The 57,671-nt window shown below is 35.2% G+C and carries 47 protein-coding genes and 1 pseudogene; 21 read left to right on the forward strand and 27 right to left on the reverse strand.

Features of this window, described 5'->3' with window-relative positions; genetic code table 11:
• The first annotated feature begins 390 nt into the window (after positions 1–390).
• The 3 genes from QWY86_RS11225 to QWY86_RS11235 all read left to right on the forward strand — a co-directional run bounded on the left by QWY86_RS11225 (position 391) and on the right by QWY86_RS11235 (position 2,514).
• Entirely contained in the window at positions 391–705 is a 315-nt protein-coding gene (locus QWY86_RS11225) for a hypothetical protein (protein WP_290242093.1), read from the forward strand.
• A gap of 100 nt (positions 706–805) precedes the next feature.
• Complete coding sequence (locus QWY86_RS11230; RefSeq protein WP_290242094.1) at positions 806–1,114, forward strand: hypothetical protein; 309 nt, start codon at positions 806–808, stop codon at positions 1,112–1,114.
• A gap of 68 nt (positions 1,115–1,182) precedes the next feature.
• Positions 1,183–2,514, forward strand: a complete 1,332-nt coding sequence (locus QWY86_RS11235) for a sigma-54-dependent transcriptional regulator (RefSeq protein ID WP_290242096.1) — start codon at positions 1,183–1,185, stop codon at positions 2,512–2,514.
• A gap of 286 nt (positions 2,515–2,800) precedes the next feature.
• Here QWY86_RS11235 and QWY86_RS11240 read toward each other — a convergent pair whose 3' ends face one another.
• Entirely contained in the window at positions 2,801–5,278 is a 2,478-nt protein-coding gene (locus tag QWY86_RS11240; RefSeq protein WP_290242098.1) for an ATP-binding protein, read from the reverse strand.
• A gap of 126 nt (positions 5,279–5,404) precedes the next feature.
• Here QWY86_RS11240 and QWY86_RS11245 point away from each other — a divergent pair, with 126 nt between their 5' ends.
• The 8 genes and pseudogenes from QWY86_RS11245 (at position 5,405) to QWY86_RS11280 (ending at position 12,165) form a co-directional block, all read left to right on the forward strand.
• Positions 5,405–6,094 (forward strand): helix-turn-helix transcriptional regulator, encoded by a 690-nt coding sequence (locus QWY86_RS11245; RefSeq protein ID WP_290242099.1) that lies wholly within the window; start codon positions 5,405–5,407, stop codon positions 6,092–6,094.
• Between the two features lie 497 nt (positions 6,095–6,591).
• A complete protein-coding gene (locus QWY86_RS11250) occupies positions 6,592–7,152 on the forward strand; it encodes a DinB family protein (RefSeq protein ID WP_290242102.1) in 561 nt (186 codons plus the stop codon).
• A 71-nt stretch (positions 7,153–7,223) separates the two neighbouring features.
• Complete coding sequence (rluF, locus tag QWY86_RS11255; protein ID WP_290242105.1) at positions 7,224–8,198, forward strand: 23S rRNA pseudouridine(2604) synthase RluF; 975 nt, start codon at positions 7,224–7,226, stop codon at positions 8,196–8,198.
• 114 nt (positions 8,199–8,312) lie between these two features.
• Entirely contained in the window at positions 8,313–8,516 is a 204-nt protein-coding gene (locus QWY86_RS11260) for a DUF2683 family protein (RefSeq protein ID WP_290242106.1), read from the forward strand.
• 142 nt (positions 8,517–8,658) lie between these two features.
• A pseudogene (locus QWY86_RS11265) lies at positions 8,659–8,772 on the forward strand (type II toxin-antitoxin system YoeB family toxin); the annotation flags it as partial.
• Position 8,773: 1 nt separating this feature from the next.
• Positions 8,774–9,835: a dual-specificity RNA methyltransferase RlmN gene (gene rlmN / locus QWY86_RS11270; protein WP_290242108.1), complete on the forward strand. Its 1,062-nt coding sequence runs from the start codon at positions 8,774–8,776 to the stop codon at positions 9,833–9,835.
• Between the two features lie 223 nt (positions 9,836–10,058).
• Positions 10,059–10,778 (forward strand): ComF family protein, encoded by a 720-nt coding sequence (locus QWY86_RS11275; protein ID WP_290242110.1) that lies wholly within the window; start codon positions 10,059–10,061, stop codon positions 10,776–10,778.
• A gap of 13 nt (positions 10,779–10,791) precedes the next feature.
• Positions 10,792–12,165, forward strand: a complete 1,374-nt coding sequence (locus QWY86_RS11280; RefSeq protein WP_290242113.1) for a beta-helix domain-containing protein — start codon at positions 10,792–10,794, stop codon at positions 12,163–12,165.
• A 219-nt stretch (positions 12,166–12,384) separates the two neighbouring features.
• Here the strand turns inward: QWY86_RS11280 and glyA are convergent, their stop codons facing one another.
• Both glyA and QWY86_RS11290 read right to left on the reverse strand, forming a co-directional pair.
• Positions 12,385–13,656, reverse strand: a complete 1,272-nt coding sequence (gene glyA / locus QWY86_RS11285; protein WP_290242115.1) for a serine hydroxymethyltransferase — start codon at positions 13,654–13,656, stop codon at positions 12,385–12,387.
• A gap of 63 nt (positions 13,657–13,719) precedes the next feature.
• On the reverse strand, positions 13,720–14,463 hold the full coding sequence (locus QWY86_RS11290; RefSeq protein ID WP_290242388.1) for a segregation and condensation protein A: 744 nt from the start codon (positions 14,461–14,463) through the stop codon (positions 13,720–13,722).
• Positions 14,464–14,645: 182 nt separating this feature from the next.
• Here QWY86_RS11290 and dxs point away from each other — a divergent pair, with 182 nt between their 5' ends.
• Positions 14,646–16,574 (forward strand): 1-deoxy-D-xylulose-5-phosphate synthase, encoded by a 1,929-nt coding sequence (gene dxs / locus QWY86_RS11295; protein WP_290242117.1) that lies wholly within the window; start codon positions 14,646–14,648, stop codon positions 16,572–16,574.
• Between the two features lie 80 nt (positions 16,575–16,654).
• Here the strand turns inward: dxs and QWY86_RS11300 are convergent, their stop codons facing one another.
• Positions 16,655–18,262 carry a gliding motility protein RemB gene (locus QWY86_RS11300; RefSeq protein ID WP_290242119.1) on the reverse strand — a complete coding sequence of 536 codons (1,608 nt, stop codon included), beginning with the start codon at positions 18,260–18,262 and terminating at the stop codon, positions 16,655–16,657.
• A gap of 88 nt (positions 18,263–18,350) precedes the next feature.
• Entirely contained in the window at positions 18,351–19,742 is a 1,392-nt protein-coding gene (locus QWY86_RS11305) for an undecaprenyl-phosphate glucose phosphotransferase (protein WP_290242120.1), read from the reverse strand.
• A gap of 264 nt (positions 19,743–20,006) precedes the next feature.
• Here QWY86_RS11305 and QWY86_RS11310 point away from each other — a divergent pair, with 264 nt between their 5' ends.
• The 9 genes from QWY86_RS11310 to QWY86_RS11350 all read left to right on the forward strand — a co-directional run bounded on the left by QWY86_RS11310 (position 20,007) and on the right by QWY86_RS11350 (position 31,558).
• Positions 20,007–21,206, forward strand: a complete 1,200-nt coding sequence (locus QWY86_RS11310; protein WP_290242389.1) for an oligosaccharide flippase family protein — start codon at positions 20,007–20,009, stop codon at positions 21,204–21,206.
• Positions 21,199–22,119: a glycosyltransferase family 2 protein gene (locus QWY86_RS11315; RefSeq protein WP_290242122.1), complete on the forward strand. Its 921-nt coding sequence runs from the start codon at positions 21,199–21,201 to the stop codon at positions 22,117–22,119. Before QWY86_RS11310 ends, QWY86_RS11315 begins: the two co-directional genes overlap by 8 nt.
• Positions 22,116–23,513 (forward strand): O-antigen ligase family protein, encoded by a 1,398-nt coding sequence (locus tag QWY86_RS11320; RefSeq protein WP_290242124.1) that lies wholly within the window; start codon positions 22,116–22,118, stop codon positions 23,511–23,513. The genes QWY86_RS11315 and QWY86_RS11320 overlap by 4 nt, the downstream gene beginning before the upstream one ends.
• Positions 23,514–23,587: 74 nt before the next feature.
• Positions 23,588–24,526, forward strand: a complete 939-nt coding sequence (locus QWY86_RS11325) for a class I SAM-dependent methyltransferase (RefSeq protein ID WP_290242126.1) — start codon at positions 23,588–23,590, stop codon at positions 24,524–24,526.
• Between the two features lie 11 nt (positions 24,527–24,537).
• Complete coding sequence (locus QWY86_RS11330; RefSeq protein ID WP_290242128.1) at positions 24,538–25,641, forward strand: DUF1972 domain-containing protein; 1,104 nt, start codon at positions 24,538–24,540, stop codon at positions 25,639–25,641.
• Between the two features lie 6 nt (positions 25,642–25,647).
• Positions 25,648–26,766: a glycosyltransferase family 4 protein gene (locus QWY86_RS11335; RefSeq protein WP_290242131.1), complete on the forward strand. Its 1,119-nt coding sequence runs from the start codon at positions 25,648–25,650 to the stop codon at positions 26,764–26,766.
• A 130-nt stretch (positions 26,767–26,896) separates the two neighbouring features.
• Positions 26,897–28,051 carry a glycosyltransferase family 4 protein gene (locus QWY86_RS11340; protein ID WP_290242133.1) on the forward strand — a complete coding sequence of 385 codons (1,155 nt, stop codon included), beginning with the start codon at positions 26,897–26,899 and terminating at the stop codon, positions 28,049–28,051.
• A 104-nt stretch (positions 28,052–28,155) separates the two neighbouring features.
• Entirely contained in the window at positions 28,156–30,471 is a 2,316-nt protein-coding gene (locus tag QWY86_RS11345) for an SLBB domain-containing protein (protein WP_290242135.1), read from the forward strand.
• Positions 30,472–30,475: 4 nt separating this feature from the next.
• Positions 30,476–31,558, forward strand: coding sequence for a hypothetical protein (locus QWY86_RS11350; RefSeq protein WP_290242137.1), 1,083 nt, complete (start codon positions 30,476–30,478; stop codon positions 31,556–31,558).
• Between the two features lie 727 nt (positions 31,559–32,285).
• Here QWY86_RS11350 and QWY86_RS11355 read toward each other — a convergent pair.
• The 22 genes from QWY86_RS11355 to gmd all read right to left on the reverse strand — a co-directional run bounded on the left by QWY86_RS11355 (position 32,286) and on the right by gmd (position 57,501).
• Entirely contained in the window at positions 32,286–33,995 is a 1,710-nt protein-coding gene (locus QWY86_RS11355; protein ID WP_290242140.1) for a capsule assembly Wzi family protein, read from the reverse strand.
• Positions 33,996–34,009: 14 nt separating this feature from the next.
• Positions 34,010–35,692 carry a capsule assembly Wzi family protein gene (locus tag QWY86_RS11360; protein ID WP_290242142.1) on the reverse strand — a complete coding sequence of 561 codons (1,683 nt, stop codon included), beginning with the start codon at positions 35,690–35,692 and terminating at the stop codon, positions 34,010–34,012.
• Entirely contained in the window at positions 35,689–36,339 is a 651-nt protein-coding gene (locus QWY86_RS11365) for a hypothetical protein (RefSeq protein ID WP_290242143.1), read from the reverse strand. Before QWY86_RS11365 ends, QWY86_RS11360 begins: the two co-directional genes overlap by 4 nt.
• A gap of 5 nt (positions 36,340–36,344) precedes the next feature.
• Positions 36,345–38,279, reverse strand: a complete 1,935-nt coding sequence (locus QWY86_RS11370; protein ID WP_290242145.1) for a polysaccharide biosynthesis protein — start codon at positions 38,277–38,279, stop codon at positions 36,345–36,347.
• Positions 38,280–38,492: 213 nt separating this feature from the next.
• Positions 38,493–39,482 carry an MraY family glycosyltransferase gene (locus tag QWY86_RS11375; RefSeq protein WP_290242148.1) on the reverse strand — a complete coding sequence of 330 codons (990 nt, stop codon included), beginning with the start codon at positions 39,480–39,482 and terminating at the stop codon, positions 38,493–38,495.
• Between the two features lie 69 nt (positions 39,483–39,551).
• Entirely contained in the window at positions 39,552–40,454 is a 903-nt protein-coding gene (locus QWY86_RS11380) for an NAD-dependent epimerase/dehydratase family protein (RefSeq protein WP_290242150.1), read from the reverse strand.
• Between the two features lie 10 nt (positions 40,455–40,464).
• Positions 40,465–41,403 (reverse strand): NAD-dependent epimerase/dehydratase family protein, encoded by a 939-nt coding sequence (locus tag QWY86_RS11385; RefSeq protein WP_290242152.1) that lies wholly within the window; start codon positions 41,401–41,403, stop codon positions 40,465–40,467.
• 1 nt (position 41,404) lies between these two features.
• Positions 41,405–42,559 carry a glycosyltransferase gene (locus QWY86_RS11390; RefSeq protein ID WP_290242155.1) on the reverse strand — a complete coding sequence of 385 codons (1,155 nt, stop codon included), beginning with the start codon at positions 42,557–42,559 and terminating at the stop codon, positions 41,405–41,407.
• 12 nt (positions 42,560–42,571) lie between these two features.
• Entirely contained in the window at positions 42,572–43,504 is a 933-nt protein-coding gene (locus tag QWY86_RS11395; protein ID WP_290242157.1) for a glycosyltransferase family protein, read from the reverse strand.
• Positions 43,505–43,530: 26 nt separating this feature from the next.
• Positions 43,531–44,436, reverse strand: coding sequence for a glycosyltransferase family 2 protein (locus QWY86_RS11400; RefSeq protein WP_290242158.1), 906 nt, complete (start codon positions 44,434–44,436; stop codon positions 43,531–43,533).
• 13 nt (positions 44,437–44,449) lie between these two features.
• On the reverse strand, positions 44,450–45,448 hold the full coding sequence (locus QWY86_RS11405) for an EpsG family protein (protein WP_290242160.1): 999 nt from the start codon (positions 45,446–45,448) through the stop codon (positions 44,450–44,452).
• 2 nt (positions 45,449–45,450) lie between these two features.
• Positions 45,451–46,521, reverse strand: a complete 1,071-nt coding sequence (locus QWY86_RS11410) for a glycosyltransferase family protein (protein ID WP_290242162.1) — start codon at positions 46,519–46,521, stop codon at positions 45,451–45,453.
• Complete coding sequence (gene wecB / locus QWY86_RS11415; RefSeq protein WP_290242164.1) at positions 46,511–47,626, reverse strand: non-hydrolyzing UDP-N-acetylglucosamine 2-epimerase; 1,116 nt, start codon at positions 47,624–47,626, stop codon at positions 46,511–46,513. Before wecB ends, QWY86_RS11410 begins: the two co-directional genes overlap by 11 nt.
• On the reverse strand, positions 47,608–48,828 hold the full coding sequence (locus tag QWY86_RS11420; protein WP_290242166.1) for a glycosyltransferase family protein: 1,221 nt from the start codon (positions 48,826–48,828) through the stop codon (positions 47,608–47,610). The genes wecB and QWY86_RS11420 overlap by 19 nt, the downstream gene beginning before the upstream one ends.
• Positions 48,825–50,087 carry an O-antigen translocase gene (locus tag QWY86_RS11425; RefSeq protein WP_290242169.1) on the reverse strand — a complete coding sequence of 421 codons (1,263 nt, stop codon included), beginning with the start codon at positions 50,085–50,087 and terminating at the stop codon, positions 48,825–48,827. The genes QWY86_RS11420 and QWY86_RS11425 overlap by 4 nt, the downstream gene beginning before the upstream one ends.
• Positions 50,088–51,188 carry a DegT/DnrJ/EryC1/StrS family aminotransferase gene (locus tag QWY86_RS11430; protein WP_290242172.1) on the reverse strand — a complete coding sequence of 367 codons (1,101 nt, stop codon included), beginning with the start codon at positions 51,186–51,188 and terminating at the stop codon, positions 50,088–50,090.
• Positions 51,185–51,739 carry an acyltransferase gene (locus tag QWY86_RS11435; RefSeq protein ID WP_290242173.1) on the reverse strand — a complete coding sequence of 185 codons (555 nt, stop codon included), beginning with the start codon at positions 51,737–51,739 and terminating at the stop codon, positions 51,185–51,187. The genes QWY86_RS11430 and QWY86_RS11435 overlap by 4 nt, the downstream gene beginning before the upstream one ends.
• Complete coding sequence (locus tag QWY86_RS11440; RefSeq protein ID WP_290242174.1) at positions 51,729–52,142, reverse strand: sugar 3,4-ketoisomerase; 414 nt, start codon at positions 52,140–52,142, stop codon at positions 51,729–51,731. The genes QWY86_RS11435 and QWY86_RS11440 overlap by 11 nt, the downstream gene beginning before the upstream one ends.
• On the reverse strand, positions 52,126–52,536 hold the full coding sequence (locus QWY86_RS11445; RefSeq protein ID WP_290242177.1) for a sugar 3,4-ketoisomerase: 411 nt from the start codon (positions 52,534–52,536) through the stop codon (positions 52,126–52,128). Before QWY86_RS11445 ends, QWY86_RS11440 begins: the two co-directional genes overlap by 17 nt.
• Before the next feature lie 2 nt (positions 52,537–52,538).
• Complete coding sequence (locus QWY86_RS11450) at positions 52,539–53,663, reverse strand: lipopolysaccharide biosynthesis protein (RefSeq protein ID WP_290242179.1); 1,125 nt, start codon at positions 53,661–53,663, stop codon at positions 52,539–52,541.
• A 74-nt stretch (positions 53,664–53,737) separates the two neighbouring features.
• The gene (locus QWY86_RS11455; RefSeq protein WP_290242181.1) at positions 53,738–56,314 is read right to left on the reverse strand and encodes an SLBB domain-containing protein; all 2,577 of its coding nucleotides are present in this window, start codon (positions 56,312–56,314) and stop codon (positions 53,738–53,740) included.
• A 35-nt stretch (positions 56,315–56,349) separates the two neighbouring features.
• Entirely contained in the window at positions 56,350–57,501 is a 1,152-nt protein-coding gene (gene gmd, locus QWY86_RS11460) for a GDP-mannose 4,6-dehydratase (protein WP_290242183.1), read from the reverse strand.
• Positions 57,502–57,671: the final 170 nt, after the last annotated feature.

The raw sequence follows: 57,671 nt of genomic DNA on the forward strand, positions 1-57,671 counted from the left end.
TAGGCTTTCTCCTCGTCTAGATAACCTAAGATCGTTAAAAAGTTTACTGTAATCTGTTCCAAACATGAATCAAAAATAAAAATAAAGATGTGGGTACACGGTAGGGTAGTAGCGGCAGCCCCGAGCTTTTTCTGCGAGGGCTATAGCAAATAACGGGACGAAACTTAAATACTTGCGGTGTTTCTGCTTTTCTAAATCAAGTGAACCTATTCAGAACATTAATAATTTGTTGTTATTCCCCCCAATGTGTGGAGAAATGCAACACTTTCGAAAACTAAGAAAACAAATAAAATACTGATTATCAATAAACTAGTAAAGTGTGCCAGCTTTGGCATCATTATGAAACCATAGGAAGTATTATAACGAATATTAAATTTTAAAAATCATACTATGAAAAAGTTCATTTTATCAGCTACATTTTTAGCTTTCGCAGGATTCTCAGCAGTTCAAGCAAGTGAAGTAAACACAATAAAAAATGCTGCAATTGTTGCAGTTCAAGATAGCACTACAAAAACACCAGTTAAATTGGAAGAATTACCAGAGCCAGTTACAACTGCATTGAAATCTGATGCTTACAAAGGCTGGACAGCTACAGAAGCTTGGGCAGTGAAAGATGGTTCAAAAGAATATTACCTTATCAATGTTAAAAAAGAAGCAGAAACTGGTTCGGTTAAAATTGATAAAGACGGTAAACCGGTACAATAGTCGAATCACAACCCAAATATAACAATCGCCTGTTAAGGCATAATTAACCATTTAATGTAGCCTTTTAGTAGGCTACACTTTAAATTTAAAATATAAAACTATGAAAAAGCTCATTTTATCAGCAGCATTAGCAATAGCAGGATTTACAGCAGTACAAGCAAGTGAAGTTAATTTAAAACCAACTGCAATTGTTGCAGCTCAAGACAGTACTACAAAAACTCCGGTTAAATTAGAAGAATTGCCAGAGCCAGTTACAACCGCATTGAAATCTGACGCTTATAAAGGCTGGACAGCTACAGAAGCTTGGGCTGTTAAAGAAGGAACAAAAGAATATTACCTTATCAATGTTAAAAAAGAAGCAGAAACTGGTTCGGTTAAAATTGATAAAGACGGTAAGCCAGTACAGTAACCCCAAATATTACATCTACCTAATATAAGAAAGGCCGGTTTTTAATCGGCTTTTCTTATTTTTGTTGTATGGCGAGAATCCTGATTTTAGAAGACGATACAACATTTGCTCAATTACTTGAAGGTTTTTTAACTAAAAACAACCATGAGGTTACGCTCGTAACGCATGTAAAACAATCTTTTAAACTTCTCGAATCACAAGAATTTGATTTATTACTTATAGATTATCGCCTACCAGATGGTGTAGGTTTAAACGTGATTACCCATACCAGAAATTTAGGTTTTGCTACGCCGATCATCATCATGACCAGTTTTAATGATGTGCGTACGGCGGTAAAATCCATGCAAATGGGTGCGTTTGACTACATTACAAAACCTGTTAACCCGGATGAGCTTTTAATGGTCATCAAAAATTCGCTCACTAAAAAGGACAATAAAACCACCAATCAAACTACTACCGATAGCGATTTTATTAGAGGCAAGAGTGCAATTGCTGATAAATTATATGGGCACATTGCCTTAGTTGCGCCTACGGATATGTCGGTAATTATACAAGGGGAAAGTGGAACAGGAAAGGAATTTGCCGCCAGAACCTTACACCAGCAAAGTAAAAGAGCAAACAAACCCTTTATTGCGATTGATTGCGGAGCATTATCAAAAGATTTAGCTGCAAGCGAATTATTCGGACATGTTAAAGGTGCATTTACTGGTGCCTTGAATGATAAAAAAGGGCAGTTTGAAGCCGCAGATGGTGGCACTTTATTCTTGGATGAGGTAGGTAATTTGAGTTACGAGGTTCAGATTAAACTTTTAAGAGCCTTGCAGGAACGAGTAATACAACCGCTTGGTAGCACAAAGCAAGTTCAGGTTGACGTTAGAATTATTACGGCAACAAATGATGATTTGGCAAGCAGTATGCAAGGGGGCGAATTCAGAGAAGATTTATACCACCGTTTGAATGAATTTAAAATACAACTGCCTCCGTTAAGAGATAGAGGTGGCGATTTAGAGTTGTTTATTAATCATTTTATACAACTTTCGAATCGTGATTTAGATAGAAACGTGCAAACCATATCTGCTGATGCGAAAGCGTTATTATTAAACTACGATTGGCCTGGAAATCTACGCGAGCTAAGCAATGTTATAAAACGAATGGTTTTACTAACGCAAGGCGATGTAGCCAAAATAGAAGCCTTGCCTGATGAAATGATGATTTCCGTTAATCAGCAAACAGCGGCCGGAAATTCTTCTGACTTAAAGGCGGTAAATGAGCAAAACGAAAAAGCTTTGATTACGGAAACTTTAATCAGGGTTAGGCATAATAAATCAAAAGCTGCAAAAATTTTAAATATTGACAGGAAGACGCTTTATGCTAAAATGGAAAGGTATGGGATTGAGTAATTGAGAGGTGTTAAATTTTTGTCATGGCCGTACAGGCCTTTTTTTTTGGCAGCAAAAGAAAAAGGCCTGTCGGCTTAAAATTATTCATTGCTGATTTATGGTTTTTTAGGTATTCATGAGTGCTTCGCAGTTTTTTTATTAAAGTTAGTTCTTTGGATTTCGCTGTGGATGCCGAAAAATTTGTTAGGCCGATTTATGTTTAACGAAGATTCACAGCTTAGGCTTAGTTGGGTTGAAAAACCAAAAACGCTAATTAGGATGTAGATTCCTCATTAAAACAGAATTATTATATTTTCTCTAGCTGCTCCATGTTTTCTATAACAGCAATCAAGCTTTCTAGTTTCTTTAACTGAATCATAATTTGCTTTACCCTGCCCTCGTCCAAACCATCGTTTGCAATTTCGAGTTCCAGTTCACGAAATGAAGTTGCTAACGTTTTAGCACCCATTTGGGCTGTGCGGCCAGCGAGGCGGTGAACAATTAATCTACTTTTATCTTGATTATTCTCCTTTAAATATAGTGTTAATTCTTGTGAATCGTTAATACAATCCAACTTAAACCTATTCAATATCTTCTCAAGCATCTGTTGGTCGCCAAAAGTCATTTTCTCAATTGAGGAGAAATCAAACTCAGTTTCTTCTACAACAATTTCAGTCTTGTCAAAAATGGCCAATAAATCTACAGCCTGAAACGGCTTCATAATCAGTCCATCAAAGCCATCACTTAAAACCATTTCCCTTTCTTCGGGTAAAACCTGTGCCGTAATTGCATAGAATTTTACGCTTGCAGGCAATTTCTTTCTTAATAGATGACACAATTCAATTCCTGTCATCTCAGGCATACGCATATCTATCAATACATATTTTAAATCTTCAGGAATTTCTTCTTTAAGTATATCACTTACCCGATTAAAACTTTTGTATGGAATCTTATTTTTCCCAAAGATGAGACCACATAAATCGAGGATTAATTTATCATCATCTATTATCCAAAGCATACCCGGATTTACGATTGCATAATGCTCTAAGTCCAGCGCATCATTTACATGCTCCTCTGTATATCCGTAGGTTAAGTAAATATTGAAAGTTGTGCCAACAGATGGTTTACTCTTAACATGAATTCGTCCACCTTGTGCCTCTATTAAAGATTTTACAATTGGAAGTCCTAAGCCTGTTCCAATTTGGTTTATTGCATATTTTTCTGGCGATTCTATTTGCTCAAATTCATTAAATATTTTGCTGATATCGCTTTCTTCGAAACCAATTCCGGTATCTTGTATTGTAAAATGAAAGTGTAAATTGTTGCCCTTGCGTTTGCACGAAACTGATAAATTGATTTCGCCTTTAAGCGTAAATTTAACTGCATTGCCAATCAGGTTAAATAAAATTTGTTTCAATCTAAAGGCATCGCCCCGAACAAATTCTATATTGGAAATATCAAGGCTTGTGTTCAGTTGCAAAGATTTTTGTTCGGCCAAAGGACGCATTACTGAGGTAACCTCATCTAAAATTTTTCGAAAATCGAAAACCTGGTTATTAAAGCTAAACTCCCCTGAGATAATTCGATTATAATCTAAAACTTCGTTTACAATTTGCAATAAATGGATGGATGATTGATAAATTGCATCTACATCTTTCTTTTTAGGATTATCTTGTTGAGCAATTAACTCTGCATAACCTAAAATAGATTGCAATGGCGTTCTAATTTCGTGGCTCATGTTAGAAAGGAAGCGTTGCTTCGCCTTTCCATGATATTCGGCCTCATCTTTGGCCTGCTCCAGTTCTTTTCTGTAGCGATTGCTTTTGGTAATATCTGTTAAAATAAAATATAGTAGAATGACTGTGAGCAAAAAGAAAGCAATTATAATAACCGTAATCTGTGTAATCCCATCATTTACAACCTGCCTGGCTTGTATGCCATTTAAATCGATTTGCGTAACCGCCTGACCTTCAACTTCCCGTAAAATCTGCAACATTTTAGAAGTTAGGGCATTACTGGCATTTGATAAATCAGCTTCGCGTTTTAAAAACTTCTGGCTTTTCTGACGTTGCTCCAGTTCGATATTTTTCAACGAACCAGTCATGCTTTTCATAATACTGTCTTCGGCTTTAGCATTTAAAGTATCTCGCTTAACCTTAAATTCTTCGTTAATAATTTTATAAACATCCGACTTCTTTTTACCGAAAAGCTTACTTAAAAAACCTCTTGATTTTTGTTCTTCTTCGGGCGCAACTGTTGTGGTTGATGTGGTGGTTTCCGTTGTTAAAATTGCGCTATCGGTTTGGACGGACCTTTTAACAACCAGTTCATTTAATTTTTTAACCTCATCAGAGAAAGATTTTGTATTAACCAACGTTTCTCTAACTTTTAGATAGTCAACAAATTGCTTATCTCTATCCGATAATAAATTTTTTATTGATTTTATCCTGGCCAGCTGCAAAGAATCTCCGTCATACAAACCTTTTAAAGTATCAAGCGTTGCCCGCAATTTTCTCGATTCTTTTAAAAAGCTGTAATCTCCTTGCTTATTAAAAGCTTCATCACGCTGTAACTGGTCTAATCTGGCAATTTTATGAGAGAGCTCGTTTACAAGTCTGAGCCTATCGTTTGGTGCAGAAATTTGTTCAACCGTACTAAGCATACGCGTAAAGGCGAATTTACTAATACCCCAAGCCAAGAGCAGCGCAAAACAAGCAAATAGAAAGCCGATAATTACTTTACTTTTTATTGCCCTTAAGAAACGTTTTTGAATAACGGCCGCCATTTAATAGAGATTTTGCCTTTTAGATAAAACGAATTTTTAACCAAAAAACATATGCATTAGCAGAATAAACAAATAACATACCAAGCCGTTTTAAAAATTTTGCCTAATTTTAGTTTACCAAACAAAATGAATCGCATCGACAGACTTTTCGGGATTTTAACTTTACTTCAATCGAGGAAATATATTACTGCCGAGAAAATATCAGAGCGCTTTAGCATTAGTGTAAGAACGGTTTACCGCGATGTAAAGGCACTAACTGAGCAAGGCATTCCTGTAAGTTTCGAACAGCATAAAGGTTATTTTATAGTACAAGGCTATTTTCTCCCGCCAGTTTCTTTTAATACTGATGAAGCAAATGCCTTGCTCCTTGTAGAAACTTTGGTTACCGGGTTTGCTGATAATTCTATCCGTTCGCATTATGCTACAGCTTTAACAAAAGTGAAGGCTGTTTTAAAAAACAACCAGAAGGAAAAACTGGAGATCATGAATCAACACATTAAACTTCAAACACCAGAAAGGTTGAGGTTTAATTATGGTTACCTTTCATTAATTCAGGTTGCAATAGCCGATAAGCACATTATAGAACTTGAATATACAAATATAAAAGCTGAACCAAGCAAGCGCCATGTTGAACCAATTGGTTTAATTTTTTATGCTTTCAGCTGGCATTTAATTGGGTGGTGCCATTTGCGCAATCAATACCGCGACTTTAACCTAACCAGGATAATCTGCCTCAAAAACCTCGAAAGGCCGTTTACTAAAGAAGTACACATGCCGCTAAGCGATTATATGACGATGTTACCGGTTGATTTTTGATTTTTTTTTGAAAGCAGTTACAGTACCTTTTCGCTTAAGATAGTCCTGCCCTCGTTCCAAATCCTCAACCTCATGCTTCGGTCTCCGGGTTTTTCACTAAGTCAGGTTTAGGTGGCGCAGATTGTTATCCTATTCAAGGCAAAAACCAAGCGCATTAATTAACCAAACTATAAACCAAAATCTTTGAAATTTGTATTCCTACCTAGCTAAGCCAAAGTAATACATCTCCTTTCTACTTTAAACCGGCCTAACATCCCGTACGTACGGGATTGGGAAAGCATTATCAAAGCCAAACTACTAACTTTAATACAAAAATTTTCAGCCGGCAATTTTGTTTCTTTTATTGTCAAAAGAAAAAAGCCCGTCCGGCTAGGACATAAGAGTAAAATATTCAAAAGCAGAAATTAATAATCCTTAAAAAAATGACATTCTTTTTTACACTGCCATAGGGTTGTCACTCCGCACTATTTTCTTTGTGTAAACAAACCTCAAACATCATGAGCTTAGCCGACTTACTATTAATGGAAATCAACACAAAAGAAAAATCAAAACAACAAAATATGGATATTATCAAAGCATTATTAAAAGAACTTGAAATGGAGTTCAACACTTCAAAACAATTTATGGCAGCTGTACCAGCAGATAAATTTGATTGGGCACCTCACGAAAAAAGCATGAAACTTAAATCATTGGCAAGCCACGTTGCCGAGTTATCAGAATGGATTTCTTTAGCACTAACCACCAACGAATTGGATTTTGCAACTGCACCTTATGAGGAGAAAAAAATTGATAGCGCTCAAGATTTATTAAAAATTTTAGAAGCCAGCTATAAAATTGGTAAAACAGAGCTGGAGAATGCCAAAGAAGAAAGCTTAAGCGAAAGATGGGTTTTACGCATGGGTGAGCAAATTTTATCAGATTCTACCAGGTACGAGATGATTCGCATCGCTTTTAGTCAAACAGCGCACCACAGAGCACAATTAGGTGTCTATTTACGATTATTAGATATTCCTGTACCACAGAGCTACGGACCAACGGCCGATTTCCCATCCTTCTAAATTTTAGCCACAGCGTAATTTCAAATTTATGCTGTGGTTAATTACACAATTAATTTCCGTAAAATTGCAGCATGAAAAACACTTCTGCAACACGATTAAATAAGTTTATAAGCGAAAGCGGATTATGTTCTCGTCGCGAGGCAGATAGATTTATTGAACGTGGGAATGTTTTTATAAACGGCAAAAGAGCAAAGGTGGGCGACCAGGTTTTTGCAGGCGACAGAGTTATGGTTAACGGTCACAACATCGAGCCAAAAGAAGAAAGCAATTTCGTTTTATTGGCATTTAACAAACCTGTTGGCATTACCAGTACAACCGAAAGCAGCGTTCGTGATAATATTGTAGATTATGTTAATTACAGCGAAAGAATATTTCCAATCGGCAGGCTCGACAAAGATTCTTCAGGTTTAATCTTCCTTACAAATAATGGCGACATTGTAAATAAAATTCTTCGGGCAGGAAATAACCACGAAAAAGAATACGTGGTTACCGTAAATAAACCGGTAACTGAAGATTTTATTTTCGAAATGAGTAACGGAGTGCCTATTTTAGGTGTTAACACCAGGAAGTGCAAAGTTAGGCAGTTAACAACCTTTTCCTTTAACATTATACTTATTCAAGGTTTAAACAGGCAAATCCGCAGAATGTGCGAACATTTCGGTTATGAAGTAACCAAGTTGGAACGCACCCGAATTATGAATATCAATTTAAAGGGCATACCAACCGGAGAATTTAGAGAATTTACAGAATCGGAAATGGAAACGATTATGAAGAGCGTCGAAAAATCTTCATCAGAAGCGAAACCAAAATCTTCTTCAAAACCTAAAAAGAATACAAATACTTGGGAAGAAATTCCTGAATTACGATCTGAACGTCCATTAAAATACTCTAAGCCATCAAAATCTGCGCAAAAATCAGGAAGCAAAAAAAACTCTGGTCATTCATCGACTAAACAAAACCAGAAAAGTAATTCTTCGAGCAGAAATGCACGACCCGCAAAAGGTAAATCTACAGGCAAATCAAACACCAGACCAAGAGGAAGATAAGCCAACAAATTGTAAAATTAACTGTTGATTTATAGTCTTTTAGCTTTTCAATTTTAGCTTAATGCCTTTTTTAAGTACCTTTGTACTATTCTCTGCCAGAATAAAATTTAACCTATGGAAACATTAATTATGCACCCTGAAACTAAAGAGCAATTAGCTGCCTTAAAAGCAATAGCTAAAGCTTTGAAGGTTAATATAGAAACTAAAAAAAGCCCTTACAATCCAGAGTTTGTAAAAATCATTAAAAATGCCGAAAAAAAAGGCAATTACAAAACCGTAGATCCAGATGACGTATGGGGAAGTTTAGGCTTAAAATAGAAGAACTTGCACAAAATCATCTAGAAAAACATTATAAATCAGGAAATAAAGGTAGTATTAAGAAGATTGAAAAAATTCTCAAAGAACTTCTGAAACGCCTTACACTGGTAGTGGTAATCCTGAATTATTAAAGAATGAATTATCAGGTTTCTGGTCAAGAAGAATAAATCAAAAAGATAGATTAATTTACAAAGTTGAGGAAAACATTGTTACTGTTTTCATTATAGCAGCTATGGGTCATTACGGCGATAAATAAAATGTTAGAAAAACCACTGAAAAAAATAGACATCCGCTCATTAGATTTGCCACAGTTGCAGCAACATTTAACGACGATGCAACAACCTGCCTTTAGGGCTAAGCAAATTTACCAGTGGCTGTGGGAGAAATCGGCAACTACATTTGATGACATGAGTAATCTTTCTAAAGATTTACGCAAAGCATTAGATGAAAGCTTTACCATTAATGCCGTTCAGGTTAATAATTCGCAGTTCAGTAACGATCATACCATAAAAAACACTTTCCGTTTAGCCGATGGTAATATTGTAGAAGGCGTTTTAATTCCTCTTGAAGACCGTATGACGGCCTGTGTAAGTTCACAAGTTGGTTGCAGTTTAACTTGTAAATTCTGCGCAACTGGCTATATGGAACGTAAACGTAATTTAAATGCCGATGAGATTTATGATCAGGTTGTTTTAATTGATAAACAAGCAAAGCAAAATTACAATAATCCGCTTACCAACATTGTGTACATGGGCATGGGCGAACCTTTGCTTAATTACGCCAATGTGTTAAAATCAATCGAACGAATCACCGCACCCGATGGTTTAAACATGAGCTACAAGCGCATCACGGTTTCTACTGCAGGTATCGCTAAAATGATTAAAAAACTTGGCGATGATGGTGCAAAATTCAACCTTGCACTTTCATTACACGCTGCAAATGATAAAAAACGAAATGAAATAATGCCAATTAATGAGGCTAATTCGTTAAAATCTTTAGCCGAAGCGTTGAAGTATTATTTCGCTAAAACTAAAAATCCTGTAACTTACGAATACATCGTTTTTAACCATTTTAACGATGAGCTTGAAGATGCAATGGAACTGGCCAAATTCTGCAAGCATATTCCTTGCAAAGTAAACCTTATCGAATACAATCCAATTTCTTTTGCCGATTTTACAAATGCCGATGGCGATAAAATCGATGCTTTTTCAAACTACTTGAAAAGTCAGGGCATTAATACAAATATTCGCCGCAGCCGTGGTAAAGATATTGATGCAGCCTGCGGTCAGTTAGCCGTTAAGGAAGAAGCCAAAGCCTGACTTAATTTTTAGAAAAGCAAGGACAATACACAAATTTGCGTTTCGTCCTGCTGTACATTATAGCCCCAATTTTTAAACAAAAATCGGGGGCTGCCATTCCCATCAGGTTTAAATAACTTCTGCAATTACAACTATTTAAGGTTGCAAATTGTTAAAGGTTCATCGCCTTAAATTTCCAAAGAAATACTATATTTAATTAGGTAATCCACTAACCAAATTATTTATGGAAATCTATAAAGCAAAAAAATCCCCATTTTATCGCTGGAGCACAGATTTAATTGGCTTATTATTTCCAAATCTTTGTAACGCCTGCGGCATTTCACTTTTTCAAAATGAGCATTTAATATGCACCCACTGTTTGTACGATTTGCCCTTTACCGATTATCACATTTACGAAGAAAATAGGGTAGCTAAGCAATTATGGGGTAGGTTGCCACTTCATGGTGCAATGGCCATGCTCTACTTCAGAAAAGGTGCAAAAGTTCAAAACCTGATACACAATTTAAAATATAACCATAAAACAGAAGTTGGTAATTTACTTGGAAACATGCTTGGCGATAGGTTAAACAAAAGTCCAATCTATGAAAATATTGATTTAATAATCCCTGTGCCATTACACAAGAAAAAGCTTAGAATAAGAGGTTACAACCAAAGCACGTTTATTGCAGAAGGGATATCTGAAAAGATGAATGTTCCACTGGATGAAAATACCTTAGTCAGAATAACCTCAACAGAGAGCCAAACCAAGAAAAGTCGATACAGCAGGTACGAAAACATGAAAGATGTATTTGGAATTACCAATCCTGATGTAATAAAAGGTAAACATATACTACTTATAGATGATGTAATTACAACTGGTGCTACGCTCGAAGCCTGTGCAAATGCTTTATTAGAAAATGGCGCAGAAAAAGTAAGCATTGCAGCATTAGCATTCGCAGAATAATTATATTTGAGTTATGCGTTTTGTATTATATTATTTAATATTTACACTCCTTGTTTCTTCTTGTAGAAAAGATGAATACATAACTGCAGATCCCAATGCAAAACTAAGCTTATCGCAGCAGGTTGTTTTATTCGATACTTTATTCACAACGGTTGGTTCGATTACTAAAACAGTTAAAATCATCAACAGAAATAATGATGCAATAAATATTACAGACATTTCACTTTCTGGAGGTAATACATCACCATTTAGCCTAAACATCAATGGCCAAAGCACAAACAGTAAACCAAACATCAAAATCAACGGTCAAGATTCTTTAAATATATTTGTAAGGGTAAACATAAATCCTGATACCAGAACCAATCCTTTCATCATTCAGGATTCAATAATAATTCAATCAAATGGCAACCGCCAGGCGATACAACTTATTGCTTATGGGCAAAATGCAATTTTTATAAATAACGGAACCATTAACAGCAATACTGTTTGGTATAAGGGTTTTCCTTATATCATAACCGGCTCCATTACCATTAATAACAATGCAACATTAACAGTATCACCAGGCACAAAAATTTATTTCCATAAGGATGCGGTGATGAATGTTGAAGGTAAACTAAGTGTAAATGGCACAGCCAGTGAACCTATTCTTTTTAGCAGCGACAGAATGGAAGACATTTACGCCAACCAACCCGGGCAATGGCAAGGTATTTATATGAAACGTTTTGGTAACGGAATCATCAATAATGCTGTAATTAAAAATGCATCCGTAGGCATCACTTCCGATTCATTGTCTAATACTTCAAATCCGAAGCTTATTGTAGCCAACACCATCATTAAAAATATGCAGGTTGCTGCGTTTATAGGTTATCATTCAGAATTATTAGCTTTTAATAATTTGATGTACAACTGTGGCAATTACTTGATATATGCAATTGGCGGAGGAAATTATAACTTAAAACAAAATACTTTTGCAGGCTATAATCCAAACTTTCCCAGAAAAAATGCTGCATTAACGTTTTCTGATTATATATCAGCTACATCATTTAATAAACTGCAATTAAATTTAACCAATAACATTATTTGGGGAAGCTTAAACAATGAATTGGATATACAGAAGAAAACAAATGCAGCAAATGAGTTAACCATAGTTAATAACTTGATTAAAACCACAAGCAATAACTACAACACAAGCAACAATACTACAAATGTTGACCCACATTTTTTATTTACAACTCAAGAAAATTTTGAATTATCTTCTGGCAGTCCGGCTTTAGCAAAGGGAATTAGCCTCACTACAGACGAATATTATAATATTTATTTAAGCAAAGACTTAAAAAACAACAATAGAACCTTTCCATCGACTTTAGGCTGTTACGAGAAAAAATAATTTTTTTCATATTTCTCAAAACAAAATTAATTGACTTACGTTTATATATTCGAGAGCGTTAATTTAGATGGTAAGGGTCGATATTTCTTTTAGAATATCGGCCCTTTACTTTTTTAGGCAGGATTTTTCAGGATGATAGTCGGAGCGAATCTCGTATTTCTTCCAACAAAAAGAGCCTTACAAATTAATGCAAGGCTCGTTAACCATTAAGGCTATTAATTATTTATAAAGCGGAAAAGCGCTCACTAATTTAACAACTTCAGCTTTTACAGCATTTAAGTTAGCTTCATCTTCTGGATTTGTTAAAACCTGATCGATTAAATCAACAATTTTTTCCATTTCGGCTTCTTTTAAACCACGAGTTGTAATCGCAGCAGTTCCTACACGGATACCAGATGTTACAAATGGTGATTTATCATCAAAAGGAACCATATTTTTGTTTACAGTGATTTCTGCCTTCTCTAAAGCATTTTCTGCTAACTTACCAGTAATGTTTTTATTTCTTAAATCGATTAACATTAAATGGTTATCCGTACCACCAGAAATAATACCGTATCCTTTAGCAACAAAAGCCTTAGCCATTGCTTGTGCATTAGCCGCAACCTGCTTAATATAAACACCATATTCATCACTTAAAGCTTCGCCAAATGCAATTGCTTTTGCTGCAATAATGTGCTCTAACGGACCACCCTGAGTTCCAGGGAAAACAGCCATATCCAACAGGTTACTCATCATACGAATTTCACCTTTTGGCGTTTTCAATCCCCATGGATTTTCGAAATCTTGTCCCATCATAATCATACCACCACGCGGACCACGTAAAGTTTTGTGCGTAGTTGTGGTTACGATATGGCAATGAGGAAGTGGATTTGCCAATAAACCTTTAGCAATTAATCCGGCAGGGTGAGAAATATCAGCCAAAACCAATGCACCAATTTTATCTGCAACCGAGCGAATGAATGCATAATCCCACTCGCGTGAGTAAGCCGAAGCACCGCAAATAATTAATTTTGGTTTTTCTGCTAATGCAACTTCTTCAAGTTTTTTGTAATCGATTAAACCTGTTTCTTTATCAACACCATAAAATAATGGCTGATATAATTTACCAGAGAAATTTACCGGAGAACCGTGTGTTAAGTGACCACCGTGTGAAAGGTCGAAACCTAAAATTTTATCGCCTGGTTGAATAACAGCAAGCATAACCGCAGCATTTGCTTGTGCGCCAGAATGTGGCTGAACGTTAACCCATGCAGCACCAAATAATTCTTTTGCTCTATCAATTGCAATTTGCTCTACCACATCTACAACCTGGCAGCCACCATAATAACGCTTACCTGGCAAGCCTTCAGCATATTTATTGGTTAATACCGAGCCTGCAGCTTCCATAACCTGCTTGCTTACAAAGTTTTCTGATGCGATAAGTTCTAAACCATGCTCTTGGCGGTCTAATTCTTTATCAATGAGTTCAAAAATTTGGTTATCACGTTTCATCCTTAAAATAGGTTTGTTATTTTTTTGGCAAAAGTAAGAAATTACAAGGTAAATAAGGCTGAATTAGGCCAATGCTTTTACATTAAAGTTATTAAAACCGCTGCCAATGTTTATTTCAACGATTTGTTGTTGAAGCATTTCCAAAATTGCGAGGAAATTATAAACGAAATGAACCTTATTCTCCGAACTTTTAAGCACCATGGCAAAATCTATCTGCTTATTAATATCCAAAAGATTCGCGATAAAGTGTTTTTGCTGTTCGATGGTGTAAGGATATTGTACAACGGTATGCTTCACCTCCTGACTGCGTAAATCGTACTTTTGCATCGTACGATGGTGAACCATCAAAAGTTTATATAAATCTAAGGATAGCAATTCATCCTGATGAGTTGACGATTCGGCAGCTAAAGTTAAATCATATTCTATGTTACCTCGGCGCTCCTGCTGCATTCGTAAATCTTCAAAAATCTTTAATTCTTCTGAAACGGACTTGAATTGTTTGTAGGCAATCAGGCGAGCAATTAAATCCTGCTCCGGATTAAGCTCATTTCCTGCCTCATCAATCTCAATGCGAGGAAGCAACATTTTTGATTTAATCCGCATTAAGGTTGCCGCTACCAAAATGAATTCGCTCGCCAGCTCAACGTTTAGCGCAAGTAATTGATGGATGTAAGCCAGAAAATCATTCGTAATTTTTGCGATTTCTATGTCCTGAATGTTAAGTTCATCACGTTCTATAAAAAATAGTAACAAATCGAAGGGGCCTTCGAATACGGGGAGTTTAATTTCAAAATTTTCTGCCTGCATCTTCAAAACAAACATAATCAAAACGCAATAATTTTTGATACTATTTATCAGAATCAAGATTTTAAATATCAAAGGAGTCCATTTTCTATATATTTAATTGTTGTACTTATTGAACTTTTTTTTCTAAAATATTAGAACAAAAATCCCTTTCTTTGTATCTTGTTTTTTACCCAAAATATTAAATGCAAGTAAAAGCTGGCCCCCTATTATCAAAAATTAACTATCCTACTGATTTAAAACAGTTTAGCGAAGCTGACCTGGAACAAATAAGCCAGGAGCTTCGTCAATACATTATTGATGTTGTAAGTGTTAATGGTGGCCATTTTGGCGCCAGCCTTGGTGTTGTTGAATTAACTGTAGCATTGCATTACGCTCTAAATACACCTTACGATAAGTTAGTTTGGGATGTTGGCCATCAGGCTTACGGTCACAAAATCTTAACCGGCAGACGTGATTTGTTCCACACAAACCGTATTTACAAAGGTATTAGTGGTTTCCCTAAAATAAGCGAAAGTGAGTACGATACTTTTGGTGTTGGTCACTCTTCAACGTCTATTTCAGCCGCTTTGGGTATGGCTGTAGCTTCACAAATTAAAGGAGAAACAGACAGGCAACACGTTGCCGTTATTGGCGATGGCGCAATGACAGCAGGTTTAGCTTTTGAAGGCTTAAACCATGCAGGCATCGAAAACAGCAATGTTTTGGTTATTTTGAACGATAACTGCATGTCTATCGACCCGAATGTTGGAGCATTGAAAGAATACTTAACAAGCATTACAACATCAAAATCTTATAATCGCTTCCGCGATGACATTTCTCAGGTATTAACCGGACTTTCAAAACTTGGTCCGAATGCACATAAGTATGTTAAAAAGATTGAGAAAAGCATAAAAGGAACCTTACTTAAACAAAGTAACTTATTTGAAGCACTAAACTTTAGATACTTCGGTCCTGTTGATGGGCATGATGTAAAACGTTTGGCTGCAATTATAAAGGATTTAAAAGATATTCCTGGTCCGAAGTTGTTGCATTGTGTTACCGTAAAAGGTAAAGGCTTTGCTTTAGCAGAAAAGGATCAAACCAAATGGCATGCTCCAGGTCTTTTTGATAAGATTACCGGAGAAATAAAAAAGAGTATTCCAGATAAGCCACAACCACCAAAATACCAGGATGTTTTTGGACATACGATGGTAGAATTGGCTGAGGCAAACGATAAAATTGTGGGTATTACACCTGCTATGCCTTCAGGTTCATCATTAAATATTATGATGAAAGCAATGCCAACCAGGGCATTCGACGTTGGTATTGCAGAACAACACGCCGTTACATTTTCAGCTGGCTTGGCTGCACAAGGACTTGTACCTTTCTGTAATATTTATTCTAGCTTTATGCAAAGAGCTTACGATCAGGTAATACATGATGTCGCCATTCAAAAGCTTAACGTGGTATTTTGTTTAGACAGAGCTGGTTTAGCTGGCGCTGATGGTGCTACGCATCATGGTGCTTACGATATTTCATTCATGCGTTGTATCCCAAATCTTGTGATATCATCACCCATGAATGAAGAAGAATTGCGCAACCTGATGTTTACTGCACAGCAGGATAACATTGGTCCGTTTGTAATTCGTTATCCTCGTGGCAATGGCGTAATGCCAGATTGGAAAAGACCTTTCAAAGCTTTAGAAATTGGTAAAGGAAGAAAAATTTGTGATGGTGAAGATGTTGCACTTCTGACAATCGGCCATGTTGGCAATTTTGCTGTTGAAGCCTGCACTGAATTAAACAGCGAAGGACATTACCCGGCACACTACGATTTAAGGTTTGTTAAACCATTAGACAAAGAAATGCTTCATGAGGTTTTTGCTAAATATAAGCATGTGATTACAATAGAAGATGGTTCTTTACAAGGAGGCGTTGGTTCTGCTGTCTTAGAATTTATGGCAGATCATAACTACAATGCAAATGTTATTCGTTTAGGTATTCCTGATGAATTTATCGAACACGGAGAACAGCCGGAGCTTTGGGCTGAGTGTGGTTATGATAAAGCCTCAATAATTAATGCAGTGAAGAAGGTTAGTGAAAAACGTATAACCGATAGCTTGGCAGGATAATCCCTTTAAACGCTATAAAAAGAAAACCCCATCAAAAATAAATTGATGGGGTTTTCTTTTACGTGATGTTATTAAGGTTATTAAAAATCAGTATAAAGATTTCTGAATGAACTTCTCAACCCGATTGTTAGCATTCCAGTATTATTTGAGCCTTGAATATTGCTTTCTTTTCTGTAAATACCACCCAACTCAAAACGTAAATTATATTTTGGGTTGATAACATAAGCTACTCTACCTTCCGCATAATACAAATCGGTTCTTAAACCTTGTGTTGTAAAGTTACCAGTTTGTCTGATGGCTTCTGAATATGGCAAACTTAAATCCTTACCGTAATCTTGTCCGTTAAGCGATAAACCATATTTAGCATACATTAGCTGACCCGTAAAATCTAATCTTTTCCAAGAGTAATTTGCTATCCCGATAACCTCTCTAAAGTTTGTACCCAAACGATGCGCCAAAGGCTCAGAATAACCTGTATATGCTACAATTTCAGTACGACCCGTGTAAGTGTAAGGTTTAGATGTATTATATTCTAACAAATAATTCAAGTTTTCAACTTTAAATAAATCACCACCTCTTATACCTAATTGCCATGAATACTTATTACGAGGACTTCCGTTGCTGGAGAAGAAATTGCTGGCTTCAAATTCATCTAATGAAAACTGTCCGTAAGCAACTAACTCTTTTGAGAATTTATATTTTCCGGTAAAACCAATCATCGAATTATCAGGAGAGCCGCTGGATGCTTCTACAGGGCGTAGGAAAATTATCGGGTTTGCATAACCCCAATCAAAACCTCTCTCATTCCCCAATTCATCTGTTTGCGCCCAAATAATCGAATCAAAGAAACCAATTGATAGTCTGTTTGTAACGTTCCAATCTAAATAATGAAACACACCGCCTTTTTTACGATTTCCAGCTTCGTATGATAACTTAGGAACATTTGGATCTTGTAAAGCTGCCCATATCGCAGTATATTGTACACTCCCTAAATTTCCGGTTAACTTTAAAAAGGGATAAGGTGAAGAAACATCAGACAAAAGCATTGAGCGATAACCATCACCTACAAAGTTTTTATCATAACCTGCTGTAACATTAATATATTTCGATGGTGTGTAAGAAATTAATGCCGTAACATACGACCAATCTAACGACATTTTACCGGCATTTGACCCATAATCTCTGTTGTATGATTGACCAGGAACTACATTGATACCTCTGGCATAATCTGTATAATATTTCGCAAAGCGACCTTGGTTTTCAAAACCACTTGTATAAAAAGAGAACTTCTTACCAATTGTACCGCCAATTTGATAACCACGAGTATTTAACCAGGTATTTTGTTTTCCAGAGAAGTCTTTTCCAATTTGGAAATCAGGAAGGAAATCTGCGTAAAATGTATACTCATCCCTTTGAATATCGATAAGGTGTTCATTAAATAACTTTCTGGCAACCCAAGAATGCCTCGTAGAATCAACCCCAACACTTAAAAGTTGTTTACCGTGTTCAACCAACAAACTATCATCGATAAAAAAAGGTTTTAAGCTTGTATGAAAACGAGTTTCAGGATTGTAAACTTCACGATTTAGCTTTTGATAGAACTGATAAGAATACGGCTGATAAATAGATTGAGCATTTAATTGGCCAAAAGCAAGGCATATGATTACGAATAGTATTAGTTTTTTCATCAATGTTATTTTAATAAAAATTTACGCAAAGGACGTAAAATAATTTGTTTTATAGTTTAATTATCCTTTTCTAAAGGGAAAAGAATTGCTAATTTGCTTTTTTATGACCTACCAAAACCTGCCAGATAGTTAAAAAGGTAATTTTTAAATCAAGAAAAAGTGACCAGTTTTCCAGGTACCAAATATCGGCTTTCACTCTTTCTTCCATAGAGCCATCTTCACGGGTTTCGCCACGGAAACCATTTACCTGAGCCCAACCCGTAATGCCTGGTAAAAGAAAATGACGAACCATAAACTGATCAATCATTTTAGAATATTCTGCTGTATGCTGAAGCATATGCGGCCTTGGACCAACAACAGACATTTCCCCAAACAGAACGTTAAAAAATTGTGGCATTTCATCTATACTATTTCTTCTCATGAAAGCGCCAATTCTTGTAACTCTCGAATCATGCGCTGTAGCTTGTTTAGTATCTGCTTCTCCATTAACGTACATACTCCTAAATTTCAAACAATAAAAAGATTCATTATCCTTTCCCGATCTTAGCTGTTTGAAAAACACTGGCCCTTTAGATTCAAGTTTTATAAATATAGCCATGAGCGGTACAAGCCAACTCATTATAAATACAACGACTAATAGAGAAAAGACAACATCAAATAGTCTTTTAAGAACCTGATTACTTAAAATTTCTAGCGGTTCGGTACGAGGGCTAAGTACAGGTAAGTGACCATATAATTGAACCATTACATTTTTCTTGAAATAGTCTTTAACATCAGGCACCAACTTAAAGCGAATCATTGCTTTATCTGCCTGTCGCATTAAAACATCGATTTTAGACAATGCCCTATCGGGAAGGGCACAATATATTTCATTTACGTTACTGTCCTTAACGTAATCAATACATTCATCCACTTTCCCAATTACATGGTTTTGTGTAAGCTTTATTGGGTCATCATCAAAAAAGCCAACTACTTTATAGCCTAAATGTGTGTTTTTTTCCAAATGATTTTTTAAGTCTAAACCAAGCGGACCGGCGCCGACGATGACTACCTTTTTATAATTGATTAGTTTAGCTCTGCTCGAACGTCTTAAAAGCAAAAATACAATTTTACCAGCGATAAATAGTGGTCCAAAGAGAATACCTGCGTAAGTAAGTAACTGCTTGGAAACACTAAAATCTCTCAAGAAAACAACAAGGCAAAATATAATGGCACCGAAGAAAAGTAAACTCCATAAGGCCTGCTTTATGGTTGGAATAGCATCCTTAACAAACATGTCTTGATAAAGACGCGTAATTTGAGTTACATTAAACCAAACGAAGTTAATAAGTAGAATATGCAGAAAGTTTATCCCTCTCCCATCCAACATACCAAAAGTACCGTAAGCAAGTACATATCCCAGATATCCTGAAAGGTTTACAAGAAGAAGATCTATAAGGATACTTATTGTCTTAAAATAAGTACTATTACTTTCAATCATTTAGTGGGTAAAATTTCGCCAAATATAGCTCTGGTTTAAGAAACAGATTATTTGTTTGTTATAAAATCACTGAAATTGCTTTCGATAATTTAATCGCCTTACCTCAAAAAACAAGCCAAATTATGATGGTTTGGCAAAACCATTATAATTGGGCATATTATATTTATTTATTATAAATTTGCAAAACATCTTCCAAAAGTTTTGAAGCAAGTTCTAACAAATTTTATTAGTGGTTTAAAAGAAACAAAAATTGTTTCCAATTTTTTGAATTTGAGCAGTATTCAAATTTCAAATACGTTACTAATACTGCTAATTTACCCCATAATAACCAGAATTGTAGGCATTGAAAATTTCGGCATGGTCATGTTAGCAAATACTTTTTCGGGCCTATCTTCTATAATTATTAATTATGGCACAAATCAATCTGGAGTTAGAGATATCGCTACCTACGCCAAAAACAAAACAGAATTAAATAAGGTTTTTAGCAATACGATTTGGGTTAGAATCTTAATTTTCATAACTTATCTGTTTGTCCTTTTTCTACTTCAAAGGGCGCAAATAAAGTATTATGCTTTTATCATTCTATCAACACCCATAGTTTTGGCAGAGGTGTTAAACCCATTGTTCTTTTTTTTAGGTGCTGAAAAATTAAAGATTTATAATATTGCCAATTTAATCTCTAAAGTGGTTATTATTTTAGCGGTGATTGTATTTATAAAAGGTGCAGAAGACGCTGAATGGGTTAATTTTATTATTGGCTTAGCGAGTACAGCTACTTATGCCATACTGTTATTTATTTTGATTAAAAATTACCAGCTTAACTTTCAATTACCTGATAAAAAAGGACTTTCAAATATTGCGAAAGACAATTTTTTCCTAACCATTAACAATATATCTGTTCATTTGCAGCAATCGCTTATGGTTTTTGCCTTGGCAAAATGGGGCACGCCGCTTTGGTTGGGCGCCTATTCGCTATGTGATAAAGTGATAAGCTCCTCCCGAATTTTAATTATTTCGGTTTCAAACGCGATTTACCCTAAAGCAGCTCAAATTTTTGCCGAGAGCACCGAAGCCTGGAAAACTTATAAATCCAAAATGAGCAAACTGATAGCCGCAATGTTTTTGCTACTGTCTCTAACGTTATTTATTATGCCAGGCTTTATTGTTCAGCTATTGTCTGGAGCGCATAACCAGGATGCCATTAATTTTTTAAGGCTTATGGCTTTTGTTCCATTTTTAGCGGCCCTTAATGTGCTTAATGTATTGGATCTCTTACTAAAGAATAATACTTTGGCAATATTCAGAATCGCGATTGTTTTGTTTTTTATCTCAGCAATAACAGCTTGGACTTTAGTTACGAACGGCCTGCACAATTGGTTTGGCCTGTACACCGTTTTAATAGATGGCTGTGCACTAATCATGTACGAGTACGCTATCAAAAAATCTAATACATTCAATGCCTAAATCAGTTGCTATACTATTATTAAACTGGAATACTCCTGAGCATACCATAAACTGTATTTTATCGGTTAACAAATCCTGCAAGGCAGATGATTTTGATATAATCGTTGCCGATAACGGTTCTACAGATGACTCATTATCAATTTTAACAAATAAGTTTCCGCAGCTTACCATTATAAACAATAAAGCAAATTTAGGTTTTGCAGAAGGCAATAATAAGTTGCTCGAGTACAGCATACAAAATGTTTACACTTATTCGCTGGTTTTAAACAATGATACCGAAGTGGATGAAGATTTTTTAAGTCCTTTAATTAATCATTTAGAAAAAAATACAAAAACGGTTGCGGTACAACCAGCAATATATTACTTATACAAAAAAGATGAATTGTGGAATGGTGGTTCATTTTTTAACCAATATCTAGGCTTCACCTATTCAAAAAATCAAAAGGAAAGGCAAAACCTAAAAAACCCTGAACAAGTGGAATGGCTAACCGGTTGCTGTTTTTTAGTAAGAAATTCTGCCTTAAAACAATGTGGTTTATTTAACAGTAAGTTTTTTCTTTATTATGAAGATGTTGATTTATCATTCAGGTTAAGAGAAAACGGAGGAATTTTAGATTATTTACCCACAACTAAAATTTACCACGAGGCCGGTGTGTCTGGCAAGCGAAAAGCAAAAAATAGTGAAGGCACATTAAGTCCTATCATTCATTTTTACACTTCTAGAAATAAAATCTGGTTTTTACGCCGTTACGCTAATCCATTTTTTCTTCCTTCTATAATTGTTCAAATTGCATTTTATAATGCGGCTCTTTTAACCTATTTTATCATTCGAGGAAGAAAACAAAAAGCAAAATTCTTAATTAAGGGCTTTAAAGAAGGTTTTTCTACACCTCTAAAAGAAATATGGTTATGATAGCAATATTTCCTATAGTTTATATTTTGGCATTTATTTTAGCCATAAGTGATACGGTTAGGGGTAAAAAAGATGGATTTATCTTATTTCTAATATTTGGCCTTTCCATTTATACAACGGTTCTTTCTGTTACATTCTCCTTAGGCTTCAAAAGTCTTATACCAATATTACAATCGCTTAAAGAAGTTTTTGTAATCCTAGTACTGGGCATAAGCATCTGGAATTTAAAAACTAAGATTAAATTTCATTATATCGATTACCTAATAATCACTTTTTTTACGTACACACTTTTATATGCACTTTTACCTATTGGCGAACAAGGATTTGGAGCTAAAATAATGGCCTTTAAAACTTTGTCTTTCTTTGTAATAGTGTATTTCTGTGGCAGATTATACAAACCTGGAGAAATTTATCTAAGTAAATATTTTCATTACATACTTCTGCTTTCAATTGCGGCCGCAGCTGTTTTGCTTACTGAGGTTATTACAGACCAACATTTGCAAACCCGAACAGGCTATGCAGACTACAATTTCTACTTATTTAATTTTGAGCCAAGTGGTAATTATGGCTTAACCTGGACATTCGAATCTGAAGGGGGCTACAAACGATTTGCAAGTTTTTTTGCTAACCCGTTAGAATTTGCCTCAGCAACTGTTATTGCATTGGCTGTATTAGCAGCATTATACACTACAGATGAGTACAAATTAAAACTCGATAATTTTGGATACATATCATTGGCAGCAACATTATGCTGTATTGTTTTCGCATTCTCCCGTTCTGCATTTATAAGCTATTTCATTTTGCTCTATGTGTATTCTGTTTTTACAAAAAAGAAATACATTTATCACACCGTTCATATTGGAGCAGTATTAGCCATAATTTATGTTATTTATTTGTTCGCAAAAGAACAAGACCAAAATGATGGTTTGCAAATGGTAATCTTGAATACCATCAATTTTAGTAATCCATCTAGTGTTGGTCACGTAGTTGAATGGATTGAAGGTGCTTTAGCAATTGCCTCAAGCCCATTAGGTTTGGGTTTAGGTTCTTCGGGTAGAATTGGTGGTTCGCTTGGCGAAAATGTAGGTGGGGAAAATCAATATATTATTATTGGAGTTCAGGCCGGAATAATTGCTTTAATCCTTTACCTTACCATTTATGTATGCCTGATTAAAGAAAGCATAAAATGGTATTACCGGCTAGAAGGCAAAGAAAAAATGATTTGTTTAGCAATACTCCTAATTAAAATTGGATTCATTATTCCATCCTTAACTTCAGAGATAGAAACATCTTCTTACACCTCGTATTTAATGTGGTTCTTCTCAGGATTATTTGTTAGCATAATTTCAACTAAAGTGGCTCTTCAAAATCCACAACGGGAACTGCTTGATTAAAGAAAAAGGCTCAGTATTAATATTATTCTTTAAGTTTGCCGTTTAAATCCAACAAAGAGCTTGCTATCAAAACTATGATTAACATTACCTGCCCACTTTGCTTAAACGATAAAACACAATTAAGCCCTGTGAGATTCGAAATTAAAGCAGCTGATGGACGATATTTTATTAAAACTTGCCAAAACTGTGGCCATAATTTCTCTTGGTTCAACCACGAGGTTGATATACAAAGTTATTATGATGATAAAGATTATACAGTGCAAGATACGCGTAGAAGCATTTTTTATAAAATACAGCAAGTAGAATATAAGGCAGTTTTAAAAAAAATACTTTCATTCAAAAATATACCTGCAACGATTTTAGATTTTGGGTCGGGTAAAGGTCTTTTTTTACAATTTGCTAAAGAACAGGGTTTCAATGTAAAGGGTATTGAAAGTTCTGTACCAAGAGCAGAGTACGCAAGAAAATACTTCGATGTAGATATTAATACAGATTATTATAAGTCAGGCTCTGTTTTTAATAAAAAGTTCGATGTGCTTACATTGTTTCATGTATTGGAACATATCCATCTTTCTGACAGCTTACTTCAAAATTTGATTCAAGGTAATTTAAAAGATGATGGTCTTTTAGTTATTGAAGTTCCAAACTTTAGCAGCTGGCAATCTAAATGGGCAGGCAACAAATGGCTTCATTTGGATGTACCGCGACATATAAGCCATTTTACGCCAAAAATCTTAAAAAAATTGATTGAGGATAATGACTTTCAAGTAAAGTCATCAGCTTACTTTTCGCTACATTTAGGTATTATTGGCATGGTTCAAACTATGTTTAGTTGGTTCGGGTATAAAGGTTTTCTAATTGCAGATTTAAAAAGAAAAAAAACACTACCCTTGATGTTGGGCTTAATGTTTGTCCTTCCTTTTGCAATTTTATTGGAGCTCACATCTGCCATGTTTGAAAGTGGTGGTATTATTCGTTTTTATGCTGTAAAACGAAATCATCTACATAAATAACATACTTACAGATGAGAATTGCAATTATAGGTTCGAGGGGTTATCCTTATGTGTACGGCGGATTCGAAACTTTCGTTAAAGAACTAAGTGAAAGACTTGTTAATCAAGATATTGAAGTACACGTTTATTGCCAAAAAAATTTATTTACCGATTTTCCACAAGAAGTAAATGGAATAAAGCTTCATTATATTCCCACTTTACCGCAAAAATCCTTAAACCAAATTATCCATTCCTTTCTGTCCATAATACATGCAACATTTAGCAAAGCTGATGTTTTGTTGGTTGTAAATTTGGCTGCAGGACCAATGGGATGGATACCAAAAATTACGGGAAAAAAAACCATGATTAATGTGGATGGACTGGAATGGTTGAGACCAAAATGGAAAGGTTTGGGGGCTAAATACTTTTACTGGGCAGCTAAAGTAGCTACAAAATTATACGACAAAATCATTACAGATGCAGAAGCCATGCGTCAGGTTTATCTTGAAGAATTCAAAGCAGATTCTACCGTTATTGCTTATGGAGCACCAGGATTTAAACAAGCTACCGAAGATGGATTACAGCGTTTAAGTTTACAAAAAGAAAGTTACTATCTTATTGTTGGCCGTTTAATTCCTGATAATAACGCCGGTTTGATAATTAAAGGATTCTTAAAATCGAAATCAAAAAAGAAATTGGTGGTTGTGGGCGATGTTCCTTACAGCGATAAATATGCATCTGATTTGAAGGCAATGCAAAATGAAAGGTTGATTTTTACCGGATATGTAAAAGATCAACAAGAATTAATGGCCATATACCAACATGCCTATGCCTATATTCATGGTCATAAGTTTGGCGGAACAAATCCTGCTATGCTCAAAGCAATGGTAAATAATTGTGCCATCTTAGCACTTAATACCGTTTTTAATAAAGAAATGCTAAGTGATGGAAAATTTGGAGTGTTCTTTGATGAAAATGAAAATGCCGTTTCATTAGCCCTAGAAAATTTAGAAAATGCACCCGAAAAAGTTGCAGCACTAAAAGGCATAGTAAGTAGCGGTTTAACCGATAAATATAATTGGGAAAAGATAACAACAACATATAAAGAGGAGATGTTAAAACTATTAAATAGTTAATGGCGGATGGAAGAGACAATTGTTGTTGGTATAGATATCCGTGATTTAAAAATTGCAAAAACCGGAACCAAAACTTATCTGGAAGAAATTTGTAGAGCATTTCAAAAGGAAATACCCGGCTACAAATTTTATTTTTTCGACACTTTATTACCTGTTTACACAGGAAAAAATAAAATACTAAAAGCAGTTGAACATTTGAGATTCTTCATCTGGAAACAAACCATACTTCCGCTATTGGCAATATTCAAAGGCTGTGATATTATTTTTTGTACTGATTTCTTTGTTCCTTATGCAAATATAGGATACAAAACAATTCCTGTTTTTCACGATGCCTTTTTTTGGGAATACCCGGAACACTACAATAAATACTGGCTTAAAATATTTCATAAGTTTGGTGTTCAGGCCGCAAAAAAATCTGCCTATGTTATAGCGCCTACCGAATACGCAAAGGAGCGAATTGCATACTTTTCAGGTTTAGCAGAAAGCAAAATAATTTCCATTCCAGAAGCGCCAAAAACACTGATTTCTAATCCGTCACTATCAAACGGAAGCTTAAAGTTAAAAACTTCAAAATACTTTTTACATATTGGTACTTTCGAAAAAAGAAAAAATCTCCATTGCTTAGTAGAAGCGCTACACCTTCTACGCCAACAAGGTTTTACTGATTTTTCTTTGATCCTATGCGGACAAATCAGTCCTAAAAATGATATGGATGGCAGCCGAAAAATACTTGAAGCAATCGCTAAATTTAAACTCGAGGAATACGTAATCATGCCCGGTTATGTTAAAGATGTAGATTTATCATGGTACTATCAACACGCTGAATTATATCTTTTCCCATCTGTTAATGAGGGTTTTGGCCTACCAATTCTGGAGGCTTTTCAGCATAATATACCCGTTTTAGTTGCAAATAATACTTGTTTACCGGAAGTTGGAGGCGATGCTGTTGTTACTTTCGACCCCTATCAGGCTACTGATTTAGCAAACAAGATAATTCCCATTATTACCAGTAATGAAAGAAGATTAGAACTTATAGTACTTGGAAGAGAAAGATTAAAAACCTTTTCCTGGGAAAGAACAGCAAATGAATTAATTGAGGTGTTTAAAAAAGCTATTGAATATTAATATCACTGAACTTATAAATTTCCATCCTTTAAAAATGTACTTTTGTAGGTTTGATACAATATCCCTTACATCAAACCTAATTTAATAAATTGAATTCGAATACGCATAAAATAAATCTAATAATCAACTGATGAATATACTTATTTTAGGTGCTTCATCAGATTTATATGGTGGAAGCAAAATACTCTCAATAGTTGCCAAAATCTTGGCCGATGGTAACCACAGACCCATTGTGGTGATTTCTGAAACCGGTGAACTGGTAGATGAACTTAATAAACTGGGCATTGAAGTTAGAATTATTCGTTTAGGTATATTAAGAAGAAAATATCTTTCGGTATCAGGTATATTAAACCGGGTAAAAGTTACAGGTAAGGCATGGCAATTGTTGGGCGACTTGATTGATGATGAAAAAATTGACGTTGTTTATTCAAATACCACCGGCGTATTAATCGGTGCCTTTTTGGCCAAAAAGAAAAAAATTAAACATATATGGCACATCCACGAAATCATAACTAAACCTAAAATCTTTACAAAGGTGCTAAGCTTTCTGGTTGGAAAATACAGTGATAATATAATTGTGGTATCTGATGCGGTAAAAAATCATTGGAAAGAACACATCCATAGAAAAACTATTACCAGAATTTATAATGGTATTGATACGAGTGTTTATGGCAATTCTGAAGATTCACTAAGAAAAGAGTTAAACCTAAGCCAAACGGATACATTAATTGGTATGATAGGCAGGGTTAACCATTGGAAAGGCCAGGATTACTTTATTAACATCGCTAAACTTATTCTTCAGAAGCAACCGAACACAAAATTTATTATTGCCGGGGATGCTTATCCCGGAAATGACCATTTGGTTGATAAACTGGTAAATCGGATAGAAAATGAAAATCTAAAAAATTCAGTATATTACCTAGGCTACAGAACAGACATACCGAATATTCTAAATTCTCTGGACATTTTTGTTTTGCCCTCTACATCACCCGATCCATTTCCAACTGTTATTTTAGAAGCGATGGCGAGTTCGAAACCGGTAATTGCTACGAAACATGGGGGAGCTTGTGAAATGATTGCTGATGAGGTAACCGGAATACTTATTCCTTTTGATGATGCCAAAATATCTGCGGTCAGAATTTTAGATTTACTCAGCGATAAAACTAAAATTGAAGAAATGGGCAAACTGGCTAAAATCAGAATTGACACACTTTTCTCCTTAGATAGCTTTAAAGAATCAATTTTAAACCTATTTAAAGCCACTTTTGAGCTTAAGCATAAATGATTTTAAATCTATTTTAATTAAATAATCGCTAATAAATTAGAATTAAACGATAAAGCATGCATTTGAATTTTTAACTTATATTTGCAGTTAAAATTTTACAATACATGCGTCTAAAAAATATCTTTTGTGCCCTTATTTTAATTACCCTGCTACCTTTAGCAAAATTATCCGCACAAACCATATCAACTGATAACTTGAGCAAAGTGAAAGTTGAACAGTTATCCGACGCACAGATATTGGAAATTTCCAAAAGATTTGAAGCATCGGGAATATCTGAAGCCGAAGCCATCAAAATTTTGGTTGCAAAAGGCATGGACCCTGCCGAAGTTGATAAGTATAAAGAACGTTTGGCAGAAGTTCAATCTGGTGGAAAAACGGCTAAAAACACAAATCAGCCTACTGTTGTAAAAACTCAAGACATAAAAAATCGAGATACAACCAGAATTTCCAGCCCTCAGCCAATTAAAAAAAGTAGCCCGATTTATGGCTATGAATTTTTTAGCAATCCAAACTTAAAATTTGAACCAAATATTCGCATTGCGACACCAAAAAGTTATGTTTTAGGTCCTGATGATGAATTATCAATCCTATTAACCGGTTTAAACGAAAGTACAACCAATGCAAAGGTTTCGCCAGAAGGGAATGTAAAAATCCCTTATGCAGGTTTGGTTTATGTAAATGGTTTGAGCATTGAGCAAGCGACCGCACAAATTCGCTCAAAAATGGTTAAAGCTTATCCGGCTTTAGCTTCAGGACAAACAAAACTAACTGTAAATTTAGGAACCGTTAGAAGCATTCGAGTAACCATAATCGGCGATGTTGCAACCCCAGGGACTTATACAGTTTCCTCCTTATCAACACTGTTTAATGCTTTATATCAAAGTGGCGGACCAACCTACCGTGGTTCTCTACGTAAGATTGAGTTAATCAGAAACAATAGAGTGATTCAGGTTGTCGACCTGTATAACTTCCTTCAAAAAGGTATACAAACCGATAATTTAAGCCTACGCGACCAAGATGTAATTAGAATTCCGGTTTATACTACAAGAGTTGCAATTGATGGTACTGTAAAAAGACCAGGCACTTACGAATTAAAAACTTCTGAAACCTTAAGTGACCTGATTACCTATGCTGGTGGCTTCAGTGATTTGGCTTACAAAGGCATGGCTAAGGTTACGCAGGTTGGTGACAAAGAAAGAAGTGTGAAAGATATACCTGCTGATATGTTTGACCGCTATACCCTAAAAAATGCTGATTCAGTGTTTTTTGGAGCAATTTTAGAACGTTTTGCAAACAGAGTTGTGATAGATGGTGCAGTTTACCGCCCAGGAACTTTTGAATTGAGCCAAGGCTTAACACTTAAAAACTTAATCAGCAAAGCTGATGGACTCCGCGAAGATGCAGCCTTAGGTAATGGATACATAAAGCGTATTAAACCTGATTTGGAAAAAGAAATGATATCCTTTAACCTCGGCAATGTAATGTCGGGAAAAGATAACGATATCGCTTTAATGAGAGAAGATTCTGTTTTTGTTACCTCAACAAAAAGTTTGAGAGACGAATCTTCTATCAGCATCGGCGGATATGTTAAAGCACCGGGATCTTTCCAATATAGAAAAGGAATGAGTGTTGCCGATGTAGTAAATATGGCGAATGGTTTCACAAATGATGCCGCAAATCATCGTATAGAAATTTCAAGATTGATAAAAGATACTTCGGATACCTTATCCAATCAATTGGTTAAAATCATTACCCTCAGTTTAGATTCTGCTTTATCATCTAATGATGGTAAATTTTTACTGGAGCCTTTGGATTACATATATGTACCTCGATTGGTAAATTACCGTTCAATAGGCAATGTCAAAATACGTGGAGAGGTTTTATTTTTAGGCGATTATGCACAGCAAAGAAGAGATGAAACCGGTATAGAGTTTATTAAACGTGCTGGTGGTGTGACGCCTCTTGGTTCATTAGAGAATACACAAGTTTATCGCAATGGCGTGAGAGTTGATATGGACCTGACCGGAAAGCGTAAGCGACAAAGTGCAGATGCAACGATTTTAATGCCTGGCGATAGTTTATTTATTCCAAAAAATGAACCGTTTGTAGAGGTTACCGGTTCGGTTAACAACCCTCAATTACTAAGATATGCTAATTCAAACTTTAAGTATTATGTTGATGCGGCAGGCGGTATAACTGAAAATGCAAGATTAAAAGGGGCCTACATTAAATATCCTAATGGAATAAATGCGCCCGTTAAAACCTTTTTGTTTATTAAAAATTATCCAAAAGTAACGGAAGGTAGCCAAATCATCGTACCAGAAAAATCAGGAAAGAATAAATTAGGCTTTGCAGAAATTACAACCATCGCTTCGGCACTTACCGGTATTGTGAGTTTAATTGCCATCCTATTTAAATAAGTTTATGCAGTCTGCCGAAAATAAAACAACCTATGCTAATGTAGAAGAAGACTTTTCTTTTTCGAAAATGATGGATACCCGCAAAAAGGACATTGTATATCTGTGGAAGTTTAAAATTAGAATATTAATTATCGGATTAATTGGAGGTGCTTTAGGTTTTCTGGCAGCGTTATTTTGGCCCGTTACCTATACCGCTAAACTAACATTTGTAGTAGAAGAGGGTAAATCCAGCGGCGGCGGAATATTATCTTCCCTGGCCGGGCAAATGGGTTTTGATATTGGTGGCTTAACCGGAGGCACCAGCGGTGTTTTAGCTGGAGACAACGTATTGCAATTATTAACCAGTCAAAAGATGGTTAAGCAAACGATTTTAACACCTTTAGATACTGCAAATAAATCATACACCATTGCGGATAAGTATGCAGATGCATATGAGCTTAAAGAAGACTGGAAAGATTTAAAATCAAACACCAAAAAGGAAACCATCATGTTTCCGCCAGAAACCAAAACATATACCCGCTTACAGGATAGCTTACTTCATGACATCATCCGAAGAGTTACAGAAAAAGAACTTTCAGTTAGCAAACCTGATAAAAAATTAGGTTTTTTTGCGCTTACTACCACCATGAAAAGTGAGCAGTTAGCAGGTCTGGTATCTACTCGCTTAATTGATGAGGCCACACAATTTTATATTGAAACCAAAACCAAAAGACTAAGGGTAAATGTAAATCGCTTACAACATAGAGCAGATAGTATTGGCAGATTGTTAAATCGTAAAACTTATGCTGCAGCTGGTGCGAATGCAATTATGCTGGATGCAAACCCTGCTTTCGCAACAATCGGTGTTGGGGCCGAACTCCAAGAACGCGATAAAAGAGTTTTACAAACCATCTATTCAGAAATCATCAAAAACCTGGAAGTAAGTCGCACCATGTTGATGCAGGAAACACCAACCTTTCAAATTGTTGATGAACCTGAAATGCCCTTGAAGAAAAACAAAATGAGTAAGGTTGTTGGTATCGCAATGGGTGGTTTATTACTCGGTGCTTTTTATTGTTTGTTTCTTCTGATTAAGAGGAAAGACTAGTTTGGTATTATTTTTTTAGTCTAGGCGCTTATAAGTCTGAGCTTGTTGAAGAATTTACTAATTCGAATTTCCCATCATAACTAAATGTCATTCTAAGTATAATTAGAGTTACGTCATTCTGAGCGGAGTCGAAGAATCTTCTAGGGATCGTCATTGCGAGGAGGTACAACAAAGCAATCTCATAGCAAATTAATTCAAATTATTGTTATTCTGAGCATGTCGCAGAATCTTCAAAAAATCGTCATTGCGAGGCACGAAGCAATCTCCTTAAAGATAACCATTCTAATCAATTTGTCATTCTGAGCCTGTCGAAGAATCTTCCAGGGATCACCATTGCGAGGTACGATGCAATCTCTCCTTAAAGATAACCAGTCTAATCAATTTGTCATTCTGAGCCTGTCGAAGAATAAGAATCAATACTACTTGAACGGAAACAGATTGCTTCAGCGCACACGAGCCCAGCTTCGCAATGACGAATTCAAGGCCTATCATTCTAAGCGGATTAGAAGAATCTTCCAGGGATCGTCATTGCGATGTACGAAGCAATCTCCTTAAAGATAACCAGTCTAATCAATTTGTCATTCTGAGCCTGTCGAAGAATACGAATCAACACTAATCGAACGGAAATGGATTGCCTCAGCTCACACGAGCTCAGCTTCGAAATGACGAAATTAAGGCAATTACACAATCACTTTGTCATTCTGAGCGTAGTCGAAGAATATAAAGCTTAAAACCTAAACGCTACCCCCAGCTCTCCATGGAAATTGAAAACTGTATTATGCGGAATGTAATACTGGTTATCTGAAAAATCCTTTTGTCTCCATTGGTAATTTAATGATTTAATTCCCTGAATCTTGGCATTAAATAAGAAATTCTTATAATCCCAATTACCCTCTGCAGCTAAAGCAAAATCTACCCAGCTGCGGCTGCCACCTTTAGCATTACCAAAACCAGCGAAATCGTAAAAATCACGGTTGTGTTCTAACCTATCAAAGGTTAAACCTAATCGCTTTAAACCTTTAACCCAACTGATATCGAAAGACTGCAAATTACCTCCTGAGCCAGTTCCAGCACCTAAAACTTCACCATTATTTGTATATCCCTGCTTTACCTCACCATGATAATAAAAACCAAAGGCGTTTCTTAGTAAAAGACCGTCAATGGTTTGAGACATTTGAGTGACTTCTGCACCTACCTGGATATATTCATCATTATGATTTTTTAATGGTATCAACTTTCTCAAACCAAAAAGATAAGCTCTTGAATGATCAGGTGAACCAATAAAATCCCTAAAATTATAAGCATTATCATTCAATCCATATTCAAAATAAACTTCAGCCTTAGCTTTTGTCATTACCCATCTGGCATACAAAGAAGTTCGCTGATCTCTGGCTTGACCATCATCACCTCCACCGTTATCAATCCTGTTTTTCTGAAAAGGTATGAAGAAAGGAATGTAGTCATCCAGACCTTCCAAATCCGGACCATAAGACATAAATGTTCTGGTGAATCCAACGAATAAACCTGGTAACCATTTGGGTTGATAATTAATGTTTAAGCCGGCGAGGTATCGCCAATCATTTCTTGGAGCAGTATAAATCAATGAACTATTGCTAAGAATTTTTTCGTCCAAGGGTGCAAAACCTGACTGCTCTAAGCGACCGCCAAAAATCTGGCCTTCAAAAGAACCAATAGCTGTTTTAACTGGACGGACGGTGTTTAGTGTTACATGCTTAAAACCTTGAGCATGATTACTCATCATTAAACTATTTTTGATACCCGGGCCCCACCAGAGATTTTCATTTGATAAACCTAAAGAGGCCGGACCAACAGTTAAACGAATGCTGCTTTGGCCCCAATTAAGCTTACTGTATGCACCATTACCAAAACGTTCCGGATTATCAATTAAATTATAATTCTGAGTGAGATAAGCTTGTAATTCTGAAATAGATCTATCATTACCATAACTCTCAAATGAAGAGTTTTGTGCGTAAACATATTCAGGCCTAAACTGAATACTTAATGGGCCATACTTGACAAAAAAACCCCCTGAAAGCATAGTTTGATAACCTTTAGCCGGTATCATTGCGCCGTCGTTCCAGCCATAAGGATGGTGAGAATTAATCTGTTGCTGCCACGAAAATGGAAGTATCTGAAGAACACCCTTTCCATTGGCAAAAGAAATTGCACCTAAAGGTTTATAAGTTCCATTTGAAGTTAAAGCATTCAAAGGATCGAAAACATCTGTCTGCCTTAATGCTTCATTAGATACAGGACGATTACTGAAGGAAATGGTAGAATCCAATTTACCCTGAAGCTGTAAACGGCGGTAATAATCCTCGAGCCCTTGCATACCTACTGGGATGCTTTGTGCGAATAAGCCATCCGAAATTCCAATCAGAAAAAATATAAATATATAATTAAAAACAATTTTCATGAATAATACTTTACTTAGAAACGATAGGTAACACTTATCTGAACCTGCAAATTAAAAACATCCTTTCCCGGAACCATATAATCTTCACCAGGTTTCTGCATTAGAAACCATTGATAATTTAAAGATTGTATACCTTGGAGTTTTGCATTAAACAAAAAGTTTTTATAATTCCACTCCCCGCTTGCCCCGAAACTTAAATCCGTCCAATGTCTTCTAAAATCTTTCGAATCGTTAAATGCGTAAAAATAAAAATCATTATTATGAACCAATCTTTCAATTTGAAAGCCTAACCTTTTCAAACCTTTTACCCAACTCAACTCAACTGATTGGTGGTTAGCACCTGGCCCTATTCCTGCACCCAAAACCTGACCTCTATTGGTATAACCATGCCTCATGTTTTTACTGGTATACCAGCTGTCAAGATTTAATACTTTTGAAACATCTGTTTCCTGCATTTGCGTTACTTCTGCACTTAACATCAAGTTTTCATCTTTTCTGGAACCAAATGGAAATAACTTTCTAATACCAAAAATATAAGCACGCGAAACATTGGGTTCTAAAGCCAAATCATTTAAATCTCCTGAATAATTATTCCGTCCAAATTCAAAATAAACTTCTGCCTTTTCTTCTGCCCATAACCATCTCATGAAATAGGAGTTTCTTTGGTCTCTTTTATTAATTGCTTCGGTTACTGCAGCTTGTTTTTTGCTGGAGAAAAATGGGAAATAATCACCAAACGAACCCATGGCTTTGCTATATTGCTGCGTACTTCTGGTTAAGCCCAAAAATAAGCCAGGTACCCATTTCGGTTGCCAACTTAATACCATACCTGATAAATAACGCCAGTCATTTGGCTTAGCTACGAATAGAGGCTGATTAAAATATTCACGCTCCGGAACTAATACACCATAACCTGATTCCTCTAAACGACCGGCAATAATTTGTCCCTCAAAACTTCCTATTGGACTAGTAATGGGTTTGCGGGTATTTAAGGTTAAATGCTTAAAACCAGGCGCATTATTACTCATTAAAAGGGAATTCCTTAAGCCCGGACCCCACCATAAATTTTCTGTTGATAAACCAAAGGATAGGGCTTTATAATTCAAACGAATACTACTTTGACCCCAATAGGCTTTTGTAAACCCATCACCACCAAATCTCGCAGGTAAATCTATATTATTATAAAAATCATAATACCTGGCGGTAATTACATCAAAATGTTCCTTATCAAAAGTATCGAAATTGCCGTTAGCGGCCAGTACAACCTCCGGTTTAAATTGTATGGTTAAAGGCCCATATTCAGCAAAAATACCTGCGGTTAATAAAGTCTGAAGTCCCTTAGCCGGGATCATGGCCCCATCATTCCATCCATATGGATGGTGGCTATTATTTTGAAGCAAGACTCCCAAAGGTAAAAGTTGCCATTTAAACTTGCCATCTTTCGAAATGCCAGCTCGATCTGCATTAAGGAGATTGAACCTGATTTCAGTAGAATCTGGATAGTCCATATCCTTAATTCTAAATGCAGACTTTGGAACTATTGGACGAACGGTAAAGGAAACGGTTGAATCTAATCGCCCAGAAAGCTGTGCCCTGCGGTAATAGTCCTCTAGAGCAATAGAACCTACTGGTAAAGCTTGCCCGTAACTATGAATTGCAAATAATGATATTAAGAAAGTATATATTGATTTCCTCATAAATTAATAACCTTTATCCTAATATTGTCAATCGACCAGCTTTCGTCGCACATAGGATTAACTGCATTGGTTTGAATCAATTGATCTCTGCACTGCATTAAAAGCGTAGCCTTTGAATGCTCGATAACTTTTGTGATTTTATATAATGATGTTCCACCAATTTTCCCGGATAAGTTACACACACCTGGTAGATTAGGGTTAATGGCGCCAGTTTTTGGATTATTGTATGAGTTTGGATAATCTGACGGATAAGATTGTGGCGGGCAAAAGCCTGAATTATTACAGTCTTCGTTAGAAAAAGTTGCATTCACATATAAGTTTCCGTCTACGATAAATTTCCAGATGTCTGGACCATCTATACCGCCACTAACTTTATTGCCATCCCAACTATCGTGAATGTATAAATCGAAACTAACTTCTACCAATTTATGCGCCGGAAGGTTTGATAGACTTAAATCAAAGCCCGAAGAATTGTATCTTCCTAAAACCTTTGTATTATTGTAAGTTTCCGTTGATGCGTTGGAAATACCATCCAGCTTGTTACTTTCAAAATCATTAAAGTAAACCTCCTGCTCACTTTTTACCTCCTTGGCGCATGAATTTATCAGTAAGCCAAGACATATTAACACAATTAATTTTTTCATCATTCTGTTTAAGGTAATTGATCCAATTCTTCAAAAACTGAATTTTTACTCTTAAACTCAGGAACCAGCTTTTTCATGTTAATCACCACCTGCCGGTCGTTGTTGGTTTTAGCTGATTGTACTAAAGCTGTGATTTGATCTACAATATCATTAAATACATATTCCCTCACTTTACCTATCATAATTTTTTGATGGTGCGTAGGCATTGTATTTTCGTTATCATTTAACAATTCCTCATAAAGTTTCTCACCTGGTCGTAAACCTGAGTATTCAATTTTGACGTCTACATTTGGCTCCAAACCGGCTAAGCGAATCATTTTTTTAGCCAACTCTACAATTTTGACAGACTTCCCCATATCAAAAATAAAAATCTCTCCGCCTTTACCCATACAACCTGCCTCCAAAACCAATCTACAAGCTTCAGGAATGGTCATAAAATATCGGGTAATCTCAGGATGCGTAACAGTTAAAGGGCCTCCCTTTTCAATCTGTTGCTTGAAGCGCGGTATCACAGAGCCATTAGAGCCTAAAACATTACCAAATCTAGTTGTTATAAACTTTGTTATAGGTTTAACATCCAATTCATTGATGTAACTTAAGCCGTTGCTAAAAATGAAATCATGTTGATTTAAAGAATTATTAAGCGATTGAACATATATTTCAGCAATTCGCTTTGAGGCGCCCATAACATTTGTAGGATTAACGGCCTTATCAGTAGAAATCATTACAAATTTCTGAACACCGTATTTAACCGACTTATCTGCAATGGTTTTTGTGCCAAGAACATTCGCTTTAATGGCTTCCGCAGGGTTGTCTTCCATTAAAGGAACGTGTTTGTAAGCAGCTGCATGGTATACATAATGCGGCTTATAAGTATCGAACAAGACATCCATTCGTTGCTCATCGCGTACATCACCTATAAAAGCATGATAATTTTTACTTTTATTGTTTTCTTCCAGTTCAAGATATAATTCATGGAGTGCAGATTCAGCCTGGTCACAAATGATAATTAAACCCACATCAAATTTGGATAATTGACGAACAATTTCACTACCAATAGAGCCTGCTGCTCCTGTAATCAGAATCCGTTTTTTATCGAGCATTTTACCTATCCCTTCAATATCAATATCAATTGATTTTCGATTTAGTAAATCTTCAATATTGAGCTTTTGAATCTGAGCCGGCTGCAACTTGCCATTCGTCCATACATCAGGCGGTGGAATATTTAATATCTTAATATCATTTTCCAAACACAAATCTATAATCTGGTCTTTGCGCTCATCTGGGATAGTGTAAGAGGCAAAAATAATTTCATCTAACTCATGTTCCGCAATCAAGCCCTCTAATTTTTTGGCATCTAAAATTCTGACGCCATCAATGGTCTTACCAACTTTTCTTTCGTCATCATCCACAAAAGCAACGATGTTTTTATTCACACTACCATCATGGTCAAAAGTTCTTTTCGTCGCCAAGCCGGCTTCACCAGCGCCATAAATAATTACCTTCTTTTTATCTAATTTTAAATTTTTGATATAGAGGAAAAAATATTTAATCAGTATCCGGTAGGTAATTAATAGTAAGAAACTGGCCAAACCATTTGTAATTAGAATGGTATGAGAAATCAACAGCTCCTGAAAAAAAATAATCGATATCAGATTTAAAACAAAAAAAGTTCCATTACTGATGATTACAGAAAATAATATTCTGAATGAATCTTGAGCACTGGTATATCGAATGATACCAGCATAGGTTTTAATGTTCAGGAAAACCGCAACATTAATCAGCCCTAAAATGAGAATACTCCTGGCCAATTCTGGGATATTTACAGATGTCAAATCCAGATTATGCCTTAATGCATAGGCAAATACCATAGAGAAGGTGCAGATGATAATATCCAGAAGGAATATTATCCAACGAGGTACAATATTAATTTGAGTAAACAAAATTCAATTAGGCTTTATTTCACCGTAAAGATAAATATAATAATTAATACAGAGTTGATTTATATTTCCTTACATATATTTAACTACGTAGTTAGAATGCAATTGGTCATTTCACTATTGTTTCGAAACAAATTCTTTAATAAATGTCACCCTGAGCGGAGTCGAAGGGTAAATCAAAAAAATCATTGTTAGGCAAAACGCATTAATATTACCTCACTTTGTCACCCTGAGCGAAGTCGAAGGGCTAACCAACCTATCTTTACCTTCTAATGCAAATCGAATACTGATAAATATTACAACAGACAAAAAAATTAAAGCAATTGCGAGCAAATAAGAATCCTGTATTATACAGATCATAACAAGATTTACCAAAAGCTGTATAAAAAAGTACAACCCCGAGACCATCAAATGAGGCCATTTTCTTTCGTTTGCGAGGTATTGATAAAGATGACTGCGGTGTGCTTCAAATATATTCTCCTTACGGATTAATCTAAACAATATGGTTACCACAGCATCCAAGCCGTAAACTAATAATAACAGGATATAGCTAAAATTGCCCGTTTTTATAATCAATTGCCCGATTAGAAAAACAATAATAAATGCAATACTTACACTTCCAACATCTCCGGCAAAACACTTCGCCTTTTTTCTAAAATTGAAAAAATTAAACACCAATAAGGATAAACCAACTACAATCAATAAATCAGAAGAAGTGAATTTTATAATACAGTTATTAATATAATATAACGAAGCCATAGCTAATAGACTGTAAGAACCTGTTATGCCATTAATCCCATCCATAAAATTATAAGCATTGATGGTGCCGATTACAAAAACTAAGGCTATAGGAATCCAATACCAATCAAGTTCAAAAAGACTCCATTCATAGAACATTAGTAGTACTGCAAATAAATGTATGCTTAATCTAATTTTGTTATTCAGCGTTAGAATATCATCCGCAAAACTAATTGCGGCAATTGCAATTAATCCGGTTATAAAATATGGATATTGTAAGCCAAATAGAATAAAGTAGATGATTCCAGCTAAGCAAAAAATAATGCCTCCGCCTCTTAGTGTAATGCTTTTATGTGAGCTCCTTGCATTCGGTTTATCTATAATATTGAAATGATCAGCAATTTTGAAATAAATGAATTCTATTGCTAAAAGACTAAAGAAAATGGCGATTGCAGCTATGATTGTCATTGTAATTGTTAATGGGCAAAGATAATTATTTAAACATCGTTGCCGTAAAAATGCTTTCTTAGGTTATGATTAAGGATGGGCAGTACCAAATGATTTTGCTGTTGAAGCTAATCCATTCTCACTCGTTATTGGAAACGCTGTATCTAATGCTTTTTTTATTTTATCATTACTCACTACATAGTTTTCTGTTAATTTATTCAACCGCTCCGTATTTAGAGGAAGCTTAAATAAATCTCCAATTTTGGCCAGACTGCCAATGATGTTATTCGGAATCGCCCAAAGTTTAGGTTTTTTACCAAGTGAGGCGGCTAATATTTTTACAACCTTATTAGTTGACAGTGCTTTGTCATCCGCCACATTGTAAATTCCTGAAGGGATATCCCTTTCTAGCAATTTAGCAATTACAAAGCATAAATTTTCGACACTTAAAAAAGAACGTTTGTTTTCAAATGCCGCCAAAGGATATGGAATTCCTTTCTGAACAAATTTGTATAGCAAATTCAGATTTCCTTTATTTCCAGGACCATGAATCATACAAGGTCTCAAAATATAATATGATTTCCCTTTTGGCAATATTTGCTGCTGAATATATTTTTCGGCCATTAACTTAGCTTTCCCATAGTCAGTTAAGGGATTAGGAACATCAATTTCATTTAAAACACCCTCAACAACATCTGCACTGGCTTTAACAGAGCTTAAAAATATAAATTTCTTAGCATCTGACTTCAAAAATACATCGTAAAGTTTTTTAGTTAATTCAAAATTAACCTGATAATATTCGTCAGGATTTGAAGTTCTTTTAAGGTCGTGTGCTTTGCCAGCGAGGTGGATTATGGCCTCAGACAATTGAATACCTGAAAGATTTGTTAAATCATTTCGGTTTAACAATTTAGTTTCTATATCTAGTTTATTTAGATACGGCATAAGGTTTGTTCCAACAAATCCTGTTGAACCTGTAACTACAGCTTTCATTATTTTCCCTCTATATTTGTTTTCTAAATGCTCTAACTAATTCAACAATACCTTCCTCAACAGAAGTTATTGTTCTATACCCGAGCTGCGTTTCAACTTTTTGATTAGTGTATGTCACTCGATTTGTTAATGCATTGACTCTTGAAGACTTAATTGGGCTTTTAGGAATATAATCACCAATGAGACCAATAAAATTCATTATAAAGAGTGGTATCCTAAGTTTAGGTGCTTTTACTTTTAGCTGACAGGCAATAATATCTACGAATTTGTCAAGAGGTAGATAATCGGAAATATTATAAGTGCTTCCAATTGCATTAGGATGTGTACCAGCTTTAAGTAATACATCTATTACATTAGTTACATGAACGTAGTTTGCATTAGCACCTTTAGGGCCTATAAAAAAGAATTGGCCCTTCTCAATTGTTTTTATTAATTGGAAAAGGGATCTATTTATCATTGTTGGTCCAAATACATTAGATGGCCGTACAATCGATATTGTAAAAATTTGTTTTTCGGATGCCGCTAACACTAGGAGATCAGATTCAACTTTTGACACTTCATATGCATTGGCAGGCTTTAGTTGAGAATTTTCGTCTATGACGCCTCTGAATACAGGGCCATAAACGCCAGTACTACTTAATTGTACCCAGTGCTTAACTTTCCCTTTGGCGGCTTCAATCAAATTAGCAGTTCCTTCAACGTTTACCTTTCTCATTAATTCCTCGTTCCTAATCTCTGCTGCACAATGATATAGAACATCAACATTACTCAAAAATGGAGCTAATTTCTCTGGTGCATCCAGAAGGTCACTATTAAAGATGAGGACTTTAGTAGAAAAACCATGATTAAATTTCCTAGTAAGTACTCGCACTTCATGCCCCAATGCTAAACAATTATCTACCAAGATCCGACCAATAAACCCTGTGGCGCCAGTTATAGCTATAATCATATTATGTAGTTTTAATTAAATGTGTGTAATATTCATAATGAGATTTAAATATATAATCTGCTGAAAAATATTTTATCACTCGCTGATAACCATTAGTACGCAGATGTTCATAAAGCACTGAATCGTTATAGAGGTTAGTCATAGCGAACGAAAATTTACCAACATCTTTTAGAGGGACTAGAATTCCTGTTTCCATATTTTCTATAGCATCACTCAAACCAACAATATCAAAACCTATTGTCGGTATTTTCATTGCAGCAGCTTCTATAACTATTGTACCGAAGCCCTCACTACTACTTGGTAAACATAATACGTCAGAAACAGCTAAAAACTTCTGGTGATCTTTAACAATATCGTATGAAATAATTTTTTCTTTTAAATGAACATAAGACATGTAGAGCTCTGACAATTTACCATCTGATTCATCAGGACCGATAAATAGTAGTTTTACATTTGGTAAATGTGATATTTGATGAAAACTTTCAAACAATTCAACAATACCCTTAACAACAGATTTCCTAGCCAAAAATGTAAAAACAAAATCTGTACTCTTTAATCCGAGGCTTTCGCGAAGGTCAACTTTCTCAATCTCACTAACTGGCCTAAATACTCCCAGCGACACGCCAGATAGCGATCCTTGACCTAGATGCCTAATAACCTTATTTTCCTTGCTAAAACCGTTTAGGAACAAAAATTTCGTTTGAGATGGGCTGTCTGTTAAACAATTTGTATTAAAATTATAGATAACTTTATCCATAAAACGCAATAAAGTCCTGGAAAATCCAGTTCTGGTGGCCCAAACTTGACCTGTGAATGTATGTATTCGAATTGGCACAAAGGTAATCAAAGCGGCTATGGAGGATATAAAACCCGATTTTGGCATTATCGAATGAACTATTTTTGGCCTTATTTTAATTAGTAAATAAGATATTTTAATGAGTGCAATAAGATCATTGAAAAATGAAATTTTCCTTTCTATTTTAACATCATAAAATTTAACGTGTTCAAAATCCGTCTGGTATCGTGATACTCCATTACCAATAATGTGCAAATCATAGTCATGATTAGACCTTTCTATAAAGTTTTTTAAATGCCATAAAACAACCTCCGCTTGCGTGACGACACGCACTAACTTTATTTTTTCTTTGGAACTCATTTAGATGATAAGTTAATACTTGCTACTCATTTTGCCCTTTACCCCAGAAAATCCATCACTAATACCTCGCCACAAGAACCCAAGCCGGCTTAATGTTTCGCCAGAATAAATTGAAATAATCATTACGACAATCGTTCGAACAATAATTCCAGTAAAAATGTAAAGATTCCTAACCCCATTTTTTTTGTATGATAAAATCATATTTCTAACTTGATAATAATGACGATATGGATCACCTATGGGAAAGAGAAATCTTCCGAAAACCTTTACATCGCCATTTCCAACATTATGTGTAAACTTAGCTTCAATATTAACAAATACAGGTTTGGCTACTTTCCAACAACGCATTGAGAAATCCATATCAATATGATCAATAAAATAGTCCTCGTCAAATAATCCTATTTTTTTGAATGTTTTTAATGGAATGAGTGAAAAACTACTTGAAACGGTTTTAACAGCCAAAAGATTCGGATAAATTCTGCTATAACTAATCGGTCTTATTCTATAAGGGGTTCCTTCCTTTCTAATTGGATATCCTGCAATAATTCCAAAATCTATTTTGTCTTTATTTAATTTTTTGAAAGTTTCAATTAGTAGTTTTAATGCATTGTTATTCAAGTTTGTATCCTGATCAAATACGAACAAGCCGGCAAACCTGTCATCCGCAATCACATTCGTCGTAATCAAATTAAACGCAACTGCTAGTCCAATATTACCTATTGTCTTATTTACTACATTAACAAAATCACCAAATTCATTTCTTATGATATTGATGGTATTCTTGTGTGTAACCTCATTCGGTGTATTATCATATAAAAAAACCTTAATACCAAGTTCATTCAAAATTCTTATTGCCGTAAGGTAATACTGATCCGCTGGATTATACAGCACTAGGGCTGCGGCGAATTTATATTCAATACCGTTATTCAAATTGTCTTCTCTCATTACCTTTCAGCTAAATTAATTAGCAATTATATTTTGTGTGGGCATATTCCACTAACATCTTTAAACCCATCAACAAATCCTCTAATACTATATTTCCAATATTTTTTTCTATCAGAAGCAAAAACAAGAAAAGTTAATAATCTAACCAAATTAACGATTATTTCCCGCAATTTATATCCAATGGGAATAACCGGATTTTTTATCATCAAAATACTGTTACGACATAAATAATAACGTCGAAGAGGACTGTGATTTGATATTTCTCTACCTGCGACTGCGAAACTATTATCCCCAATAGCATGAATCATCACTGCTTCTGGCGCAACGTATATGCTATAAGCATTATGTTTAGCTCTAAAGCACCACTCTATGTCAATATAATCGATAAAAAAGCCCTCATTCATCATCCCAATTTCACTAAGATCTTCGAGATTTATCAAACATCCGGAGGCGATAATAAAAGAAGCTTTGGTGGGTTTAATTTTTGGCACAAATCTTTTTATAAAGGGACCAAAATATTGAGATATTGGATAAATGATATTTGTACGTTCATTGAAATACAAAGGGCCAACAGCAGCAACTTTGATATTTGCGGATAATAGCTCATTCCGTGCAAGCATTAAATTCTCAATACAATCTTGCTTAGGCACCGAATCTTGATCGAAAAGTACCACGTGTGATGCGCCGCTGGCGTGTGCTTTTTCTATACCAATATTTTGCGCCCGGCCTAATCCATAATTTTCAGGGTTATATATAGATGTAGCTGTTGGATATTTATCTAAAAGGTCATCGATTAAATTCTTATTATCCGAGGAGTTGTCAACCAAAATTATACGCTGAACTTGGCTAGTTAATGAGTTTAATTGTCTTGCTAAAACCGGCAATTCTGGATTATAGGTAACAATAATTGCATATATTATTTCAAAGGGCATAGATAGATTATGTTTAATAATTAAGAAGCGGATTAACAAATAGGTATGCTAAAATTTTATGAAAGATCAGAATTAAAGTAAAAAACGCACATCCATAACTATAGAAATTTCCATATTTTTTGTTCACAGCAATAAATATAATACCGACTTCAGTTAGCTCTAAAATTCTTGTGGCATAGACAGGTATACTACTCATTACAATTGAAAAAAGAATTCCGGAGTACAGGAACATAATCAAACTGGCATTTATCTTGGATTCCTTCTTTATATGATAAAAGTGAAAAATAAAATATACTATTGCTAAAAGTAGTGTGGCACTAGTAAAACCAAAGCTGGCTTGGTCATAGTTTTTGCTATATTCAGCGGCAATTGGATTTAAATTTTCAATGATTATAACAGCACTTTTTGAAATGATACAAAAGCTAGTAATAAGTATAAAGAGTAATCTCATTTTATTCTTATGAACTAAGAATACACTTAAGCATCCTAGCAAAAAGATTACAGAAGAATAATGCATGCTGAACGCTAAAAAGAAAGCAAAAACAGCTGCTACGTTTTTCTTATCTGCTAAAAGTAAAAGGCTTAAATAACCTAATGATATAGCAACAGCTGCCCTCAATTGATTCAATTCTAGCAGGATTCCAAAAGACAACAAGTAAGCAAATAACATTAATAAGACTAAGCTATAATCGTTTTTAGAAAGCTTACGTAGTATGTAACATTTTACGAACAATGAAGTGGGAATGAGGCAAAGGTACATGGCAACAGGATATTTCGGAAAAAATTTCGACAATCCTCGAGCTACAAAATCGAACCCAAATTCAAATCTACTACCAGCACTTTCATAAAGTGCTGACAACGACTTATAATATTCTTCGTAGTTCTCAAAATCCCTACTTATAGGAGCAATATAAAAACTAAAAAAAAAACCAATAACAACACATAGAACAATAGAAAAGCTGTCCATAAACAACGCATTCTTACTGAAAATCCTTTGTTTCACTAAAAACATACTTAAGAGAATAACTCGCTTATATTAACGTTCTGTTCAGATTTATGCATAGTTATGGCTATTTCTTTATTGCGAATGCTTTTATCCTGCTTGAAGACGGCTGTTAACAAATCATCAGACATTAAGTATTCATAATCCATTTGGTAATAATCTCCAATTTTAGGTGTAAGTACTATCGGTGTTAGCCCAAATTGTAAATATTCAAGCATTTTTGTTGGGTTTGCAACCTTATTAATTATACTTTCGTCTCTTAGTATAAAACCATAATTAGCTAGGGCGTAATATTTATTCAGCTCTGAATGATCCACGGAGGTAATATGTATATTTTCTAAACTAATGCCTTTCTCGCTAAAAGCATTAATGAAACCTTCTTTAGCACCTGTCAATATTAATATCTTGTGTTGTTTTAATTGAGATATTAAATGAATCATTAAGTCAATATTTTGCCAAGTTTGAATATTTCCACTGTATAAAAAAACTATGTCGCTACTACTATATCTTAATGCCTTCCGTAAGGCTTCAACATCATCATTATCGGGGGCCTTCATTAGTGTGCTTGTAGCAAACAAATGGTAACTGATTCTGTGATTATTGTATCTTTCTTTAAAATGTAAAGCCATTGCGTTAGTTACACATATACAGTGTTTAATTTTTTGAAAGACCATATTTTCAATCCATAGCGCATAACGATATCTGAGGGGCCTATCATACATCCTGATTTCTTCGGGTACAACTCCATGAGCATCTAATACAACCAGTTTTTTCTTCAGAAAAGGAAAACAATAGGGTATGAATTTAAATGGATGAATAGAGTGGGCATAGACCCTTTCTGCTTGATTTAAAAAATATTTGAATATCAAAAATGGATTAAGAGGATTAAGAAAGTATTCTGTTACATCGGGGCCATGAGTAATTTTTTTAAATTTTTTATTTTTAACAGAAATATTTATGTAGATCCTTTCGTATTCACTTAATAATGAATCGATTACAACAATACGCTGCATCATTCCGTCACGTAAATCATCTCCAGTAGGAAACGGAGCTAGTATGTATATTTGTTTATTAGTATCCATATTGAGATAGATGTGAAATAACTCTGGCTGAAGCTTTACCATCACCATAAGGATTATGCTTTAATGCCATTGCATTATAGGTATCTTCATTGTCTAATAAAATGTTACATTCTGCTATAATTAAACTTAAGTCTGTTCCAACCAGTTTAACTGTACCGGCATCTACGGCTTCGGGACGCTCGGTCGTATTTCTCATCACAAGAACTGGCTTCCCTAAGCTTGGTGCCTCTTCTTGTATTCCACCACTATCTGTTAAGATAATGTAGGCTTTGGTCATAAGCCAAACAAAAGCGGGATAACCCAAAGGCTCTATAAGTTTTATATTGTCTGATTGTGACAAAATTTCATGTACAGGTTCATGAACATTTGGATTAAGATGCACGGGGTAGATTACTAACACATCATCTCGATTCGCAAGGGTTTTTAATGCATTACAAATGTTTATAAAACCTTCACCAAAATTTTCTCTACGATGCCCAGTTACAAGTATTATTTTCTTCCCAGTATTTAATATCGCCTTCAACTGTTCAATTTCAGCGTTAGAATATTTCTCTAACTTGTTATTTGCCCACATCAATGCATCAATTACTGTATTACCTGTTACAACTATGTTCTCGATACTTTCATTCACTAAATTAGATTTAGCTAGTTCCGTTGGAGCATAATGAATATCAGATATACGTCCTGTAAGTTGTCTGTTAATTTCTTCTGGGAAAGGGGATAACTTATCGTAGGTTCTCAAACCCGCTTCAACATGACAAATTTTGGCACCAGCATAAAATGAGGCTAATGCAGCGGCCATAGAGGTTGTGGTATCTCCATGCACGAAAACATAATTTGGTTTAAAGTCTTCTAAGACATCTTTAAGGCCAATAAGTATATCTGCAGTAAGTTGATAAAGATTCTGACCTTTCTTCATCAGATTTAAATCGTAATCAGTATTAATTTCGAAAAAATCTAAGACCTGATCCAACATCTCTCTATGTTGCGCTGTGACACAAACCTTAAGTTCAAATTTGTGTGAATGTTTTTTAAATTCTATAATCAGAGGAGCCATTTTGATGGCTTCAGGGCGTGTACCGAATACTAATAGGACTTTTTGCATACAAATTTAATATAGTGTATTAATGTTCTTAACTTATTTATCCAAAAATAAGCTTTCAATTCTGTTTTTTCTAATTCTGAATGAGCCATGGTGGTTTTATCAACAGCTACAAGAAACCTTTTAGCAATAATATCTAGACTATGATTATTATTGAAATATTGATGACATTTGCTTGCATAAAACTTAATATTACTGGTTTTTATCTGATCAATTATAAAATCGAATGTATTATTATAAATTCGATCAATATCAAAGGGATCACCTAAAGAATAACCCTCTGCTTCGTAGAGCCATCTGAAGTTATTAGTTCTAAAAGCTTTATAAGAAAAATCAACGAGAAGTGTAGCAATATTTAAACTCGCACCCTCCAGAGCAGAAGTTCCCATGGCAAATAAAACATGGATATTTGCACTTAAGTAATTTTGTAGTTTATAACCGTCCAAATTTGTTTGATGTATGATTTCAAGCCTTTCTGAAATTATTAATTCTTTAATCAAATCGTATTTAGAGCCAGCGCCAATTATGTGGAATTGGATTTGATCCTTGGGGTTATTCTCTAAGAAGATATTACAACATTGTAAGATATTTAATAAAGAATAAATTTTGTCTTCCGACAACCGACCGACCCAACCAAGGTTAATTGTACTATATTGAATTATATTTCCAGTATTTTTTTTTTCGTCTAGCGGAATTGGCAGATAAGTTGGATGAATATTCCTTAAGTTAAACACACGTTCTTGGTATTCGAAGTTAGGCCTATCCATAAAATTTATCGCGTTATGGTCATTTAAAATTTTAATGATTCGCCCGACCTTTAATTTATCCAGTACACTAAATTTCAAAAATATTCTTCTGTATAATTCATTGAAGAATTCTATCAGGCCAGCTGGATGAATAGACCAAAATAGGACATGAGCTTGGTTGACTTTTAGATAAGTAGATACGTCCAGCAGTGAGGAAAGTGGAGCTACGACTAATGTGTTCTCTGGTAGGGCAGTCTGGTTTCGATATCGTTTATACTCTATAAAGTTTATCTTAACATTTCTTTGTTCATAGTTTTTTGCAAAACCTTCTTCGTAATCAACATAGTTTACGTCGATATTGTATTTATCAATTAATACAGAAGCCATTCTTAAGAAGAGAAACTCTGCGCCACCCAGAATATTACTAGGATAGAAAAAAGTAACCGACGTATACTTCATAATGACTTGCGTTTTTTGAATAGTAGACTGCGAAATAGTATCAGCATATATATAAAATATAAAAGATAATTCAGTCCAAAGGCCAAAACGACACCTTGAATATTCATTAGAGAAATAAAAAAATAAGCAGATATTACATAGGTAGCTGAAAATAATATTTCAGTCAGTATGTAAATTCGAGTCATAGATTTGGCGAGCATTAAAAAAGCTAGCATCCACGCAGCTACCTTAAAAAAATCACCAAATAATTGCCAAAAGAAAAGTTCTTCCATTGACATAAAATCGCTTGTAAAAAGTAAACCTATTGCTACGCGTTTTAATAGATAAATTACTAAACAGCCAACAAAAACAACTGGCAGAACTATTTTGTAACCTTTTAAAATTTCGCTTCTAATTTCTAAATCTGTTTTGAGTGACGAAAGTTTAGGTAAATAATACGTACTTAGAGCGGTAGTAACAATCATCAAATAACCATCGGAAATTCTCATTATACCTTGCCAATAACCAGCAGAATTAACTCCAAGTTTATGGGTTAAGATATTTCTTAAAAAAATCTGCGATACAGGTAATGTAACCGCAGAAACTATTGCCATCATGCTATAATTACCAAGCTTTCGTGCTGTTTGATTATCAAATGAAGATTTAAATAGAGCGATTGAAAACCAAGGACTTTTTATTATATAAAAAAGAGTAAAAAAGAATACAATGGATTGTGACAGTACTAACGCATATAACGCACCAACTATCTTATAATAGTACACTAAAACTACAGTAAAAATTAATCCAATTATACTACCTATAGTATTAACAATTGTATAAGTTTTAATTTCACCACGTCCATTTAAGATTGATATAAATAATGAATTCAATGAGTAGAGTATAACCGTAAACCCCAAAACCTGAATGGGGTATCGGTAATTCTCACTATTTAATATCATTCGAGAGATGGGATCAGAACATAATATTAGAATCCCACCAATAATTGCCGAACAAATAATAGAAATTCTTAGAGCAGTACTAAAAAGATTTTCTATCTTATTTCGTTCATTCAGGTATTCTGCTGTGTATTTTACAACGCCCGTATTAATTGCACCATTTGCAAACGTTAAAATTATTGTAATAAAATTTGTAAATGCTCCAATCAGAGCAACTCCAGCTGGCCCAGTAAAAATTGCTACGATCTTGCCAGCTACAAACCCTGAGCCAATACGTATCAAAGTAATAACTGCTGAAAAAATTGTAGTTTTAATTAGTCTCAACTAATACAAATTTAATATTCTTATAATTTTTGATACTTCATCTTCAGTTATGACAGAACTTAGTGGTAGTGACAAAACTTCGTCATGTATCTTCTCAGAAATTGGCAACTCTAAATTGATTAATTCTCTATAGGCTTCTTGTTTGTGCGGAGGAATAGGATAATGAATAACAGTTTGTATTCCGTTATTCGCCAAATAATTTTGGAGTTCATTTCTTTTATCACATCTTACAACAAAAAGATGCCAAACGTGTGAGTCAATTTCCCCAAATTTAGGCAGAATAATTTTTGGATTTTTTATCTCACTTAAATATCTGCTAACAACACCTCGTTTTATTGAAGTATCTTGATCCAGAAAATTTAGTTTGGCGCTAAGAATTGCAGCTTGTATCTCATCTAATCTGCTATTTGTGCCTTTAAAATCATTCTTGTACTTCTCGTGAGAGCCATAATTTAGTAATGCTTTTATGGTTTGAGCTAATATATTGTTATCTGTGGTGATTGCACCAGCATCACCCAACGCACCTAAATTCTTACCTGGATAAAAACTAAATCCAGCTGCATCGCCAAAACTCCCAGCGATTTTGCCCATTTTATCTTTAGCACCATGAGCCTGGGCACAATCTTCAATGACGAATAATTTATGCTTACGAGCAATTAGCATTATTTGATCCATATCACATAACTGACCATAAAGATGGACTGGTAGTATCGCGACAGTTCGGGAAGTAATTTTTTTTTCTATTAAAGTTGGATCCAAGTTATACGTATCCAATTCAGGTTCAACAAGAACTGGTTTCAGATTATTTGCAGATATGGCTAAAATACTTGCTATGTATGTATTAGCGGGCACAATTATTTCATCGCCATCTTTGAAATGACCTAGTTCTTTGTATGCTCTGATGATTAAGATCAGTGCATCGAGGCCATTTGCTACACCAATTGCGTGTTCAACTTGGCAGTATTCCGCAAATTCTGCCTCAAATTTTGCTAGCTCATTGCCCATTATATACCATCCTGAATCTAAAACCCGATTAAAAGCGGTCGTAATATCGTTGCGATAACGTTCATTAATCATTTTCAGGTCGAGAAATTTTATCATTTTATTTTGATAGGTTTATGGTTTACCAATTTATATCTTTCTTTTGTCTGATGGTTTATAAGATTCATATCTAACACATCTGCTTCTTCAGTTATATATCCCTTTTGTGTTGCAGGATTACCGTACCAAACTGTGTGAGGAGCCACTGATTTCGTCAAAACACTGCCCGCCCCAATAAACGCAAATTCACCAATTATGATATCGGCTACAATCGTCGCATTAGCACCGATGGTAGCTCCCTTTTTTACAATCGTTTGTTTAAGAGTCCAATTTTTCGATTTCGACCTAGGTACCAAATCATTTGTAAACGTAGCATTAGGCCCAACGAAGACGTTATCTTCTAACCTTACACCATCCCAAATTTGCACTCCAGATTTAATAGTTACGTTATCGCCGATTACCACATCATTTTCGATAAGCACACCGCAGTTTATATTACAGTTGTTTCCAATGATGGCTTTTTTTAGAATCACGCAAAACTGCCAAATAAAAGTTCCATGTCCAATATTTACAGATTGCACATCAGCTAAATTATGTATTTTATATTCCATTTTTGTAATGCAAAAAATCTTTGTGTTCACGAATGTAATCATTCTCAGTATATGGCATTGAAGCAAGCACTAACAAAACCGCACCTGAGGAAAAATTGACCAAATCTCTCCAAATTCCAGGGGTTATCAACAAACCATAATTTGGACGATTGAGTGTAACAATTTTTTTATTTTTACCATCATCGAGAACAACGTCAAAACTACCACTAGCGGCTACGATGAGTTGTTGCAACTGGTAATGAGCATGCCCACCTCTTACTTCCCCACCAGGTACATCATATAAATAATAAATTCTTTTTATCGCAAATGGTAAATCTTTTAGACCAGTGACAGGAGTTATATTTCCTGCCCTATTATGTATCTTATTTAACTCAATAACGTTACAATTATATATACTTCCCATTCTTTTTAAATTTATCTAGATCGCGTTCATAATCATTTTCATCGAAGTCATTGGATGCAACTATAAATGCCAAAGAATTTGTCGAAAAATTATTCATCTGTCGCCAAATACCAGAAGGGACATATAACCCATAATAAGATCTGTTCAGAGAATAAGTCGTCTGAAGTTGACCATCATTAAGAATTACGTCAAAACTACCAGATAAGGCGATGATAACTTCTTGATTATTAAAATAGCTATGCCCGCCACGTTCTTCCCCTCCTGGTACATCGTAAATCCAGTACGTTCTTTTGATTTCAAACGGCACATGGCTACTTTCCTCTAGAAATGACAAATTCCCTCGCTCATCCAAAATTTTAGGGAACTCAATAATCTTAACTAAATCTAACCCCATTTTCATGCTAAAACTAATCTCAAAAATCTCCTGAAAATTATAACAATTAAAGCTATAAATCCAAACAATACTCCTCCGAAAACTATTCCTTTGACTTTACTAAATTTATCTTTTTGAAGTGGATAGAAAGGTACATCTACAACTTCCAGTAAAGGTGTTTCTTTCATCAAGGCAACTTTTGACATTTCCAAATTTTGCACTAAAGAACCTAATATCGCCTTGTTTGTTTCTGCTGAAAATTGCGCTCTTTGTGCAGGTGCCACTCTTTGAACCTGCCTTGTCGGATTTAAATTTGGCGTAGCATCTGCTACTGCAACAGCACTATAAATCGCTCCATTCATCACCGCTCTTACTGAATCTGTTTTGTGTTGCATGATTTCCACATTCCTTCTTGACTTTTTTATTTTGGTTAGCAAATAAAAATTATTTACGTTCTTAACGATAGCCTCGTTAAACTCTTTAGCAAAGACTTCGTCTTTGGCTTTGACGTCGACTTTTATGATACTTAACTTTTTATCTGGTTTGGTTACCAGAAGATAATTTTTGGAAATATCATCTACAATTTCAGTCAATATACTATCTCTTAAACGATTAGGAATCAAATATATATTCCCATCGATTAAACTATCAGCTTTAAACTTTAGCTTGATTAATTCAGGTCTTTTCTCCCATTTTTTATCCAGTTCGTTAAATTGAATGTATCTCTCCGCTAAAGTCTGTACTTTCTGATCCGCATTTATGGATGTAAGTAAAGTTTGTTGTAGCATTTTATGTGATTTATATAATTCTAATATATTATCACCCTGAAAGATACCACCACCAGTTCCACCAAGATCCACCCCCGCCATAGAAGCAAGGCCAGCTAAGTTGTTCAAACCTCCTCCTGCTTTTTCATCTTCTAAAACAAAGGTTGTCGTAGCGATATAAATTGTTTTTTTGATCGTTGCATACCAGAAACCCAAAGCGCTCCCTAAAATTCCAAATATCAAAATTAATGCCCATTTAGACAATATAAAACGCCACCAATCTTGGATTTTAAGTAGCAGTTCTTTTAGAGAAATTTCGTCGTTTTTAGTCCGAATATGTTGTTGAGTTTCTGTTGTCATTCTGTAGTTTCTAATATCCATCAAAACCAGGCTTGACAGACTTTTTTTTATTCATTTGAATTCTTCGGTATACTCAGGATGAAAATTGGGCAAAATTACCTTAACAAACTCACAATTATAGCCCCTAGTGAAGCTAATCCTGTACCAATACCAATCCACGCCTGTGCAGAGATGCGCTCTCTTTCTGCTCTTTTAGGAACCAGAATTTCTGCACCTGGCTTTATCTTTGGATAGTTATTGAAGAAAAGAAAACTTCTCGCCCCCTCGACAGAACCATTGGCATACTTCACGTAAGCCCGGCCCTTTAATGCATTAGCTGTAAAACCACCAGCACCGTTCACGTAATTTTTAAAACTTTTGCCTGATTTATAAACAATGTTGTTTGGATTTAAAACTTCTCCACTTACCCGAACGGTTTGTAATTGTTTGGGCACTTTGATCACATCTCCATCCTCTAACAATAAATCATAACGCTTCCCAGGTGATTCCAATATTTTTGTCAAATCGATGCCCACCATATCCGAAGCAACAATTGCAGCTTGCCTGCTAAATGAGGTCGTATCTACGCCAGATTGGGTTAATCTTTGCAGGTTTTGGATTCTTGCTCTTTCTTCTTGCTTTCTCTCAATAGTTATTTGATCATTATTCGAATCCGCTTCTGAATATGCGGTGCCATATCTTACTCTTTTTAACTGTAATTCTTTTTGCAAAGAATCCTTTTGGCTCTTAAATAAACTGGTATCTTTTCCAGGTCTTTTTAAAGATGCACCATCAGAATAAGCCAGGGCAGTTAAGCCTCCAGCCCTTTTGACCAAATCAGAAATTCTTTCGTCCTTACTTTTTATGGTATAAGTTCCTGGATATAGAACCTCACCTTCTATCTTTACCTGTTTTTGAACCACGTAACCTTCGGCAGTTCGAACGGAAACGATATCATAAGGTTGCAATTTAAATGTCGTATCCGATACTAATTTTAGGTTTTTATCAATGTTAATCGTGAAAACATCGGCCGTACTTGCTGCTGAAGATTGAAGATCACTATTGCGTACACGTCTTGAAATTTCAATACGATTTGGTGAAGCCCCTTCTTTAAAGCCACCAGCCATTTGAATTGCATCTTCGATACTCATGTTCTCTGCATAACGGAATTGGTCCGGTTGTCTAACTTCACCTTGCACCGTCACCTTATATTCATCCCTCAAGTCAAAAATTGAGGAAATGGTAATTTTATCTTCTCTCTTTAACAAAACATCGGGCTGGCTGCCATTCATAATCGCTGCCACATCAAATGGTTCTAAGGCAAGGGTATTATCAGGATTTAACCTATTAATGTAACCACGACTCATAAAAGCATCTTCCTTTAAGCCGTCAGCCTTTAAAATCAACTGCTTTAAGGTCATGCCCTTTTCCAATTCGAAATAACCTGGTCTGAAAATCGCACCACTAATCTCCACCCGGTTTTCGAATCTGTCCAAAATGGGTTCTACAAAGAATTTATCGCCATTTTTTGGAATATAAGTAGCGAAGTTATCAGCAAAAATATCCGTAATTTTTCTTTCTCTCGAAGTATTCTGGAAAACCTTAACGGCAGATTGGTAAGCGACATTAGAAAAGCCGCCTGCAAAATCTAAAACATCCTGAAAGCTTTCGCCTTTTAGCGTTTCAAATATTGCGGGATTTTTTACCTCACCTACAAGCTCTACCCTGTTTTCATACACCGGAACATTAATTACATCCTGATCTTGCAAGCGGATATTTCCACGTTGCATACCATTAATGATTAGATCGTAAAAATCTACAGTTGCCACAACCTTATTGTTTCTAACTACCTGTATTTTACGGTAAGAACCATTTTGATTTGGGCCGCCCGCAGCATAAAGGGCATTAAACACACTTGAAAGGGAGCTTATAGTATAAGTTCCCGGCTTGGTAACCTGGCCATTCAGTACGACTTTAATGCCACGAATATTGCCAAGATTTATGGCCAATTTAGTTCTGCCGGAACGCAATGCCGGATAAGTAGCAGACATTAAACTTCTTATTTTCGAACGGGCCTCCTCCATACTCAAGCCCCCAACTTTAACCAAACCAACATATTCTATTCGAATAGCACCATCCGGACTAACTTTTAAATCGTAATTAGCTTCGTTATCACCAGTTATATCAATCAATAACTGATCATCCGGACCAATCACATAACCCGCCGGTGTAGCCATTCTTATATTTGGCTCGAAGGTAATATTGGTATTTCTGAATAACTCTGAACCAAATATTTTTGGTTTTAAATCATCAAATGCTTTATCAATTAATTCTTGCTTAGAAGGCTGCGCAGTTGAAGTGCTATCGCTTCCAATGTACTGTCGGTTAGCAGCACCGTTACCTGCGCCTGATGATTTAGCCACCGGAGCAGCAGTTCCACCTTTTCTTATTTTTTCAACCCTGGCACGGAGTTTGGAAATTTCTTCCTGCTTCATCCCTTGTGCTGCAGCCATTTGCTCTAATTGTGCATCACTATAACCTAAAGATTCGGCCCTTTGCATGAGCTGTTTAATCTGCGCATCTGATAATTCATCAACCTTCTGGTTGGCAAAATTACTTTGTGCCGAAACTAAATTACTGGTAAATAAGGTTATGACGATTAGAGATAGTAAAAGAACTATTTTTTGTTTCATATGTATATTATTGTGAAGCGAACATCGCAACACGCTTATTCAAAATAATTTAAGGTTTTAAAGCCCCCTTGTTTCAGGTATTCATCTTTCTTCATCAAGTGAAGATCTGAAAGTACCATATCTTTAACCAATGCAGGCAAATCATATTTTGGCTTCCAACCCAGTTTGGTTTTTGATTTTGTAGGATCGCCCAAAAGTAAATCTACTTCTGTAGGGCGGAAATATTTAGGATCAACCCTCACAATAGTTTGCCCAGGCTTTAGGTTGTCCATATTTAAACCTAATGCAAATGCTTTTTCTTCCTCAACATTAATAATTACCCCTTTTTCATTTTCATCTTTGCCCGAAAACTCAATTTCTATGCCAAGTTCGGCGAAAGTTATCCTTACAAAATCACGAACGGTAGTGGTAATACCTGTTGCAATTACAAAATCCTCTGCTTGTTCTTGTTGTAGGATTAACCACATAGCTTCGATATAATCCTTGGCATGCCCCCAATCCCTCTGTGCAGAAAGGTTGCCCAGATACAATGAATCCTGCAAGCCTAATGCAATTTTGGTTGCCGCTCTGGTGATTTTTCTGGTAACAAATGTTTCGCCCCTTAGCGGACTTTCGTGGTTAAATAAAATCCCATTACAAGCAAACATATTATAGGCTTCACGGTAATTTTTAGTGATCCAGAAACCATAAATTTTAGCTACACCATATGGTGAACGAGGATAAAAGGGCGAATTTTCATCATAGAAGCCTTTATCATTTTTATTCTCCGGCATTCCTCCATACAATTCAGAGGTAGAAGCTTGATAAATTCTGGTTTTCTTTTCCAAACCTAAAATTCTTACCGCTTCTAAAATCCTTAAGGTACCGATACCATCGACATTAGCTACGTACTCCGGAGAATCAAATGAAACCTTAACATGGCTCATGGCACCAAGATTGTAAATCTCGTCAGGCTGCGTTTCCTGAATAATGCGTATCAGGTTAGTGGAATCCGTTAGATCACCATAATGCAATTTGAAATTAACATTGTTTTCATGCTGATCCTGATAAAGGTGGTCTATCCTGTCGGTATTAAAAAGTGAACTCCTCCGTTTAATACCATGAACAAAATAACTCTTCTTTAACAAAAACTCTGCTAAATAAGCACCATCTTGCCCAGTAACACCGGTAATTAGAGCAACTTTCATATTAATTCATAGACTTTAAGCCTGCAAACATACATAATAATTCTTGCGTAATAAAATTGAAAATCATTCAATTTTTAAGCAAAAAGGCTCGAAATATGAGTTTATTAAGCCTATATAATCAATATGAAACTAAATGTTAATACCAATTGATCCTTTATGATTCTGCCAAT

Source organism: Pedobacter aquatilis (assembly GCF_030409415.1).
GTDB lineage: Bacteria > Bacteroidota > Bacteroidia > Sphingobacteriales > Sphingobacteriaceae > Pedobacter > Pedobacter aquatilis.

Coding starts and splice junctions, on each gene's coding strand:
- QWY86_RS11225 (WP_290242093.1), top strand. CDS start 391: ATGAAAAAGTTCATTTTATCAGCTACATTTTTAGCTTTCGCAGGATTC.
- QWY86_RS11230 (WP_290242094.1), top strand. CDS start 806: ATGAAAAAGCTCATTTTATCAGCAGCATTAGCAATAGCAGGATTTACA.
- QWY86_RS11235 (WP_290242096.1), top strand. CDS start 1,183: ATGGCGAGAATCCTGATTTTAGAAGACGATACAACATTTGCTCAATTA.
- QWY86_RS11240 (WP_290242098.1), bottom strand. CDS start 5,278: ATGGCGGCCGTTATTCAAAAACGTTTCTTAAGGGCAATAAAAAGTAAA.
- QWY86_RS11245 (WP_290242099.1), top strand. CDS start 5,405: ATGAATCGCATCGACAGACTTTTCGGGATTTTAACTTTACTTCAATCG.
- QWY86_RS11250 (WP_290242102.1), top strand. CDS start 6,592: ATGAGCTTAGCCGACTTACTATTAATGGAAATCAACACAAAAGAAAAA.
- rluF (WP_290242105.1), top strand. CDS start 7,224: ATGAAAAACACTTCTGCAACACGATTAAATAAGTTTATAAGCGAAAGC.
- QWY86_RS11260 (WP_290242106.1), top strand. CDS start 8,313: ATGGAAACATTAATTATGCACCCTGAAACTAAAGAGCAATTAGCTGCC.
- rlmN (WP_290242108.1), top strand. CDS start 8,774: ATGTTAGAAAAACCACTGAAAAAAATAGACATCCGCTCATTAGATTTG.
- QWY86_RS11275 (WP_290242110.1), top strand. CDS start 10,059: ATGGAAATCTATAAAGCAAAAAAATCCCCATTTTATCGCTGGAGCACA.
- QWY86_RS11280 (WP_290242113.1), top strand. CDS start 10,792: ATGCGTTTTGTATTATATTATTTAATATTTACACTCCTTGTTTCTTCT.
- glyA (WP_290242115.1), bottom strand. CDS start 13,656: ATGAAACGTGATAACCAAATTTTTGAACTCATTGATAAAGAATTAGAC.
- QWY86_RS11290 (WP_290242388.1), bottom strand. CDS start 14,463: ATGCAGGCAGAAAATTTTGAAATTAAACTCCCCGTATTCGAAGGCCCC.
- dxs (WP_290242117.1), top strand. CDS start 14,646: ATGCAAGTAAAAGCTGGCCCCCTATTATCAAAAATTAACTATCCTACT.
- QWY86_RS11300 (WP_290242119.1), bottom strand. CDS start 18,262: ATGAAAAAACTAATACTATTCGTAATCATATGCCTTGCTTTTGGCCAA.
- QWY86_RS11305 (WP_290242120.1), bottom strand. CDS start 19,742: ATGATTGAAAGTAATAGTACTTATTTTAAGACAATAAGTATCCTTATA.
- QWY86_RS11315 (WP_290242122.1), top strand. CDS start 21,199: ATGCCTAAATCAGTTGCTATACTATTATTAAACTGGAATACTCCTGAG.
- QWY86_RS11320 (WP_290242124.1), top strand. CDS start 22,116: ATGATAGCAATATTTCCTATAGTTTATATTTTGGCATTTATTTTAGCC.
- QWY86_RS11325 (WP_290242126.1), top strand. CDS start 23,588: ATGATTAACATTACCTGCCCACTTTGCTTAAACGATAAAACACAATTA.
- QWY86_RS11330 (WP_290242128.1), top strand. CDS start 24,538: ATGAGAATTGCAATTATAGGTTCGAGGGGTTATCCTTATGTGTACGGC.
- QWY86_RS11335 (WP_290242131.1), top strand. CDS start 25,648: ATGGAAGAGACAATTGTTGTTGGTATAGATATCCGTGATTTAAAAATT.
- QWY86_RS11340 (WP_290242133.1), top strand. CDS start 26,897: ATGAATATACTTATTTTAGGTGCTTCATCAGATTTATATGGTGGAAGC.
- QWY86_RS11345 (WP_290242135.1), top strand. CDS start 28,156: ATGCGTCTAAAAAATATCTTTTGTGCCCTTATTTTAATTACCCTGCTA.
- QWY86_RS11350 (WP_290242137.1), top strand. CDS start 30,476: ATGCAGTCTGCCGAAAATAAAACAACCTATGCTAATGTAGAAGAAGAC.
- QWY86_RS11355 (WP_290242140.1), bottom strand. CDS start 33,995: ATGAAAATTGTTTTTAATTATATATTTATATTTTTTCTGATTGGAATT.
- QWY86_RS11360 (WP_290242142.1), bottom strand. CDS start 35,692: ATGAGGAAATCAATATATACTTTCTTAATATCATTATTTGCAATTCAT.
- QWY86_RS11365 (WP_290242143.1), bottom strand. CDS start 36,339: ATGATGAAAAAATTAATTGTGTTAATATGTCTTGGCTTACTGATAAAT.
- QWY86_RS11375 (WP_290242148.1), bottom strand. CDS start 39,482: ATGACAATCATAGCTGCAATCGCCATTTTCTTTAGTCTTTTAGCAATA.
- QWY86_RS11380 (WP_290242150.1), bottom strand. CDS start 40,454: ATGAAAGCTGTAGTTACAGGTTCAACAGGATTTGTTGGAACAAACCTT.
- QWY86_RS11385 (WP_290242152.1), bottom strand. CDS start 41,403: ATGATTATAGCTATAACTGGCGCCACAGGGTTTATTGGTCGGATCTTG.
- QWY86_RS11390 (WP_290242155.1), bottom strand. CDS start 42,559: ATGAGTTCCAAAGAAAAAATAAAGTTAGTGCGTGTCGTCACGCAAGCG.
- QWY86_RS11395 (WP_290242157.1), bottom strand. CDS start 43,504: ATGAGAGAAGACAATTTGAATAACGGTATTGAATATAAATTCGCCGCA.
- QWY86_RS11400 (WP_290242158.1), bottom strand. CDS start 44,436: ATGCCCTTTGAAATAATATATGCAATTATTGTTACCTATAATCCAGAA.
- QWY86_RS11405 (WP_290242160.1), bottom strand. CDS start 45,448: ATGTTTTTAGTGAAACAAAGGATTTTCAGTAAGAATGCGTTGTTTATG.
- QWY86_RS11410 (WP_290242162.1), bottom strand. CDS start 46,521: ATGGATACTAATAAACAAATATACATACTAGCTCCGTTTCCTACTGGA.
- wecB (WP_290242164.1), bottom strand. CDS start 47,626: ATGCAAAAAGTCCTATTAGTATTCGGTACACGCCCTGAAGCCATCAAA.
- QWY86_RS11420 (WP_290242166.1), bottom strand. CDS start 48,828: ATGAAGTATACGTCGGTTACTTTTTTCTATCCTAGTAATATTCTGGGT.
- QWY86_RS11430 (WP_290242172.1), bottom strand. CDS start 51,188: ATGATAAAATTTCTCGACCTGAAAATGATTAATGAACGTTATCGCAAC.
- QWY86_RS11435 (WP_290242173.1), bottom strand. CDS start 51,739: ATGGAATATAAAATACATAATTTAGCTGATGTGCAATCTGTAAATATT.
- QWY86_RS11440 (WP_290242174.1), bottom strand. CDS start 52,142: ATGGGAAGTATATATAATTGTAACGTTATTGAGTTAAATAAGATACAT.
- QWY86_RS11445 (WP_290242177.1), bottom strand. CDS start 52,536: ATGGGGTTAGATTTAGTTAAGATTATTGAGTTCCCTAAAATTTTGGAT.
- QWY86_RS11450 (WP_290242179.1), bottom strand. CDS start 53,663: ATGGATATTAGAAACTACAGAATGACAACAGAAACTCAACAACATATT.
- QWY86_RS11455 (WP_290242181.1), bottom strand. CDS start 56,314: ATGAAACAAAAAATAGTTCTTTTACTATCTCTAATCGTCATAACCTTA.
- gmd (WP_290242183.1), bottom strand. CDS start 57,501: ATGAAAGTTGCTCTAATTACCGGTGTTACTGGGCAAGATGGTGCTTAT.